This is a genomic window from Rhabdothermincola sp. (genome assembly GCF_036846205.1).
GTDB lineage: Bacteria > Actinomycetota > Acidimicrobiia > Acidimicrobiales > Acidimicrobilacustridaceae > Rhabdothermincola.
In genome coordinates this window covers 1-57,671 of record NZ_DAIUCK010000001.1, presented here as the reverse complement: position 1 = coordinate 57,671, position 57,671 = coordinate 1, and the positions used below count along the sequence as shown (strand labels likewise).

The following is a 57,671-nucleotide window of genomic DNA, read 5'->3' as shown; positions in this document are numbered from 1 at the left end:
GACGCCGGGAACCTCCGCGCTGTTGCTGATCGGCGCCACCGGCGACGCCGACCAGATGGCCCGGGCGTTCGAGCCCTACAAGCCGACGAAGGTCATCCGCCACGAGATCCCCGAGCAGACCGTCGCCAACCTGACCGAAGCGCTGGGCTCGCAGTCCCCACCTGAGTGACCTGCGCTCACGACGGCGCGCTGGCTCAAACAGACGCTGCCGGCACCCACACCCCGTGGAATCCGTACGGCACTCGCACCGGGAGGTGCACCCGGGCGACGGGCCCGCTCGCCAGATCGAGTGCGTCCAGCACGACGAGGTCGGTGGCACCCCGCTCGCGGTCCCATGCGTAGCTGAGTAGCCAGCCCTCACCCTCGCCATCGCCGCTGGCGACGACGAACCCTTCGTTCAGGCGGTAGCTGTGTCCGGGTGCGTAGCGGTCCAGCTCCCCAGTCGTCTCGTCACGATGAGCGAGGCCGGCGAACTCGATCGGGAAGTCCCCGTCGGCCTCGGTCATCAGGTACCAGCCGTGGCGGGTGGGGCGACCGGTGAAGCGCCGATCGACGGCCGGGAGATCCATCGGGACGTCGCTCAAGGGCTCGTCCGACACGGTGAGCTGCGGGCCCGCGGTGTCCACCACCCACCGGTGGGGTCGAGACGATCCCGTGTCACCACCCTCGCGGAAGATGTGCGGCAGGCGGCACGCGTCGATCACCACCTCGTCGCCCCTGCGGTGCGCGTTGACCCCGTGGAAGATGTAGCAGGGCTCGATCTCGACCCAGCGGATGGCGGAGGTCGGTCCCTCGAGCGGCATGATGCCGAGGCGGGCGCCGTAGCTCTCATCCCAGCGGAACGGGAATGCGGTGCTCTCTCCGCTGACCAGCTTCATCGCCAGATCGAGGTCGAAGACCACGGGCAGTTCCCAGAACACCGCGTCGCGCTCGGTGATGGCGAAGTCGTGGATCATGGTGGGGCCGGCCACCTCGATGTCGCCCGTGTAGACGAGCTCACCGTCGGCCGAGGCCACGTGATACGTGAGGTAGGGCGGCACGAACCCGTACCCGAAGAAGTGCATCCGGCCGGTGACGGGATCGATCTTGGGATGCGCGGTCATGGAGGTCGTGAGCCGGCCGGCGTAATCGTGGGGACCGATGGTCGACAGGTCGGTCGTCGAGAGCTCGTAGGGGAGCCCGACCTCTCCCGAGCTGAGGAGCCGGCCGGCGTGGTGGAAGACGCTCACGTTGCTCTGGTTGCGCGCCCCGCCCGGAGCCGAGCTCCCGAGGAGGCCGGTGCCTTCCCGCAGCAGCGGGGTGTCGACGTAGCGGTTCCGGTACCACTGCGCCCTGCCTGCCGCCAGTCGGACACCGTGCACCATCCCGTCGCCGAGGAACCAGTGTGGCGACGGCCCGCTCGCCGGGTTGGAGCCGTTGCGGACGTACAGGCCGTCGAGCTCGGGGGGCAAGGCTCCAGAGACCTCGAGATCGAACGCCTCCACCTGATCGTGGACGGGAGCGAACCCGCCTTGCATCCAGTAGGGGAGTGCCGGGTCGTAGGGCAGGGTCGGGGGTGGGGACGTACTCGGCGAGATGGCCGGGTCGGCCGATCGCGGCGAAGAGGAGCAGGCGGCCAGCAGCGACGGTGCGCCACCGAGGGCGAGGGCGGCCGCGGCGACCCGCTCGATGAACTGGCGGCGGTCCCACTGGACGTGGGCGACGAGGGGATGGGCCGGGGGGACACGTGCTGGCGTCACGGGCTGACCTCGCTGAACGTTGTAAAGCCGCCACGCTACACGCTCACCGGCCACCGATCTGCCGGGCCCACTGCGCCCACCGGAGCGATCACGGACCGGCGTCAGCGACCGTTATCGTCTACGAGGCCATGCCACCCGACGCGGCCGACACCGCCCACCGAGAGGGACCCCGGCTGACCCCGCCGGGGCGGGACGGGTTCCTCGACCTCATCCGGGCGGTGGCGACGCTGCGGGTGATCGTGTGGCACGCCTTCGGTGCGGCGGTGATCACCTACGTGATCGCGGCGATGCCGGCCATGTTCTTCGTCACCGGCTCGCTCTTCGCGCGGTCGGCGGACCGGCACGGTGCCCGAACCACGATCGCGGACCGGCTCCGCCGGATCGCGCCGTCGCTGTGGGTGTTCGCGGCGGTCGCGTGGACGGCGATGTGGCTGGGTGCCAGCCGCAGCGGCACAGGGCTCGACTGGCGACACGTGCTGCTGTGGCTCGTCCCGATCTCGGACCCCGCAGGCACGCCGTGGGAAGGCGGCTGGTTGGCGACCCCGCTGTGGTACCTGCGGACCCTCCTGTGGATCTTCCTGCTCGCGCCGCTCGCCATCAGGGCGGTGCGTCGCTGGCCGGTGCGGACCTTCGCCGTGTCCGGGCTCTTGGTCGTGGCGCTCGACCTCGCCGATCGGGCCGGCTGGCTCCGGCCCGCGTTCGCCGATCGTCTCGTCTGGCAGCTCGGCGACCTCGCGCTCTACGGCACCTTCTTCCTCTTCGGCGTCCGGGTCGCGGACGGTGCGTTCGACCGGGTCCGCCCACGCCACTGGGCGCTGGTCGCGTCGGTGGCCACGATCGGCGCCGTCGCCTGGTGGCTGACCCAGCCCGTCCCCTCCGGCGTGGTCAACAACTCGCACCCGATGCACCTGCTCGTCGGCATGGTCTGGCTCGCCCTGGCCCTCGCTTCCGTCCCCGCTCTGCGCCGGCTGGCGGACCACCACCTGGCCCGCCCGGTGGTGCGGTTCCTCGGGCAGCGGTCCCTCACCGTCTACCTCTGGCACACATCGGCGATCGTCGTGGCACTGTGGATCCTCGACCACCAGGGCCGGTCGCCGGGCCTGGGGTGGGGGTTGAGCTACGTCGTGCTGATCGCCGGCGGCGTGGTGGTGGCATGCGTGCTGTTCGGGTGGATCGAAGACCTCGGCGCGAAACGACCTCCCAAGCTGTGGCCGCTGCCGATCGCCCCTGCCCGGCGCCGACGCGCTCCGGTGGCTGTGGCGTCGGCGCTGCTGGTCACCGTTCTCACGGTCTGGGTGGTGGTGCCCCGGACTGGAGACCCGACCTCCGAGGAGCGGTCGTTCCGTCCCGGGGTGCCTTCCCAGGCGCCTCCCAAGCCGACGTTCGACCCGGTCGACGCCCGCTACGAGATGGTGGCGGGCGAGAGCGGCAGTGCTCGTGCCCCCGTGGCCCTCGGCCAGGCGCTCGACGAGAATGACGTGCAACAGCTGGTCGCTGCCTGGGCCCTCGAGCACGGCGTTCCCGGTGTGGCCGTGGGGTTGGCGTTTCCGGATGGGCCTGTACGGGTCACGGCCATCGGGGTCGACGAAGAGGGCCGTGCTCGTGACGCGGCTGATCGCATCGACGTGATGTCGGTCACCAAGCTGTTCACCGCGAACCTCGTGTTCCGCGCGGTGGAAGCAGGCCTGCTGGAGCTCGACGAGCCGTTGCCCGGGCTCGGCGCCTATCCGGCGCTGCCACGCCCGATCACGGTTCGGGAGCTGCTGACCCATCGATCCGGGCTGCTGAACTACTGGGAGTCGGAGCAGTACGTCGCCGATCCCGAGTCGCTGACCTCCCCGCTCGACGCGCTCGCCATCGCCGCGGCGTCGCCCCTGCAGTTCGAACCGGGCTCCGAGAGCCGCTACTCGAGCACGAACTACATCGTCCTCGGCGTGCTCCTGGAGCAGGTCACCGGCCAGCCGTTCGACGTGCTGGTGGACGAGCAGCTGCTTCGGCCCTTGGGCCTCGGGTCGGCCGCGATCCTGCCGCCCCAGGCCGGGTTGCCCCGCACCGGTGCTGCCGGGATGGTCACGGATCTCGGCGATCTCGGCCGGGGGGTGCTCGCGCTGCTCCGGGACCACGTCGGCATCAGTGATGCGTCCTACCGGGCGATGACCAACATCGACCGCGACTCCGCCATGGGCGCAGGGGTGAACGGGTTCTGCCCGTGCCGTACGGACCCTGACGGTGAAGCCCACTGGTTCGGCATGGGGTACGCCGGTGGGCACACGCTGGCTCTCTACCTGCCGACCTCCGACGTGGTGGTCACCGTCGACGTGACCGGCAGCTTCTGGGAGGACGACCGCTTCGCGCAGGTGATGGAACTGGTGGAGCGGATCGACGCCCGCCTCTGGCAGCATTCGCAAGAGCTCGACGGCGAGCACGCCCCGCTCTGAGATGGCGGATCCCATGTTCGCTGCGGCCGTTCCCGCCGGGTGCCCGCCTCGCCTCGCTCCGCAGGTCGAGGTGCAGCGCATCGAGCTCGACGAGCAGAGTTGGGTGGACCTGGCTCGAGGCTGGCTGCAGGGGGCGAGCGCGCTCTTCGAGATGCTCACCGCGCAGGTCCCGTGGTCCCAGGGCAGGGTCTTCCGCTACGAGCGCTACCAGGACGAACCCCGGCTCGGTGCCTGGTACCCGGCCGGAGCACCGCCTCATGCGGTGCTGGATGAGGCGCGGGACTGGCTCCAGCACCGCTATCGGGTCCGGTTCGACGGCTGCGCACTCGCCTGGTACCGGAACGGCCGTGACGGGGTCGCGTTCCATCGCGATCGCGAGATGCGCTGGCTCGACGAGACGATCATCGCGGTCCTGACCCTGGGGGCCCGGCGGCCGTTCCTGTTGCGGCCTCGCGCCGAGCGATCGGAGCAGCACGCACCGGGTGGTGGGGCGACCCACGACCTCGCACCGGGTGCCGGGGACCTGATCGTGATGGGCGGGCGGTGCCAAGCGGCTTGGGAGCACTCGGTGCCCCGGGTAGCCGGTCTGGTGGCCGGGCGGGTGTCGGTGCAGTGGCGCTGGACCTCCCGGCGCGGTGCGCGCGAGCGGGGGCCCTCCTACCGCGCGCCGCGGGTCTTCTCGCGGGAGGGCCGGCGCCCGGCGACCTGACGTAGCCGGGCCCCGGTCGTCGCGGCGAGTGCGTGGATCAGGGGGAGCGGGTCGTCCCGATCCCAGAAGGCCCACGCGTCACACGTGCGGGCCCATCGGGCCCAGGTGTGCAGGGGTTGGCCGGACCGGCGTGCCGCGACCGCGTCGAGCGGATGCACCCATCGCAGCCCCGGGCGGGCGGTCGCGGGCGGACCGGGTGCACCGGTGAGATCGGCGTGCATGACGGCCGGGAAGTTGACCCCGGCACGGGCTGCAGGATGGTGCCAGAGGCTGCAGCGGGCGTTCACCTCGAGCAGGACGAGCCGGCCGTCCGGGGCTCGCTTGAAGTCGAGCTTCGCCACCCCCCGCAGGTCGAGTCGTTCCACGATGGCCCGACCACAGCACCAGACGTCCTGGCGGGCGGTCACCACCAGCGAGGTGGTGTGCCCGTTGACGAGCGGCAACGTCCGGATCTTGCGTCCGGTCATCTCCGCCAGGGTCGCGCCCTGCCGGTCCCGGTAGACGTGGTAGCTCTCCACCCGGCTCTCGGGCCCTGGGATGTGCTCCTGGATCACGAACGCCGTGCAGGTCCCCGTGATCCGCGGCCACAGTGTCCGCAGCGCGGCGTCGTCCTCGATCACACACGCTTTGGCATCGATCGCCTCGTGCCAGCTCGGACTGCGCCAGTGAGGCTTCACGACCAGCGGGAAGCGGAGGCACGACACATCCGGCGGCGGACCGGCGGACGGCTCGATGACCATGGTCCTCGGTACGGGAAGGTCGAACCGCTCGGCGACGGTGGTGAACCTGGCCTTGTCGACGAGTGCCTCGACCAGTTCGACCGGAGGGAGGTTGAGCTCGAAGCCGCCGGCCAGCGGGTCGCGGTGGCGGGAGCAGAAGAGCAACGCCTCGTCGCTGGTGGCGAGCAACGGTGGGGGGGTGGGCTGCCGCGCAGCGAAGGCCAGGAGGGCCTCGACGAGAGCAGTCTCCTCCATCACCGATCGCCGCGCCGGCCAGTCCCAGGTCGTGATGCTCGAAGCGTGCCGGGAGCGGCTCGTGGGATCCCTCGGCGGCGCGACGATGGCGGCGTCGATCCCCGCCAGGGAGAGCGACCGCACGACCTCGATGAGGTTGACGCCGGCCCCCAGCACCACGGCAGGCGAGGTCGGCTGCCGTCTCACGCGGGGCCACCCCGCCACCAACGGCGGGCCTGCTGCGACCAGACCCGCGGGAGCCGGGGCTCGAGGTGGATGCTGGCGGGGGGCAGGCCGTGACGAGTGAGTGCTTCGAGGCATCCCTCGACGTCGTAACGGACGGCGAAGAGCTCGACCGAGCGGTCGCCGGTGTCGATCAAGGCGAACCGGGCCAGCGGTCGCGGCTCGCGCTGGCGGGACTGGCCGACGCTCCCGGGGTTCACCAGCACCCGGTCACCGGGTGGGATCCTCGCCGGGCCTCCGGTCGGGAGGGGGATGGTCCCCCGCTGCGTGCTGTACACCCACGGGCGGTGGGTGTGGCCGAGCACCAGGAACCGAGCCGCGCTCGCTGAGACCCGATCGAGTTCCCGCCGGGCCTCGCGGTCCGAGCGCACGTACCGCTGCGGGTCGTCGAGGGAGCCGTGGCCCACCACCACGTCACCCACGTCCATCGAGAGTGGCAGAGCGTCGAGCGCGGTTTTCGACCCCTCGCTCAACTGCGAGCGGGTCCAGTCTGTGGACCGCCGGGCGAGCGGGCCCGCGTGCTCGCCCGGGAGGCGACCGAGGGCCATGAGGTCGTGGTTCCCGGCCACGCATGCCGCGCCGAGGCCGGCGAGGATCTCGATGCACTCGTTCGGGCTTGGGCCGTACCCGACGATGTCACCGGAGCACAGCCACCCGTCGACGCCGCGACCCTCCAGGGTGGCAACGGCGGCGCGGAGCGCATGGAGGTTGCCGTGAATGTCCGAGACGACCCCGTAGCGCATCGGCCAACGCTCTCTGCGGGGCGCGATCGCCGTCACGGGCCGGGCCGCGAGCGGGGTCCGGCCTTCGGTGAGCAGGTCAGCACCATCGAGTCCGCTCACTACCCGTGGTGGGCCAGCGCAGAACGCTCGCCTGTCGCCGGCGTGTCGGTGCCCGCTCGGGTCTCGCCGCGGAGCGCATGTGACGGTTTCCGCGCGAACTGTATGCCGTGGGGGGGAGCTGGGTACCGCAAGCGCAGATGCTGATCGAGGGAGTGGACCCGTTCACGGATGCGCGGTGGCGCGACCTGATGGGGCGCGCGGGCGCCATGCTGTTCCACACACCGGAATGGGGGCGGGTCCTGGCGGACACCTACGGGTTCGAGATCAGGGCGACACTGGCGACCGACGAGTCGGGTGAGGTGATCGGCGGCGTGCCCTGGGTGCAGGTGGACGGCCTGCGGTCGTCGCGCCTGGTCTCGCTGCCGTTCTCGGACGTCTGCCCCCCCCTGCTCGTCGACCCGCGCGCCTGGCCTCCGCTGCGTGACGCGCTCATGGCTCGAGGTCTACCCATCACGATCCGCACCCTGGGTTCGCCGACGGTCGTCACCGACCCGGCCTTCGCCGTGTCGAGCCGTGCCCGGTGGCACGGACTCACCTTGACGGACGGGCCGCACAAGCACTTCGACGCGTTCGCGCCGTCGGTGCGGCGTGCGATCCGCAAGGCCATCGGCTTGGGGGTGACGGTGAAGCAGGTCGCGGACGAGGTGTTCATTCCGGCGTTCATGGCGATGCACCGGGGCGTTCGCCGGCACAAGTACGGCCTGCTCGCCCAACCCGACCGATTCATCGAGTCGATGAGAGATCAGTTCCGGGCCATCGAGGGCTGGTACCCGCTCCTCGCGCTCTACGACGGTGAGCCGATCGCGGCCACCATCTACCTCCGCCACGGTGATGCGCTGTACTACAAGTTCAACGCCTCGCGCCCGGACGCGTTGCCGCTACGACCGAACAACCTCCTGGTGTGGGAGGGCGTGCGCCTGGGCTGCGAGCTCGGTTGTCGGCTCCTCGACTTCGGGGCCAGCGATGACGACCAACCCGGCCTGGTGCGGTTCAAGCGTTCCTTCGGTACGGATGAGCGGGAGATCGTCCGGCTGCAGTACGTGCCCGCCGACCGTGACTGCTCGATCGACAAGGCCGAGGGGGAGCTGCTGGCGGAGCTCACCGGACTGTTCACCGCTCCAGGGGTGCCCGATGAGATCGCGGCCCGGGCAGGGGCGCTCCTGTACCGGTACTTCGCCTGACGATCGCCCGGGGCCGAGGGCGAGCCTTCTCCGTTCGGGACACTCAGCGCAGGTGAGCCCACGTGACGGCATTGATGAAGACGACCATCAGGTAGATCCCGACGATCGTCCAGATCGCTGCCACGTGGATGACGTCGATGCGAGCTCGCGCCCGGCGACGCAACGCGATCAGTAACACCGACGCCGGAACCGCGAACTTGATGGCGTAGGCGAGAGCGCCGTGCTCGATGAACGAACGTGAGATCGGGTTGAGCTCCGATGCGCCGGCCTCGATCGCTGCCCGTGTGAGCCCCACGTCGGCCACGTTCAGCACGACGAGCACCGCCGCCGCGGCGACGTAGGCCCGGTGTGCCCGCTCGATGGCCGAACCCGCTTCCACGTTGTCGGTCCTACCCAGGGCCTTGCAGCCTGACTCGCCCTTCGGTGCCAGGGCGCCGGGTTTCGGGGAGGCAGAGCCGAGGGTGGCTACGGAGGGCGAGCGGGGAGGCGGGATGTGCGATGGGAGCGCGCAGGGTCAGGCGCGATCGCCGTTGTGGACCGGATCGTCGGGAGGTGATCCGGAGCATCCGCCCAGCCCGACCTCGAACCACACGGTCTTGCCCTCGTGGTCCACCTCGACACCCCACCGGTCGGCGAGGTGATCGATGATCTGCAGACCTCGCCCGGTCACCGCTCGGGGGGCGTAGCCCTTCAAGACGGGCAGTGTCCGCGCTCCGTCATGGCATTCGACCCGAAGCACGTGGTTGACCTCATCGTGATCGACCCGGATCGTGAACGGCGTACAGGCGTGCAGAATCACGTTCGAGGCCAGCTCGGACACCATCAGCTCAACCTCATCCTCGGTCCCGTGATCGCGCCCCATGACCGAGAGCACGAAACGGCGCGCGGCCCGCGCGCTACCGAGATCGGGCGGAAAATGGGCTTCGAACCGCCTCGGTGTCGTGGTCATGTCGATCGAACCGGTGTCATGGCCTTCCGGGCCATGCCCCACGGCTGGCCGCCGAGGGCCAGCTCCGGACGGGAACTCTAGGTTCGTCTCGGTGCTGCCGTCGCCTCGGAAGCCGGATGTGACCAGGGACCCGCTTCAGGGCTGGCTGGCCGGGACCGGTCCCGAGCGGGTCCCGGGCCAGGCGGGGCTCCCCGCCGATCGACGGTGGGGAACTCACTCAGGCACGCCGACCACGACGAGCGCGAGGTCGTCCCGATCCGCTGAGGCGTCGAACGCCTCCACCGCGGCGATGACGCCTTCCGCGATCGCCTCCACGCTCTCACCCCTGCTCGCCTCGACGGCCTCCCGCAGTCCGTCGAGGCCGAAGAACTCGTCACCCCGCCGGGCTTCGGTGATGCCATCGGTGTAGAGGACCATGAGATCACCGGGCCCGAGGAGGAGCTCGCGCTCGTCGAGGCGGATGTCCTCGAACACGCCGAGGAGCGTTCCCTTGGCCGTCAGCGCACGGAGGGGGCCGCCGCCCTGGGAGACCAGGAGCGGCGGGTGGCCGGCCGACGCCCAGCGAACCCGCAGCCCGCCCGATCCCACGGCCAGCCGAGCCAGCACGGCCGAGCAGAACCGGCCGGTGGGGTCGGTGCCCCGCAGGGAGTCGTTCAACGCCGTCAGCACGCTCGCCGGGGAGCGGTTCATGATCGAGGCGGTGTGCATGCCATGCCGGGCCAGAGCCGTGAGCGTCGCGGCCTCGGGACCCTTCCCGCAGACGTCGCCGATGGACAGACCCCATTCGTCCTCGGCCAGCGGGAACAGGTCGTAGAAATCGCCACCGACCTCTTCGCTGCCCGGCCGGTAGCGCGCTGCGAGCGACAGCCCTGGGATCTCGGGCAACCGGGGAGGGAGCAGGCTCTGCTGGAGGACCCGTGCCACCCGGCTCCGCTCCTCGAACAGCTCGCGTCGAGCCGTCTCGGCTCGGATGCGGCCGAGGAACTGGCCGAGCTGGGTGGCGATGGTGGACATCGCGCTCAGCAGCTCCAGCGCCTCGTCGAGCGGGGCTCGGCGGTAGCACTCCAGGACTCCCACCAGTTCGCCGGCGACATGGATCGGGTAGGCGACCCCGCCACGGAGCCCGGCTGCCAGCGCTGCGGGTGCGCGGAGGAAGGTGGGATCGCGGCTGACATCGGTCACGGTCTCCATGCGACCGGATTCCCACACCTGCCCCGGGAGGCCCGTCCCCCGGGTGAAGTGGACCTGCTCGGAGGCCTTCACGAAGGAGGCGTACGCATCCGGGGAGGAGGTCCAGCCGTGCTCGCGAACCAGTGAGCCTGCCTCGCGCTCGAGCCAGAGCTGGGTGAGGTCCCACCCGAGGTGCTCACCGATGGCTTCGAGGATGAGCGGGAGCGTGTCGACGATCGGTGGCTTCTCGGCGAGGACCTTGGTCACCGCCAGCTCGGCACGCGTTCGGCGCTCGCTGTGCACCCGGTCGGTGATGTCCGAGCAGACGCCAGCCATGCCGGTGAGCGCTCCGGACTCGTCGAGGATCGGCTGCCCTGCCCCTTCGAGCCAGCGCAGGTGCCCGTCGAGCCGAACGATCGGGTAGCGATACTCGAAGGTGCGCGGCTCCGCCACCGCGCGCTCGATCGCTTCGATGGCCGCGGCGCGGTGGTCCGGATGGATCCGCTCCACGTAGGCCTCGAAGGTCCCGGGGAACGAGCCTGGCTCGAAGCCGTAGATCGCTTCGAGCACCGGCGACCACGAGACCTCACCGGTGGCCATGTTCCAGGTCCAGTTCCCGGCCTTCGCGGCGGCGAGCGCGACCTCGAGATGGGTGTGGGCCCGCCGGAGCTCGTTCGCGAGGACCCGTTCGGCTTCGAGGGACCGAGCGTTGGCGATGGCCACCGCCGCCTGGCGGCTGATCCCGATCGCGAGTCGCTGGTCGTCGCGCGTGAATCGGCCGGGCTCGACGTGCCAGAGCACGACCGCTCCCACGACGGTCCCGTCCGCGAGGCTGACGGGCACGCCGAGAAAGCTCCGAACCCGCGGGTCCCCGGACGATTCCTGGTCGGGCGCCGCCGAGCCGTCCGGTGGCGAGGCCGTGACGTCCTCGTAGCAGACGAGCCCATCGGTGGTGAAGACCTCGGCGAGCAGCGGGGTCATCCAGGCCGGGTCGGGGGCCCCGACCAGCGCCGCTGCGCCTGTCGAGAGGGTCGGCTCAGGTGGCGCGTCATCTCCGCGGAAGAAGAAGGCACCGGACGCCGCGCCCGTGAGGGTCGTGGCGGCGTCGGTGGCCATCTGGATGATCTCGTGGAGGTCGAGCTGGCGGCTGATCGTCTGCCCGACCGCCCAGAGCGACTCGACGATGCGCCGCTCGCGTTCGAGCTCTCGACGCGTCCGGCGCTCACGTTCGAGGAGCTCGACGTGACTGATCGTGGCCGAGGCGATCTGCCCCAGCATGGTGAGCAGGCGTTCGTCATCCGGAGAGAACCACGCCGACCGGTCGCGCTTGCCGGCGAGGCGGATCACGCCCATGCACGTGCCGTCTCCCCGCAGTAGCGGTGCTTCGAGAACGGGCTCCCCTCCGGGCTCTCGGGGCCCGATGGGGGAGGGGTGCCGGGTTGTGGATCCGTCCGTGAGGTATCGGACCTCGGCCTCGCGGGAACCGATGAGCTCCCGGGCCAGCTCGGCGACGACCCCGATCAGCTCGTCGAGCGTCTCGGTCTCGGCGATCGCCCGCGACGCCGTTGCCAGGTCGGCCAGGTCGTCGGAGCCGGTCACCACCGTGAGTCTAGGAACCCGATGCCCGTTCCGCCGCGCGGCTCCCGGGGCACGACGAAGGGAGCCGGTGAGGGTGGGCGGAGCATGACCGCCTGGAGGCGGCCCTACCGGAACGAGAGGAGTGGCCCTCACCAGCCCCCTTGCCGGCCGGGGACTACCCCGTTGCCGGATCAGTCAGAACACCCACTCGCGCACCCACCTGTCTGGCTGAGCATGCCGCTCGCGCTTCGGGCGGGTACTAGCGCTGGGCGGGTGGGGTAGAGGCGGCCTCATGTCCAGGCAGCGGGTGGGAGCGTGCTCGTGAGCCTCGCCCGCTGACGGCAGCAGCTCAGAGAAGTCCTGACGTGAGCCTTGAGGACCTGTTCGTCGAGTACCACCGCACGCGCCAGCGTGCACTGCGCAACCGTCTCATCGAGGCGCATCGCGGCCTGGCGGAGTTCTTCGTTCGCCGGTACTCGCGCCGGGGCATACCTGACGATGACCTCCGCCAGATCGCGTTGCTGGCGATCCTTCACGCGGTCGAGCGCTTCGACCCGTCGTTGGGGGTCTCGTTTGCCACGTTCGCCAGCCGCACGATCGAAGGCGAACTGAAGCGCTACTTCCGAGATCGAACCTGGCTCGTACGCCCGCCGAGGCGGGCCCAAGAGTTGCACCTCGAGCTGCGGTCATCGATCGACGCGCTGACGCAGCGCCTGGGAAGGTCCCCGACGGTTCCGGAGCTGGCAGCCGAGTTGCGGGTCGACGAGGACCGCATCCTCGAGGCCCTCGAAGCAGGCGCAGCGCACCAGACGGCCAGCCTGGACGAGACGGTGAGCTTCGCGGACGGGGTGAGCCGTGAGTTGAAACGGCCGCTGGCGCACCTCGACCCGGGTTTCGCGGCGACCGACCATCGTCTCGTGCTTGACCAGGTGCTCGACGGGTTGCCCGAACGCGAGCGGACCGTGATCTACCTCCGGTTCGTCGAAGGCCTGGGTCAACAGGAGATCGCCGATCGGATCGGGGTGAGCCAGTCCTACCTGTCGCGGATCCTGCGGCGGAGCCTGATACGGCTACGGTCTCGGATCGCGCCCCAGGAACGGTGAATGACGGCCTGGCGGACCCTCGTTGTCCTCGTCGCCCGGGCGCTGTCCCCCGCGCCCAGGTGGAAGTCAGTTGTCGGTGGACTCGACCGGGTCGCTGCTGGTGTCGAGATCCTCGCCCGGGAGTCCTTCGACGTCGCGGTCGCTCGACTCCTCGAGGAGGTGCATGGCGGCTTCCTCCGCCGAGAGGATGTCCGGCTCGTCGGCCCGGTCGGCCACGAGCTCCGCCGTGTCGTCAGTGAGCCCGGGTGCATCGGTCATGTCGGGCTCGATCATGTCTGCGACCGGCGGCGGGGGCTCGCGCAGATCGGCCCGGTGATCCTCGCGACGGTCGCGCTGGACGACGGACTCGCGACCTTCCTCCTCCACGGCGGTGACCCCGAACTCCTCCACGCCGAGTGGCTGTTCTGGCGGGTAGTCGGCCGCGTCGACGGTCTCATCGTCGAGTTGTTCGGCGGCATCCTGCTCGTCGGGGCTCATGCGAGCACCTGATCTACCCGTGCCGGCCGCGATCTGAACCGTCCTGCCTCCTCGCCCTTTCCCTGGGCGGGTCGGCATGCTCGCGGGATGAACTGGGTAGGCAGGCCGCATCGCGATGGGGAGGTGTTGCATGGAGCACGAGAGCTTGCGCCTGTCCCGTGAGGAGGAGCGGCTCCTCGATGACATCGCGGCCCACCTGCAGGACGACCCGGACCCGCTCACCGTCGCGGAACGGCGCACCGCGGCACTCCGGCTGGTGGTTGGGGCGAGCGCGGTGCTGGCGGGGGCCCCGATGACGGTCGGGTTCCTGCAAGTCGCCGTGGCCGCGGCCTTCATCGGCTATCTGTTCATGTTGCTTGGGTCGATGCTGGTTGCCAGCACGGTGGTGGAGCTCGAGCAGCGGCGGCGGCTCGGTCTCGGCAACTGGTGGCACCAGCTCGACTGGCGCCGGCCCTCCCGGCCGTGATGGTCCGGGCAGGTGTGAGGGCCGAGCCCTTCGGGGAGCTGCGCCGGCTCCAGGACGACGCGTTGGCAGGCGTCGCCGCGGCATGCAGCGAGCACCCGATCGCCGGCGACGAGTGGGGACAGGTCTGCGCGGCGGTGGAGCAGTACCTGCAAGTGGAAGAGCGAGCAGTGTTGACCGCCCACGAGCGTTTGGTTGCCTTCGGTCGGGAACAGGCGCGCTGGGCTCGGGTTCGGCACCACGAGATCCGCTCGGCGCTTCGCGCCCTGCCGAGCGAGTTCGACGTGTGCGTCAGCCCGGACCATGTGCTCGCGGCGCTGCGCGAGCACGTCGACCTCATGAACGCCGATGTGTACCCACGGTTGTGGCGCAAGCTCGACCGGGACCAGCTGGCCGCCCTCGAGCGCCGAGCTCGCGCGGGCGTCGATCCGGAGGGTGACGACCCCGTCGGGAACGGCCGCGCGGAGCTGAGTCAGCGTGCCCCCCGGACCCCGTCTCGGGGACCGGACGCCCCAGCGTGCTGAGTCGAACCGCTGGCGGGCAGCCGGTCGTGAAGTTGCTGTTCGAGCTGGGCGAGCATCGGGAAGAGCTCACCGGCAGCGAGCAGGCGGCGGTGGCTCACGGCCGCCAAGTGTCCGTCGACGATCTCGACGATCCGGGGGCTGACGTGTGCCGTCCGCAGGTCGAGCAGCAGGTCGACGATCGGCTCGACGGGGTTGTAGGGGGTGAGAGCCTCTCGCGTGGAGGTGATCCGCAGGAGCAACTCGGCGTTGACGGCCACCTCTTCCAACTTGCCCATCTCACGCTCCCTCACGCTCCCTCGGCCAGGTCGGTGCATCGGGTCTGCCACGGATCGGACACCTGTGTGGACGCACTTACCCCATCGGGTACGAAGTAGTAGCTGGCCCAGACACCGGGCAGGGCCTCTCCAGGCCGTGCCGGCGGCGAAGGGATGGGGCCACCGAGGAAGGGCGCGAGACACCGATGGTTCCGGTGACGCACCTACACTGCTGAGGGGTGAGCCGGGAAGTCTGGTCGGCGCCAGTCCGCCGCGACTGAGGAGGCCCACCCACTGTTCCTGCTACTCGCCGCCCATCTGCTCGGCGTCGCCGTGCTTCCCGCCGTGGCACGCCGCCTCGGCACCCGGGTGTTCCTCGCGGGCGCAATCGTCCCCGCGGCCGTTCTGGTCTGGGCTGCGGTGCAGGCAGCGTCGATCGCGGATGGCGGATCGCTGGTTCAGAGTGTGGAATGGGTTCCCGGCCTCGGCCTCGACATCCGGCTGAGGCTGGACGGCTTCGCCCTGCTCTTCGTCTTCCTGATCTCGGGGATCGGGCTGCTGGTCTTCGTGTACAGCCGGTGGTACGTGCGGCCCGACCCTGCGAACGGCCGGCTGGCGGCCACGCTCCTCGCCTTCGCCGGAGCGATGCTCGGCTTGGTCGTCTCGGACAACCTGCTGACACTGTTCGTCTTCTGGGAGCTCACCACCGTCACCTCGTTCCTCCTCATCGGCAGCCACGACATCGACGCAGATGCCCGTTCTGCCGCACTACAGGCGCTGCTCACGACAGGGGTGGGCGGGTTGGCGATGCTGGCGGGCTTCGTCCTGCTGGGTTTGGAGGCCGGGACCTTCACGCTCTCTGAGCTGCTGGCGGAGCCGCCGTCGGGCGCGGTGACGAGCGTGGCGCTCGTCCTGGTGCTGGTGGGAGCGCTCACCAAGTCGGCCCAGGTACCGTTCCACAGCTGGTTGCCGCGGGCCATGGCCGCACCCACTCCGGTGAGCGCATACCTGCACTCCGCGACGATGGTGAAGGCAGGGGTCTTCGTGATCGCCCGGTTCGCGCCGGTGTTCGGGGACGTGGCGGTGTGGCGACCGATCGTCGTCACTGCCGGGCTGGCCAGCATGTTCGTCGGCGGATACCGCGCGCTCCGCCAGCACGACCTGAAGCTCCTACTCGCCTTCGGAACCGTGAGCCAGCTGGGCCTGTTGGTGGTGCTTTTCGGCCTCGGGACGCCACAGGCGAGCTTCGCCGGTTGCGCGTTGCTGCTGGCCCATGCCGCCTTCAAAGCCGGGCTCTTCCTCACGGTCGGTGTGGTCGACCACCAGGCGAAGACCCGTGACCTGCGTCTGCTCAACGGAATGGCCCGCAAGATGCCCGCCCTGTCGGTGGCCGCGGGGATCTGTGCGGCATCCATGGCCGGCGTCCCGCCCTTGTTGGGGTTCGTGGCCAAAGAGCTCGTGCTGGAAGGTGTGGTGGCGCCCGATGTGCCCCAGCGGGCGCTGATCGGGGTTCTGGTGGTCGCGGGGGCGATGCTCACCGTCGCCTACAGCGCACGCTTCCAGCTGGGGGCGTTCGGCCGCGGCCGACCGGGACCGGACCGTCCCGTCGATCGACCGCCGCCACCGTTCGTGGCGCCGGTGGCGATCCTCGCGGCCATCACGGTCGTGTGCGGGCTCTTCCCCGCCACGCTCGACTGGCTCGTACGGGCTGCCGCGGGATCGCTGGGTGCGGTGCCTGCCGACTCCTACCTCGCGCTCTGGCACGGCGTGAAGCTCCCCCTCCTGCTCTCGGCGGTCTCGCTCGCGGGGGGCGCGGTCCTGATCGCCGTGCGGGTGCGGCTCGAGGCCGCGCAGGACGCGATGCCGACCGTCCCGAGCGCCGATCGGGCCTACGACGGCCTCGTCAAGGGGCTGTCTCGCCGTGCCGCGGACGCCACCGGGTTGATGCAGAACGGCTCGTTGCCGGTGTACCTCGCGGTGATCCTGCTCACGGTCGTGACGGTGCCCGCCGCGGCGCTGGTCCTGGACCCCCGATGGCCGCAGGCGCTGGCTCTGGCCCACACCCCGCTCCAGGGCTTCGTCGGCGCCGTCGCGGTGGTCGCCGCGATCGTTGCCTGCCGGCAGCGACGGAGGTTCTCCGCCGTCGTGCTCCTGGGCGTCGTCGGCTACGCGATGGCGGGGCTCTTCGTCATCCACGGTGCCCCCGACCTGGCGCTCACCCAGCTCGTCATCGAGACCCTGCTCGTGGTGGTGTTCATGCTCGTCCTGCGCCGACTGCCGGACGAGTTCCCGCCCCGCACCCGCCAGAGCTCGCTCGTCGCCGCGAGCGTGGCGCTGGTCGTCGCGGCCTTCGTATTTGTGTTCAGCCTGCTGTCGACCGCTTCCCGCAGCAGCCCACCGGTGTCCGACGCCTACCTCGAGCGCGCCCAATCCGAAGCGGGAGGCCGCAACGTGGTCAACGTAGTGCTCGTCGACTTTCGCGGACTCGACACCTTGGGGGAGATCACGGTCCTGGCCGTCGCCGCCGTGGGCGTGGTGATGCTGGTCCGCGGTCGTCGCCATGAGGACGTGGAGCAGCGGTGAAGCGCAGCGTGATCCTCGATCGGTGCGTGAGAGCCGAGTTCCACACGCTGGTGCTCATCTCGCTCTTCCTGCTGTTCGCCGGGCACAACCAGCCGGGAGGCGGGTTTGTGGGCGGGCTCGTTGCGGGTGCCGCGCTCGGATTGCGCTTCCTGGCCGGCGGGATCGACGAGGTCCAGCAGGCCGCCCGCTTCCATCCGTTCGCGATCATCGGCGCCGGTCTGCTCCTGGGCGCAGCGACTGCGCTGGTGCCCCTCGCCATGGGCGACCAGCTCCTCCGATCGGCGAAGGCGACGGTCGACCTCCCGGTCGTCGGTTCGGTCCATCTGAGCAGCTCGCTCGTCTTCGACGCCGGTGTGTACCTGGTGGTCGTCGGGTTGGTCCTGCTGATGCTCCGGGCACTCGGTGAACCCGACACCGACGGGTCTGACCGGGAGGTCGTGGGGTGAGCGTCATCATGGCGGCCACCATCGCCGTGCTCTTCGGCGCGGGGACCTATCTGCTGTTGCAGCGGGCGCTCACGCGCATCGTGCTCGGATTGGCGTTGATGGCGCACGCCGCGAACCTGCTGCTGCTGGAGGCGGGTGGGCCGCCCGGCGCGCCGGCCCTCATCGGAACCACCGATGAAGCCGAGATGTCAGACCCGCTCCCGCAGGCACTCGCTCTGACCGCGGTCGTCATCAGCTTCGGCATGACCGTGTTCGTGCTGGCTCTCGCCTACCGGAGCTGGAAGCTCACCGGCGACGACGAGGTCGAAGACGACGTTGAGGATCGCCGGATCGCACGGCTGGCGGCAGACGAGCGTCACCGGCACGACCATGCCCACGGAGACGAGGATCAGGCGGTCACCGATCAGCAGACCGACTCGGGCGCGCCGAGTCGGGAGACAGGGCGATGACCGCGGCGCTCACGCTGCCCGTCGTGATCCCGCTGGTGGGGGCCGCGATCGCCTTGCTCGCGTGGCGCTCCATCACTGCCCAGCGGATGGTGACCGTGCTCGCGGTCGTGGCCGCGCTGGGTGCCGCGTCGTTGCTCCTCGCCCGGGTGGAGCGTGACGGTGCGGGCGCGATCGACGTGGGCGGATGGCCTGCGCCGATCGGCATCACGCTGGTCGCCGACCTCTTCAGCGCCCTGATGCTGGTGATCGGCCTCGTCACGATCCTCGCCGTCCTGCTCTTCGCCATCGGCCACCCGGCCACCGACGACGACACACCGGTGTTCCACCCCGTCTACCTGGTGCTCACGGCGGGGGTCGCTCTGGCCTTCGTAACCGGCGATCTGTTCAATCTCTTCGTCGCCTTCGAGATCATGCTGGTCTCCAGCTACGTACTGATCACGCTCGGCGGTAGGCGGGAACAGGTCCGCACGGGCATGACGTATGTGGTCATCAACCTGCTCGCGTCGTCCCTGTTCGTCGCCGCCATCGGGTTCGCCTACGCGGCGACCGGCACCGTCAACCTGGCCGAGTTGGCGAACCGCATGGCACAGGTGCCCGACGGGGTGCGCACGGCGCTGTCCCTGCTCACCCTCCTCGTGTTCGGCATCAAAGCGGCGATTTTTCCCCTGTTCTTCTGGCTGCCGGACTCGTATCCGACTGCACGGACCTCCGTCACCGCCATCTTCGCCGGTCTGCTCACGAAGGTCGGCGTGTACGCGATCGTCCGCACGCAGACGCTGCTCTTCCCGGGCCAGACGCCGACCTGGGTGCTGCTGGCCATCGCGGCGGCGACGATGATCGTCGGGGTGCTGGGTGCCATCGCACAGAACGACATGAAGCGCATCCTCAGCTTCCACATCGTCAGCCAGATCGGCTACATGATCTTCGGCTTCGCGCTGTTCACGGTCGCCGGCGCGGCGGCAACCGTGCTGTTCATGCTGCACCAGATCCCGGTGAAGACCAGCCTGTTCCTCGTGGGCGGGCTGATCGAGCAGCGCACCGGCACCACGGCTCTCGACCGGGTGGGTGGCATGGTCCACAAGGCCCCGCTGATCGCCGCTCTCTTCGGCCTGGCGGCACTCAGCCTGGCCGGGCTGCCGCCGTTCTCCGGCTTCGTGGGCAAGCTGGCCCTCGTCGAGGCAGGCTTCGACGCCCATTCGTGGGCGATCGTCGCCGTGAGCCTCGTCGTCAGCGTGTTCACGCTGTTCTCGATGGTGAAGATCTGGAGCGGTGTCTTCTGGGGCGTGCCCGACCACCCTGAGGCCACCGACGGTGGGCCGGTGCCACGGCTGCTGTACGTGTCGAGCGCAGGGCTGGTCGCGGTCACCCTGCTGATCGCGCTGTGCGCCGGGCCCCTGTGGGACCTCAGCGTCCGCGCCGGAGCGCAGCTGCTCGATCCTGACGGCTACGTGACGGTGGTGATGGAGCGATGAGGCCCTCGGCAGGGGGTGGTCCCAGGCGGACACCGACGTGGCTGGGGCCGGCTGGCGTCATGGTGTGGCTGGTCGTCGTCTGGCTCGCACTCTGGGGTGAGGTCAGTCTCGCGAACCTGCTGTCGGGGGTTCTGGCCGCAGCGGGCCTGCTGATCGCCTTTCCGCTCGGGAGCAGACCGGCGCCGGTCCACATCCGTCCGCTGGCGACGGCCAGGCTGGCCGCGGCATTCGCCTGGGCACTGATCGTCTCCACGCTGGAGGTCGCGCTCCTCGTTCTCCGGCCCGGTCCCGCGTACCAGGGCGTCGTGGCCGTTCCACTGCGCACCAGGTCCTCGGTGGTGCTGTTCATCGTCGCGAACATCACGAGCCTCACGCCCGGAACGCTCACCGTCGATGTAGACGAGCCGTCGGCCACGCTGTTCGTCCACGCGTTGACCGCTCGGGAGACGATCGACGTGCGGGCGCGTGTGCAGCGATTCGAGCACCTGGTCAGACGAGCCGTGGGAGAGGAGCGATGACGTTGGCGGCAAACATCTCATTCGGGCTGCTCGTGCTGGCGGCCTCGCTGGCCGTCGTACGGCTGGTGCGCGGCCCCAGCCTCGCGGACCGCATCGTCGCGACGGACCTGCTGATCACCATCCTGGTGCTCGGCTTGGCCGTCGAAGCAGCTCGCACGAATTCGGGCGCGTTCCTCTCGGTGATGCTGGTCGTCGCGGTGCTCGGCTTCCTGGGCACGACCACGGTGGCACGATTCATCGAACGGCGAGGAGCCTGAGATGATCGAGATCGTGGCCGGTGCAGCGATGGTGCTCGGCTCGGTGCTCGCCCTGATCGCGGCGATCGGCGTCGTGCGGTTCGGTGACCTGTTCTCCCGGATGCACGCGGCTACGAAGCCCGCGACCCTCGGCCTGGTGCTCGTTGCCGGTGGCGCGGCGCTGGTCGCGTCCGATCTCTCTGACGCTGCCCGGCTCCTGCTCGTCGTCGCGCTGCAGTTCCTCACCGCGCCCGTCGGCGTCCACATGGTCGGCCGGGCCGCGTACCACACACCTGGGACGCGCTCACGCCAGATGGTCGTCGACGAGCTGGCCGAGTTCGAACGACGGGAACAGCGTCTGCCCCGCTCGGGGGGTGACTGATCGTCATTCGCTGGTGGGTCCCGTGAACCGCGGGGCCCGCTTCTCACGATGAGCCGCGAGGCCTTCAGCGGCGTCGGGGCCGGCGAAGCCGTAGAACTCGTAGGCGAGTGATGCGTCGAAGACCGGGCCGAGCATCCGGTACCAGTGATTCAGCGTGTGCTTCGTCCAACGGATCGCGCTCTGCGCACCGAGAGCCAGCGAGGTCGCGATCTCGATCGCCCGATCGTGGAGCTTCTCGTCGTCGACGCACAGCGACACCAACCCGATGCGTTCGGCCTCTTCACCGGTCAGCGGTTCACACGTCAGGAGGTGGTACTTCGCCTTCGCCATGCCGCACAGGAGCGGCCAGCAGATCGCGGCGTGATCACCGGCGGCAACGCCCAGCCGGGTGTGCCCGTCGATGATCCTGGCGGTGCGGGCGGCCACGCTGATGTCGGCGAGCAACGCCACAACGAGGCCCGCACCGACCGCGGGCCCGTGGATCGCCGAGACGATCGGTTTCGAGCAGTTGATCACGTTGAACACGATGTCCCGAGCCTCGCGCAGGACCCGAGTCCGCGCCGCGTAGTCCTCGAGCAACGACTCGACGAGATCGAAGCTCCCTCCAGCGGAGAAAGCTCGTCCGGCACCCTCGACGAGCACGACCCTGGTGTCGGGATCGCGATCCACGGTGATCCAGACGTCGGCGAGCTCCCGATGCATGGCGGGGCCGACTGCGTTGAGGTTGGGGGCATCGAGGACGACCCGCAGGATCCCATCGGCGGGGCGCTCGAAGCGCAGCGTGCGAAACGTGTCGTAGCCAGCTCCGGAGAGGTTCGGTGTGGTCATCGTCAGCCTCGGGTCGCGCGGTCGCCGCGGACACTAGGTGATGGTGGGGGTGTTCTGTGGATTCCGCACCGGGTAGGTGCCTCGCCGAGGCGAGAGAGTCGGGTTCCGTGGGGTCCCGGCCCTCGAGGCACCTGGGTGCTCCTCGCGCTCATCGCGGTGCTCGGGCGACCAGGAACACCACCAAGGGGCGGTACGGCGACATGACTTCTGTCGCGGCGGCGGTGGCCTTCCACACCAGACGATGTCTGGAGGAGCGTGGGAGCCCGGCGACGAAGGCTGCGAGATGTGCCTGGCCGAGGCGGTAGGCGACCAATTGCTCCGGCTCTTGACCGATGTCGACCTCGGTCTCCTCAACCCGAAGCACGTCGAGGCCGGCATCCCGCGCGGCCTGCACCATGCGACCGGCGGAGCCGAGCAGGGGAGCTGCGGATTCCTTGAGAGCCACGTACCAGCGGGGAGGCTCCCATCCCGCCGCCATCGCGACGGCGTCGATGGCATCCCTCGCTTCGTGGCGCGATCGCGAGGAGAACACATCGGCCAGCACCGCACCGCCCGGCCCAACGGCCCGTCGCAGCTCGACGAGGCCCGCGTGTGAGTTGTCGAGGTGGTTGAGCACAAAGGCCGCGAACACCGCGTCGAGGGCCTGTGAGCGGATGGGCAGCGCTCGCATGTCGGCAACGGCCGTGGGCGGCCGCCGGCTCAGCGCGATGCGGAGCATGTCTTCGCTGAAGTCGGTCGCGATCACCCTCGCTCCCGAGGAGCACGTCGGTGCACGCGCCGGTATCGGTGCCCACATCGGCGACCAGGCGGTCGACGAGCAGGTCGGGGCATCGGGCCACGAGGGACTCGGCGAGTGGGTGATAGACGAGCGAGGCGCCTTCCGACCCTGCCCGGGCCGCGACGCTCCCGTGGTGATCGGGGCGGAGACCCGACCCGGTCACCGCAGCCACCGGGCACCCCGGCGGGCGGCCGCCTCCCACCAACGCAGCTCGGCTTCCTCTCCGACGGCCTTCTCCCATGCGAACGTCGCCATGATGGCCAGGAGGCTCAGCTCGAGCTGCGCGTCGAACCATCCCGCCGTCTCGATGCCCTGCCGCTCGAGCGCGTCCTGGAAGACGCTGATCGCGTCTTCCTTGGGTTGAGGAAGACGCGCCCGGTTGAGCGCCAGGTACCAGGCGAGGTCGTAGCAGGCCGGGCCCGAGCCCGGGTAGGCCCAGTCCAGCAGGATCGTCCGGCCGTCAGGATGCGTACCGAGGTTGCCCATCTTCCAGTCCCCGTGCAGGAAGGTCGAGGGCGTCTGCCGCAAGGCCGCGGCGAGTGGCCCGGTATCGTCGTGGATCGCTCGCACCAGCTCGTGGAGCTCCGGCGCCCGTCGAGGGAGCTGCTCCCATCCCTGCGCAGCGATCCGCAACGGGACCGGGACCTCGGGTCGTGCCAGTTCAGGGGCGATGTTGTCCGGTGCGAAGAACCGGAATCGGTGCTCCAGCGGTGTCAGCCCGATGTGGTCCTGCCAGCCCCAGAAGGTCGCCGAGAGCTCGGCGAGGTGATCGAGGAACCCGAGGTGCTGGGCGAGCGCCACTGGACCGTCGCCCTCCGGTACCAGCCACGGACCGACGTCGTGCATGAGGACCGTGAGCTCGCACGCCTCGCCTTCGCTGTCGATCGCCATGCCCACCACGGTGTGGTCGATGCACGCGGGGGCCGCGGCCATGATCCCGTGCCGCCAGACGAGCAACGGGCGGTGGTCGCGATCACCGGTGACCCGCATGATCCAGTCGCGCTCATAGGAGAGCGACTTCACGAAGTAGGGCTGGCCGCCGATCACCACCCGCTCGAAGCGCGACCCGGATTTGCCGTCGCTCGGATCGAGAGGGGTGCGCTGCGTCGCGCCGGCGAGCAGCTCCTCGGCGGACGATGCCAACCACGGCGTGCGCTGCGTACCCATGCGCCGCATGCCCCCTTCGCTCGCGGCCAGTATGCCGCGGCGATCGTCGCCCTTGCCGGCTGCAACCGGTGTGCAGCCGGCAAGGATGACGGGTGGCTGTGCGGGCGGGCCGTTCCGAGCGCTACGGGAGGCGGCCCTCCGCCGGCCTGGTCAGCGGCGGCGGGCTGCGGCCTTCTTGGCGGGAGCCTTCTTGGCGGGAGCCCGCTTCGCCGCCGCCCGCTTCGCCGGTGCCTTCTTGGTCGCCTTCTTCGCCACCTTGCCGGTGTTGACGGCGTCCTTGAAGGCCTTCAGAGGCGTGATCCGCGCTTTGCGGGAGGCCTTGATGCGGATCGTCTCGCCGGTCGCGGGGTTGCGACCCATGCGGGCGGGACGGTCGACCCGAGCGAACTTCGCGAAGCCCGGGATGGAGACCGGCTCGCCGGTCGCGACCGTCTCGGTGACCACATCGACGAAGGAAGCGAGGAACGCCTCTGCGGTCTTGCGGTCGGTGTCGTTGCGCTCGGCGAGTGCGAGCACGAGTTCCCTGCGATTCATTGGACCTCCGTCGTGCTGTGTTGCAGGCGGGCGCCAGCCTTGCACCCCGGCGGGCGCGGATGTGGGATCTTCCCGCCGTCCGCCCATTCTTTCCTGTCCATCGCACATCGTCGAACACGGGTGTGCCCGATCGTGGGGTCATCGCGGTGCCGGTGCAGTCCTTGCGACCCCGCTCCGGTTCCTGGTCGACTTGCCGCTGCACGCCGGGGACGCGACATCACCAGAGGAGACCTGATGCTCTCAGCCGCTGACGACTACCCGATCCACCAGATCGCCGAGCCGGTCCGCTACGTGGGCACCAGCGATCGCAACTTCTACGACCGCTACTACTTCAACCTCCACGCTTCGAGCGCAGAGCTGTTCATGGTGATGGGGATGGGTCAGTACCCCAACCTCGCGGTGCAGGATGCGTTCTGCCTGCTCCGACGGGGCACCGAGCACCGGGTCGTGCGGGCATCGAAGGAGCTCGGCGATCGCATGGACACCACGGTCGGGCCCTTCAGGATCGAGGTGCTCGAACCGCTGCACCGGCTGCGCTTCGTGCTCGAACCGAACGAGTGGGGGATCGCCGCCGATCTCGTCTGGGAGGGCGCCATTCCCGCCTTCGAGGAGCCGCGCCATCACATCAGGCTCCACGGTCGCGTCCTGTTCGACACCATGCGCCTGGCGCAGACGGGATGCTGGAGCGGCATCCTCCACGTCGATGGGGAGGACATCCCCGTGACCCCTGACCGGTGGAAGGGCACCAGGGATCGTTCATGGGGAGTACGCCCGGTCGGTGAGCCCGAGCCGGCGGGCATCCGCGCGGACCAGCCGCTGTTCTTCAACCTCTGGAACTACGCGCCCATGCAGTTCGACGACTACTCGATCCTCTACATCGTGCAGGAGTGGGCCAACGGCCAGCGCGTCATGGACGAGGCGGTTCGAGTGTGGGCCGATCCGACTCGGGAGCCGGAGTGGCTGGGGCGGCCGGAGCACGAGCTGTCGATCAGGCCCGGCACCAGGGAGGTCGACTCTGCGGTCATCTCCTTCCCTCAGGCACCAGGGGGAGCATTCGATGTCCACGTCACCCACCTGCTCGAGGCGCACATCGGCATCGGGACCGGGTATGGCTTCGACGCCGACTGGCGTCATGGCATGTGGCAGGGGCCTCTCGTCGTGCAGGGGGTCTCGCTCGACGTGGAGGCCGACCGCGAGCGCTTCTTCGGGATCGTGGACTGCGTGGCCCGCTTCGAGTCGTCGACCGGCGAGGTTGGGTACGGGTTGCATGAATACCTCTTTCTGGGACCCCACGAGAAGTACGGCTTCACGAGCTTCATGGACGTGCCCTGAACCTGCTCGTCTCCTCCGGCCCGCCGAGCCCCGCCCCGGTGCTTGGCGCCCGATGATGGTTGCGTCATGATGGTTGGCGAGGTTATAACCGTCGTTCAACCAGCGGCTCCGGCGACAGCCAGGGCCAGCTGGCAGCGTGCCGTGCGGCCTGTGGGCGGTGCGCGGTGGTCACCAGGGGGAACGAGGCTGCACGCGCCTCGACGGAGGAGACGGGATCAGACATGGGGGAGGTGCAGTCCGCAACCACGGCCGGAGGATCCGACGAACCGGCGATGATCCTCGAGGAGATGGCGGTCGAGGTACTGACCACCGGCGCTCCCCGGTTGCTCGCACCACAGCTCGACGAGTTGCTGGATCTCGATCTCCAGGAACGTCCCTTCGCCGGCCTGCTCGTCGCCGCCGCCTGCCACGACGTCTACCGGGGCCACCCCCGGGTCATCGAGCTCGTGGAGGCAGCCTGGGAGCAGCTGCTCGAGTACCAAGACAAGCAGGGTCTGGGCGTGGCGGCCAACGTGCGAGCCAACCTGGCCTTCGCCCGTGGTGAGCTGGACGAGGCACTGGCCTGGTGGAGGCGGTGCCTGGATCTGCTCGACGGCGGCGTGCCGCTGGGTGCGACGGTGCTCGCACACCTCTCCATCGAGGCATACCGCAGAGGTGACCTCCACGGAGCGATCGCCCGGGCTGAGGAAGCCTGGTCGAAGCTGATGGCTGTAGGCGATCGGCCGGCACAGCTCGTGCCGCTCGTCTATCTCGTGCTGTACGACCTCAACCTCGGCGATTTCGCCCGAGCCGAGGCGGAGCTCGACCGAGCCGACGGCATCTGGCAGGAGATCGCGACCGGAGGAGTCCGCAACGACGGTCCACTGCTCAGTGCGCTGCGAGGGGTGCTCGAGGCACTCCGAGGTCACCGACGGGAGTCGGACGCCGCGTTCGCGCAGGCGCTCGCAACGGCTGACGAGCTGTCGGCCCCCTGGTACGCGGTGATGGCCCGGTGCATGCGCGGCGAGTTCACCGCCGCATGGGACCCCGAGCGCGCGCTCGCCGACAGTTACCGGGCCCGTGAGGAGGCCATGGCGATCGGTGACCGCTGGTGGACCAGCCTCAGTGTGCTGGCCGAGGCATCCGCACTGCGTGAGCTCGCACGCTTCGAAGACGCGATCGAACGGTTCGGTCGTGCGGCCGAGGACCTCTCGAATCCCCTCGAACGGGCGCGCGCCCTGGTCGGGATGGGGGAGACCCATCTGCGGTCGGGCGACCGTCCTGCCGCGCGGGTGGCGTTCGAGGAGGCGTTGGGCCTCGTCGAGCCCGCGGAGGCCCGCTACTGGATCGCGAGGATCTGCACGGGTCTGGCCGCAGCGGAGCGAGATCGCGGACAATGGTGGATCGCCCGGGCTCGGTCCTGCAGCGACGGTGACCCCGCCTACGACTTTTTCCGCTCGAGCGACAGCCTGCACATCACGCTCATCGGTCGACCCTCGGTCCAGCTCGGCGGTCAGCGGGTGGTCTTCCTGACCAGGCACGCGGAGGTCTCGGTCTATGTGCTCGCCCTGGCGAGGGAGCGGGGGGTGGAGGCGAGGGTGCTGGCCCAGGCGCTCTGGCCCGTAGCCGCACCCGCGCGGCGCAATCACCGACTTCGTACGCTGCTCTGGCAGGTCCGCAACGGGCTGGGCTCGCAGGCCTGGCGCGTGGCACGGCGAGAGGAACGCCTGGTACTCGACCTGTCAGGGGTGGAGATCATCGGTGATGCCACGACGTTCGATGACCGCTCGCCGGGGGTCGGCCCCCTCCTGCGCGACGTGCTCACCGAGCTGGACCTCACGGGCAGCTAGCGGCCTCTGCCTGCCTGCGCAAGACTCCTCGAACATGGGTCGATGGAGCCGGGACGAGATCGAGCAGGCGTTCGAGGAGTACCAGCGGGCAGCCCTCGTTGCCGGCACCACCGGTGACTGGAACGGTTGGGCAGACCTGTTCACGGAGGACGCCACCTACGTCGAGCACCACTACGGCACGATGGGTGGGAGGGAGGCGATCCGGCGATGGATCACCGAAACCATGTCGTCGTTCCCCGGCCGGGAGATGCCTCACTTCCCGGTCGAGTGGCACGTGGTCGACGAGGAGCGGGGTTGGGTGGTGTGCCAGGTGTGGAACCGCATGGCCGATCCGGGTGATGGATCCTTGCACCAGGCGTACAACTTCACCTTGCTGAAGTACGCGGGGCGCGGCAAGTGGTCCTACGAGGAGGACATCTACAACCCGGCGCACTTCGCGACGATGGTCCAGGGTTGGATGGAGGCCAGGGAGCGGCTCGGCCGGCAGACGACCGATGGGTGAGGGCTACCGAGACCGCCGCTGGCTGGTGGCCGTGGTGTCCGCGCTGATTCTCGGCGGCTGCACCAGCGGGTCGGGTGGCGCGGGATCGATAGGTTCCGATGTCGCCGATTCGAGCCCGCTGCGGATCGAGGCCCTCTCGACCAGGCCCGAGTACGTGACCGGCGGTGACGTCCTGGTCGCCGTCCGGGCGGGCGATCAGGATCTCGGCGACATCGTCGTCGAAGTGGATGGCCGTGACGTGACCGCCGCTTTCGCCTCCGACGGTGACCAGCTCGTCGGGCTGGTCACCGGCCTACCCGAAGGTGACAGCACGATCCGTGCCGCTCGCGGGCGGGATCTCGCCGAACTGGTGGTGACCAACCACCCCACCACCGGACCATTGTTCTCGGGGCCGTTGCTCGAGCCCTTCGTCTGCACCACCGAGCAGAACGGGCTCGGGCCGGCCACCGATGCCGCCTGCTCGGCGCCTGCTCAGGTGGCTCAGGAGGAGATCGATGGAGTGGCCACCATCGTCGAGCGGGGCGTCCTCGGGCGCTCCGCCTACACGATCGCGATCCCCCGCGAGAGCTGGAACCGCAGGCTGGTCTACCGCTTCGGCGGGGGCTGTGGGAGCACCTACAGCCAGGGTCGCTCGCTGGTCGAAGCGACGGACCCGAGCCTGCTGTCGAGGGGCTATGCGGTGGTGACGTCGAGCCTCAACACCTTCCAGAACCTCTGCAACTCGGTGGTGTCCGCAGAGGTGGCGCTGATGGTGAAAGAGCATTTCATCGAGCGTTACGGGTTGCCGCGATTCACGATCGGCGAGGGAGGGTCCGGGGGCGCGATCCAGCAACTCCAGATCGCGCAGAACTATCCCGGCATTCTCGATGCGCTCGCGCCCACTGTCCCGTTCCCGGATGCGGCGAGCATCGCGCCGGGGGTCACGGATTGCGGGCTGCTTGATCACTACTACCGCACCGCCGAAGGTGCCCGCCTCAGCGATACACAGCGCGCCGCCATCAACGGGCATCGAACGACCGGCACCTGCGATCTGTGGGTGAACGCGTTCCTCCAGCTCCTCGACCCCACCCGTGGCTGCTCGGCCGAGCTGGACCCGAGCAGGATTTACGACCCCGAACGCAATCCCGGCGGGGTCCGCTGCACCTTCCAGGACAGCAATGTCAACATCTACGGCCGCGATCCCGTCACCGGTTTCGCCCGTCGACCGCTGGACAACACCGGTGTCCAGTACGGCCTCGAAGCCCTGCGGGGCGGCGTGATCACGGTTGATCAGTTCCTTGATTTGAACGAGCACATCGGGGGCTACGACATCGACGGTCGGATCGTGCCCCGGCGGATGGCGGCGACCGAAGAAGACATGCGGGTTGCCTACGCGACCGGTCAGGTGTTGAGCGGCCAGGGCCTGTGGGACGTTCCGATCATCCTCACCAACGTCTACACCGACGACCAGGGCGACATCCACGACCGGCAACGGCTCTTCGCCATCCGGGAGCGGCTCCGTGGTCCCGACGGTGCGTTGGACCCCAACCTGGTGCTCTGGACCGTGCCCGGCACGGGCGCGTTGGCTCAGACGCTGATCGGGGCCGTCAAGCAGGGAGCCGACGCGGTAGGCGTACTGGATGAGTGGTTGACGAGGGCGGGCGCCGACACCTCGGAACGATCGTGGTCCGAGAAGCTGGCCGCCAACCGCCCCGCCGCTGCGGTGGACAGCTGCGTCCTACCGGACGGCGAGCGACTCAGCGGTGCGGGCGTGAACGACGAGGACAACCCCTGCACCCGTGCCTACCCGGTCAAGGGTGATCCACGGCGTGCTGCGGGCGCGCCGCTGGTCAACGACATCGGGAAATGCCGCCTGGTGCCGGTTGATCCAGGCTTGTACGGGGTCGAGCTCAGCAACCTCCAGCGCCGGAGGCTGGAGGCCATCTTTCCCGATGGGGTGTGCGACTGGAGTCACCCCGGAGTGGGCCAGGTGGCGATCGACGGCACGTGGTTGCGGTTCGGTTGACGTGAAGGTCATGTGCGTCGCCGCGGCGCGCCCGAACTTCATGAAGGTCAAGCCGGTGCTCGACGCGCTCGAGGCTCGCGGCATCGGTGTGCACCTGGTGCACACCGGGCAGCACTACGACCCTTTGCTGAGCGACGTCTTCTTCGACGAACTGGGTCTGCGGGCGCCGGATCTGCACCTCGGTGTGGGCTCGGGCACCCATGCGCAGCAGACCGCGGGGGTCATGCTGGCCCTCGAGCCGGTGGTGGCCGAGCTGGCGCCGGAGATGATGATCGTGGTCGGCGACGTGAACTCCACCATGGCCGCCGCGCTCGTCTCGGCCAAGGCGAGGGTGCGCCTGGCACATGTCGAAGCCGGCCTGCGCAGTGGCGACCGATCGATGCCCGAGGAGATCAACCGGATCGTCACCGACCGGTTGAGTGACGTCCTGTTCGCTCCGTCCCCCGACGCGGTCGACAACCTCCGCGCCGAGGGACACACGCCTTCGCAGATCCACCTGGTCGGCAACGTGATGATCGACACCCTGCTCGGAAATCTCGATCGCGCGCGCCACCGGCCGGTGCTCGACCGGCTCGGCCTGGACCGCGGGGGCTACGCGCTGGTCACGCTGCACCGCCCGGCGAACGTCGACGACCCGGGCGTGTTGCGCGGGCTCCTCGCCGCGCTGGCGAGCGTGTCGAGGCAGCTGCCCGTCGTGTTCCCGGTCCATCCCCGGGCCCGAGCGGTGGTCGACGAGATCGGGGTGGCACCCGGCATCCGGCTCCTCGACCCGCTCGGCTATCTGGATTTCGTGGCCCTGGAAGCGGCCGCCGCGGTGGTCCTCACGGACTCTGGCGGGGTGCAGGAGGAGACGACCGTGCTTGGCGTGCCATGCCTCACCCTGCGAGACAGCACTGAGCGGCCGATCACGGTCGAGGAGGGCACCAACCGGGTCATCGGGCGTGAACCGCAGGTGATCGTGGCCGAGGTGGAGCGGGTGTTGCAGCACGGGGTGCCGGCGCAGCGCCCAGCGCTGTGGGACGGGCACGCCGCCGAGCGCATCGCGGATGTCGTGCTCACCGAGCTGACCGGTGAACTCTGAGGCCTTGGCGCGGGCTGGAACTCAGGGCTTGTCGGCGCGCAGGTAGAGATCGCCGCGATCGAGCGCCACTTCGAGCGTCCAGCAGCTCGCCCCCCACCTGTCGAGCAGCGCCCGCAGCTGGGTCGGCGAGACGTTCTCGTACCACTCGCCTTCCCGCAGCGCCCAGCCGTCGATCGCGCTGTGAGGTGGGCGGGGGTCTGTCGCGCAGGTGACGATCAGCCTCCCACCGGGAACGAGCGCCTCCCACGCGTTGGAGAGGATGTCGCGCCAGCGGGCTGCGTGCTCGAGCACCTCGGTGGTCACGACCACGTCGAAGGATCCTGGAGCCCGCCAGTCCGCGGCGTCTGCCACCTCGTCGACCCCCGGTCCCGGGGCGAGGTCGACGCCGTGGTAGCTGCGGGCACCGGCGAAGAGGGGACGCACACTCCCGTTGATGTCGAGGCTGCCGAGCTCGAGGACTCGTGCCCCCGCGGTCCCCGTCGCGTGGCGGGCGACGAAGTCGTAGGCCTGGACGTGCACGTTCAACGTGCTCCAGTGCCGGCTGGCCGTACCAGATCGATCAGCTGCGGCGCGAGCCAGTCGGCGATGGAGCGCACCCCTTCGGCGGTGAGTCCCACACCGTCCGCGCGCATCCGGGGGTCGAACTCGCCACCGGGCCACGACCGTGCCTGTGCCGCGTAGTCGAGCACGGTCACGAAGTCGCGTTTGGCCGCCACCTCGCGGAGGAGGTCGTTGAGGCGGTCGATCCGCTCCGGCTCCGACGCCGGTCGCGCTCCTGGGGTGCCATCTGCCGCGCGGCCAGGATCGACGTGCGGGGTGAGGAGCCAGACGACACGGGCCCCGTTCACGTGTAGGCGATCTGACGCGGCGAGCAGCTCACCGAGCAGGTAGAGGTCGTAGGTGTCGTCGTTGACTGTCCGCCACACGCCGGGGTCGAGGCTGCGGTCGACCACGTCCCACAGTCCCGTGTGGGCCACGACGACGTCCGCAGGGGTGCCGGCGAGCACCAACGGGAAGCGTTCTTCCCAGTTGGTGCAGTCGGCCGGTAGCGCCTCCTCGGCGTTGGTCACCGGGTCCCGACGGGTTCCTTGCCGGCCGATGCCGCAGGTCGGGGCACCCGAATAGCGCACCCTGATACCGCCGTTTGCCTCCGCCCAGCCGCTCAAGCCCCCCGCGATCTGCTCGGCGGTGCCGTCGCCGACCACGACCACCGAGACGGGCGCGACCGGCGTGGGGGGCTGAGTGATGCTGGGAGGCTGCTGGGCGCCGCCCTCCTGGCGTGCTTCCCACCACCCTCGCCAGGCGTCGATGATCGCGCCGGCGATGAACGAGTCGGCCGCCTCGCGGGAGGTCTCCATCGTGAGGTGGATCCCGTCCGGCCGGAGTCGAGCGTCCTCGTCCGCGCTGAGCGACCGGAACCAGCCGGCGAGATCGACCACCTCGACCTTGCCGGGCCGCCGGTCCGGCAAACGCTCAATGATCGCATTCAACGCCGTCATACGTGCGGACGCGTCCCAACCGGGCTTGTCATCGATGGTCGCGGCTCGCCCGGGCAGTGGGCTGGTGAGCCAGACCACCAACGCTCCCTGCGCAGAGAGGACGTCAACGGCATGGACCATCTCCGAGAGCGCGAACTCGTCGAAGCGGGGATCGCCCGGGGATCGCCAGCCGTCGGCACCTGGCACCTTGCGGTCCGCGATATCCCAGGGCCCGATCTGCACGACGGCGACGTCGGGCCTTCCTCGGGTGATCTTCTCGCCCCAGAGGTGCTCCCAGTCGAGGCAGTTGGGTTTCGATCGGTCGACGACGCCTTCGATGCGCCGCTCGTCGGTGCGGATCACGCTGCAGCCGAGCCCGGCATAGCCCTCGACGTTGCTGCCGGCACCGGTTCCCTGGAGGTAGGCGCCGACCCCCCATCCGGTCGTGATGGCGGTCGAGTCACCGAAGAAGGCCACGCTGGGCGGTGGCGGCGTCGTCGTTCCCGGGTTTCCTTCGTCTCGGGCTGCGGCGGTGTCGTAGTCGAACGGGACGGTCCCGAAGTTGAGGGTCGACTTGGGAGCCGTCAAGCTCACGGCGAGGACCGCCACCACGATCGCGGGTACGACGTAGGGGACCAACCGGATCGGCCGTACGTCGAGCAGCCCCCGTCCTTCGCGGATCGGGGTCTCGAGGTAGCGGAACGACAGCTCGGCCATCACCAGGGTGATCGCCACGCTCAACGCGAACCGGGGCCACAGCCCGAGGGTCGTCTCCTGCCGGACCCAGAGGAAGACCGGCCAGTGGTAGAGGTACACGCCGTAGGAGATGCGACCGAGATGCCGGATCGGGGCGATCGCGAGCAGCTTCGGGACGGGGCCGGCTGGGAGGATCGCAGCCAGGACCACCAACGCCGAGATCGCCGCGTAGAGGGTGAAGCCGCCCTCGTACAGCCAGCTGCTGGTCTGGGGTGTACGGACCCACAGCACCGCCACGGCGATGAGTGCCAGGACCCCGAAGCCGGCCGCCGCCGAGCGCACGGCACCCGGCCGAGCCAGGCGGGCGGTGACCGGCGCGTGGAACAGCACCACAGCGAGCAGGCCACCGACCAGCAGCTCGCTGGCCCGGGTGTCCGTACCGAAGTAGATCCGGTCGACACTGAAGCCGCCGAAGCGGACGAGGCAGAACGACACCACGGCGAGCGCGCCGATGATCCCCGCCGTGAGCCCCCGGTAGTAGTGCCGGATTCGCATCAGCCAGTACCGACGTTTCGGATCTTCGGAGGTCTTGGCCATCGCTCCGAGCGTGAACAGCCCTCCCAACAGCACGGGCAGGACCAGGTAGAACTGTTCCTCGATCGCGATGCTCCAGAAGTGCAGCACGGGCGAGGGCGCGGCGAACAGGTCGGCATAGGAGCTGTCCGCGAGGATGAACCGCCAGTTCGCGACGTACGCCAAGGCCGACAACTCGTCGCCCGCGAGGTTGCGTCGCTGCGTGGGGTCCGCGGCGAAGACGCCGAAGAGGATGACGAACGCGAGGCAGGCCAGCGCAGCCGGCATCAACCGGCGGAAGCGGCGGGCCCAGAAGGCCCGGAGGTCGAGCGCGCCGCGGCCACCGCGCTCCGCCAGCAGCAGCGAGGTGATCAGGAACCCCGAGAGGGTGAAGAACGTCGACACCCCGAGGAAGCCGCCGACCATCCAGCTGAAGCCTCCGTGGAAGGCCAGCACGGCGGCGACGGCCAACCCTCGGAGCCCGTCCAGCGCGGGGAAGTAGGGAAGCTGCGCTCGCCTCCGTGCCGCGCCGAGGGCGGGCTCACGCCCCGGTCGTGGTCGTTCCGGGGGGGCCTCGACCTCAGCGAGCGCCACGGCTATCCCGGCTCATGGTGTGCAGATCCTCCGCAACGTGCAGTGCGAACTCCTGGTGTGGGGCAGCCCGTACGGGCAGCCCAGTCTGACATCTGGGAGAAGCACTCCGCCTTCACCGTCGGGTCCCCCCACCTCACCCCGTCAACGCCGGCGGAAGCCGGCACGCAACCACCGATCCGCCGACCAGATCAGCTCGCCCGAGGCCGAACCATCGCGGACCTCCAGGCCTTCCCCCTCCCGGACCTCGAAGGCGCCGTCGGCAGAGCCCAGCCGAACTCGCAGGAGATCGGGGTGGGCGAGCGGCTGGCTGAGCGCCGCGAGCTGGTAGGTCGTCCCGCCGGGCAGCTGGCCCTCGAGCTGGAACCGGAGGGTCGTCCGGCTCTGCGGCGGCACCGAGACCAATGCCGACCAGACCGTTCCCCCGAGCTCCCTCTGCGGTTCGAGGGCCAGCGACCGGCCATCGATGGTGGCCCCGACCACCCGGGACGGGGTGTAGAGGGACAGGTAGGTGGTGTTGGTTCCGGGTGGTTCACCCCGATGGTTGCCGATGACGTACGGGGGCAGGCCCGAGCCCGGTGCGTCGTTGACCAGCTCCACGGTCAGCCTCGCCGAGAGCTGGCCCGTGCCGGGATCGAATCGCACGTCGTAGTCGATGATCCGGTGCAGGTACGCATCGATCTTGTTGGCGTTGGCGTTCGCGACCCGCACCGACAGGTAGTCGCTGTGGTCGGGGGGGCTGAAACGCCCGGCGGCACCCAGGTGCTCGAGGAACGCCTGCTCGGCATCGTCGAAGGTCCACAACAGCAGCCGCTTCTGCTGGACCATCGGGCCGAGCACTTCACCGAGTCGACGGGGTCCGGGGAGATCGGTTTCGAGGAGGGCGTCGAAGGTCGCTCGGGCCGCGGCGGCCAAGCGATCGCGGCGCGCGTCGAGATCGCCTTCGAAGCGCTGGTACTGGCCGTCGAGCAGGTAGCGGGCGGCATTGGTCGAATCGAGGGGGGTGTCGAGTCCCTCCACCGGAACCGGACCGGTGAGCTCGAGGAGCGCGGCGATCGCGAACGGGTCGGCCACGAGTACCCCGTCGATGGGCTCCCCTCCGAGCGTCTGCGGGAACACGGCGCGGGCGAGCGCGGCGTCCGTCGGCAGGTCGGGCGACACGGTGAGGTTCTGCACGAACCGTTGTGGCTGGTACCTGCCGTACCGGACGAGGGTCTCCTCGAAGCCCTCCAGATCGAACTCGTCGCCGGGCCCGGCGCTCAGGTCCGCCGACGCACCCGAACGCTCGAGGGTCAACTCCCCATCGAGCGCGGTGAGTACGCCGTAGGAGCCCACGAAGCCACCGAGGAACCGGGTCTCGGCCGGGCTGGTGAACAGGAGGAGATACCGCCGTCGCCCCTCCCCGCCGAGCAGGCGCGGCGCGACCCGCAGGCCCTCCGACGCCAGCTCGGCTTGCGGCAACGACCGGTCGATGTCCGAGGCGAACTCGTCGAGCTCGGACCCGATCGGCGGGACCAGCCACGGGGATCGCACCGACGCCACCCGCTCTCGGGCCGACCGCAGCGCCTCGGTCGAGTCCTCGACGGGCTGCTGCATGGCCCGCACGAGCTCCAGGTCGATGGTGCCCCGCTTGGCGCGTAGCTGGTGGTAAGGGGCGCTGATGGCCATCCGTGAAGCCGATCGGGCCAGCTCGTCACCCGCTTCCGACATCCCGGCCAGGGCGTCGACCTGCTGGGAGACGAGCGGGAGCGCCCGGGCGGGCTGGCTCCATGGCGAGGAGAGGGCGTCGTGCGCGGAGGAGAACGCCGAGGCGGCGCGCTCGAACCGGGCGGCGGCCTGCTCGTGGTCACCCGCACGGATCATCTCCAGGCCTGCCCGGGCCGAGGACACCCCGCGCTGGAGCTCGTTGCGGGCGTTGATCATGGCGATCGCCAGGCCGACGAGGAGCACGAAGACCACCAGCGCACTCCCGGCGAGGGCCCGGAGGATCCGCTGTTGCGCCGAGCGCTGGCTGCGGTCGTAGCCCGACCACAGCGCGGGTGCGACGGCCGACGCCGTCACCAGGGCGGTCAGGCCATGGAAGCCGAGGTCGGGGAGCCGGAGCAGAGCCTGGATCGTGAGCGCCCCGATGCATGCTCCGAGCACCCGGTTGCGGCGGTCCTGGAAGACCCCGACGAGTGCCAGGGCGAGCGCGGCCGAGCCGGGGATCAGGGCAGGGGAGCCGACCGCGGCGGCAGTGGCGAGCCCGGCCATCCACAACCAGGACCACCGGCGTGATCGGGACGCGGCGGCGGTGACCACCGCCGCCAGAGTGGCCCGCCACAGCGCGTCGACCACCGCGAGCCCGGTGGCCTCACCTCCGGCGGCGACCGCGGCGAGGGCCGCAGCCGCGGTGACCGCACGTACGATCCGGCGGTCCAGGGACCGACGTCGGGATCGGACGATCGACGCTCGGTCGGTGGCGGTGGCCGTTGCCGTGGGCGGCGCCATGGGAACCAGGACGCTAGCAGTGGGGTCCCGCCGCCCGGGGACGCATGATGGCGGGTCGGCCGGGACGCGTCCGGTGGACGTGACCTGCCGGCTCCAGCTGCCGGATTGGAGCCGTCCAGCTCGTCCCCTACGGTGTTGCGGTCCGGGTGCACGGCACATCGATCGGAGGGTCTCGGCCAGAGACCGAGGAAGGGGGCAGCGTGTTCGAGTGGAGCGACGAGCAGCTGATGCTGCGCGATGCGGTCCGGCAGTTCATCGAGAAGGAGATCGTGCCGGTGCACGATCAGCTCGAACACGGCGACCTCCCGCCCTATGACATCCTCCGCAAGCTGTTCGCCACCTTCGGGATGGACGTCGTCGCTCGCGAGAGCTTCAAGAAGCGGATCGAGTTCGAGCGCCGGGTCGAAGAGGCCCGGGCCAAGGGCGAGCCCGTTCCGGAGAAGCCAGCTCGGGATGGGGGCACCGACCCGTCGTTCACCATGATCCCGATCATCGAGCTGTGCCGCTACTCACCCGGCATGGTCACGGCAATGGGGGTGTCGATGGGTCTCACCGCAGCGGCCATCAGCAGCCGGGGCACCATCCGCCAGAAGGAGCGCTGGGTGCCCGAGCTGCTCACGCTGGAGAAGATCGGTGCCTGGGCGATCACGGAGCCCAACTCCGGGTCGGACGCGTTCGGCTCGATGAAGTCGACGGCCCGCCGTGACGGCTCGGAGTACGTGTTGAACGGTTCGAAGACGTTCATCACCAACGGCCCCTACGCGGACACCATCGTGTTCATCTGCAAGCTGGATGAGGGCAACCCGCCCGAGGAGCGCAAGATCCTCTCGTTCGTGCTCGACCGTGGCATGCCGGGTCTCGAGCAGTCCAAGCCGCTCCGCAAGATGGGGTTGCACAGCTCCCCGACGGGCGAGCTGTTCCTCTCGGACGTGCGGGTGGGCATCGACCGGCTCATCGGGGAGACCGAGGACGTGCCCTCCGGGGGGCGCGAAGGAGCCAAGGACACCTTCTCCATGGAACGCTCCGGAGTGGCGGCCATGGCCCTCGGGATCATCGAGCAGTGCCTCGAGGTGTCGGTGGAGTACGCGAAGAACCGGGTGCAGTTCGGCCAGCCGATCGGCAACTTCCAGCTCATCCAGGAGAAGCTGGCACGCATGGAGGTCCACCGGCTCAACGTGCAGAACCTCGTGTTCCGCTACATCGAGATGAGCCAGGCGGGACGGGGGCTCACGCTGGCCGAGGCCTCGGCGATGAAGCTGTACGCGGCGCGCGCCGCGGTGGAGGTGGCGATGGAGGCGGTGCAGCTCTTCGGCGGCAACGGCTACATGGCCGAGTTCAAGGTGGAGCAGCTGGCCCGGGACGCCAAGGTCCTGCAGATCTACGCGGGCACCGACGAGATCCAGATCACCCACATCGCCAAGGACCTGCTCCGCCGCTGACCGGCGGCTGCTTCAGCGGCGGGTGTGATCAGGCGTCGCTGCCGACCTTGGCGGTGGCGCGCTTGCGGGTGGCGAGGACCAGCAGGCCACCGGCGGCGACCAGCAGGATCCCGGCTCGGAGCAGGTTGCCGTTGTCGGAGCCCGTCCGCGGCAGCGTCGTCGTACCGGTGGTCTGCGCCGTGGTGCCGCCGATGGTGATCGACACGCTGAGGACGGTGGTGCCGTCACTGGCCTGGATGACGACGGTCCCGGCCGTGCACGGCTCGGGGATGGTCCACACGAAGGAGAAGGTCCCGTTGGCATCGGTGGTGACCGTGCCGATGGTGCCCCCGCCCTCCTGGGTCAAGGTCACAACGGCGTTGGGCTTGAAGCCCGTGCCCGTCAACGTGACCGAGCTCCCGCAGGCCGGTGCAGGGTTGCTGACCGTGAGGGTCGAACCGCCTGCGTAGCCTTGCTGCGCCTGCACCACCGGGGCAGCGGCGACGACGACCAAGCCCGCGAGGAACATCGCCAAGAGAAGACGGGTGGTCCGCAGAACTCGCATCGGGGTGTGGTCCTCCGTCTGTCGGGCGGTTCAGTCGCGTCCCGCCATTGACACGAACTGCACCAGTGTGACCTGCCGGTGGTGCCGTGTCCAGCCTTTCCGTGGTCGACGGATCCGCCACGGTGCCGATGGGACCCGGGACGGAGACCCGCCGGAGCGGGGCCGGAGCCCTGCTACGGTCTCGCCGATGCCGGCCGGAGCCCCTCTCGGGACGGTGCCGTGGTCAGCGAGCCAGTCCGGCGGGTGGGGCGCTGCCCGATGACGGGTGGTGCCCGTCTCGGTGTGGGCGTGACCGCTGCGGCGAACGTGACCCTCGCCGGGCTCAACGCCGCCAGCGGGGTCCTGCTGGCCAGGTCACTCGGGCCGGCCGGTCGCGGTGAGGTGGCCGCGATCCAGCTCTGGGGCTTCCTGCTGGCGACCGTTGCCGTACTCGGCACCACCGATGCCGTGGTCTACTTCTCCGCCCGGCGACCCGAGCGGGCGGGCACCTTCGCCACCTCTGCCGCGGTGCTCACGACGCTGACGGCCCTCCCGGTGGTGGCCGTCGGCTGGGTGGCGATGCCCCTGCTCCTCGCCTCGCAATCGTCGGCCACGGTCGGGCTGGCGCGTCTGTTCCTGCTGTTCGTTCCCCTCTACGCCGTGGCCAACCAGCCCGGTCAGGCGCTCCGAGGCCTGTCGAGCTTCACCCGTTGGAACGTCGTGCGCCTCCTGCCTTCGCTGCTGTGGGTCGTCGTGGTGGTGTCCGCGATCGCGACCGGCAACCGCTCACCCGGCTTCGTGACCGTCGGCTTCCTGTGCGGGTGGGTGCTGAGTTTCGGGGTCTCGGTGGTCGTGGCTCGCCCGATCGTGCGTCCGCCTTACCGGGTGGATGTCACCTCATGGGGTCCGATGTTGCGCTACGGCCTGCCGCTGATGTTGGCGTCGATACCGCAATGGTTGAACGTGCGGCTCGATCAGCTCCTGCTGGCCGCGTTCGTACCGAGCGACGAGCTCGGCCTGTACGTGGTGGCCGTCGCCTGGGCCGGGCTCGTCACCCCGCTCGTCAATGCTCTCGGCGTGGTGCTGTTCCCTCGCCTGGCGGCGGAGCCGGATGAGCAAACCCGTGAGCAGGTGCTGTTCCTCGGCATCCGGGTCACGGTGCTGGTGACCGCCGGCCTCGTGTTCGCCGTCGGGGGGCTGACGCCGCTCGCGGTGCCGCTCTTCTTCGGCGGAGCATTCTCGGCCGCGATCGGCCCGGCGGCGATCCTGGTGGCCGGCAGCGGCTTGCTCGCCACCAACTTCGTGCTCGAGGAGGGCTTCCGTGGCCTCGGTCGGCCGGGTGACGTCCTGCGGGCCGAGCTCGGCGGGCTGGCGGCGACCGCGGTGCTCCTGGCGGGGCTGCTGCCCGGCCTCGGCATCCTCGGTGCGGCCCTCGCGTCGCTCGGTGGCTACCTGGCGACGACGCTGCTGCTCCTGCACGGGCTCCGCCGCACGGTCACCGGTGGGGTGCTCCGCCGCTGCGTACCCCGGCGGCAGGACGTCCGTGAGCTGGTGGCCGGTGTCGTTTCGCTGGCCCGGCTGCGTCCCGCTCAGGGCTGAGCGGTCGTCTCCGGGAAGCGCTCCGCATGGTCACGGTGGCCGTTGCCATCGACTCGCCGAGCGCGCCTGGCCGAGCGCGGCTGGCGTCGGTCGAGCTCGCTCGAGTAGCCGTACCCGTAGCCATACCCCCGTTCGGTGGGCCCAGCGTTCATGACCACCCCGATCACCGGTGCGTCCACCTGGCGGAGGAGCTCGAAGGCTCGTTGCGTCTCTTTCTTGGTCGTCGAGCCGGCCGCCACCACGACGATCACCGCATCGATCACGTCGGAGAGCACCAGCGCGTCCGACACCGGCAGCACCGGCGGCGTGTCGATCACGACGATGTCGCAGGCCTCCTTGATCGAGTTGATCAACTCGACCGCTCGTCGGGTCGAGAGCAGCTCCGAGGGATCTGCCGGTGTGGGGCCCGACGCCAGGACCCGCAAGCGATCGAGGCCGGGGACCGCCTGGGTGGCGTTCACCAGGGGGACATCGCCCACCAGCACGGAGGTGAACCCCACGGCGTTCGACAACCCGAAGAAATCGTGGACCCGTGGACGCCGCAGGTCGCAGTCGATGAGGATCACCCGCTGACCTGCCCGGGCCAGGGCGACCGCCAGGTTGGTGGCCGTGGTCGACTTGCCGTCCTGGGAGCGGGGGCTGGTGACCTGCAGGGTGCGCAACGGCCGGTCCAGGCCCGCGAACTGCACCGAGGTGCGCAGGGTGCGATAGGCCTCGGCGGTCGGCGAGGACGGGTGCTCGAGCGAGACGAGCATCGCATCCGAGCGGTTGCGCCAGTCCGGGACACGGGGGATGACGGCGAGCACCGGGGCACCACCGGTCGCCGCCGCGAGATCCGCTTCCCCTTTGATCGAGTCGTCGAGGTACTCGAGAAGCAGGGCCGCCGCGACACCCAGGAGCACCCCGAGGAACAGGCCTCCGAGCGCGTCGCGGGGTGGGTTGGGACGGAACGGTCGCTCGGGCGGGGTCGCGGGAGCGACGATCTCGGGACCCCCGCCGCGGGCGAGATCTGCGCCGACCTCGACCTCGTCGAGGCTCTTCTCGAGGGCCGCCTTCTGGGTGATGAGCGAGTCGCGCTGGACCCGCAGGCCCGCGGCCTCGGTGGCTTGACCGTCACGATCCGAGTTGGATGACAGGCGAGCGAGCTGGGCGTCGAGCTCCTCGATCTTGGCGTCGAGGTCGGCGACCTTGCCTTGTATGGCCTCAGCGGTCGCCAGGTACTCGCGCAGCATGCCCTCGCGACGAGCGTCGATGTAAGCCTGGGCGTACGCGTTGGCGATCTCTGCGGCCCGTTGCGCGTCGGGGCTCACCGCCCGGACCTGCAGGACCGCGCCCCGACCGACCACCGACGCTGAGGCGTTCGCCGGGAAACCGAGCCGGTCACGAGCGAGGTCCCGAACGGCCTGGCCGTTGAAGAACTGCTGCTCGATCTCCCCGGCGAGATCCGGGGTGATCCGCCCGCTCGACTGTTCGAAGCCGGTCGACAGGGACTGCTTCTGGATGAGGATCTTCGCTGTGGCGGCGTAGAGCGGGGTCTGGAGGAACGACAGCACCAACGCCGCCGCCGTGCAGACGGCGGTCACGATGATGATGACGAGCTTGCGGCGCTGGAGGATTCGCAGGTAGTCGCGGAGCTCGAGATGCGCGGCGCCACTCGGGACGTTCGAGGCCATGTGGGTGCCAGCGTAGTCTGTGGCATTCCCCCCGGAAGCGGCCTGCGGAGCGTCGAGGATCGTCGGTGATCGTCCCAGCGATGGTGTGGTGAGCGGGCCGCCCCGCATGCTCTTCATCGGCTCCGACCTCCATGGGGTCGGGGGCATCCAGCGGTACTCGAGCTGGATGATCGATGCGCTGGCTCGGGTCGGGCCGTGCGAGACCCTGGATCTCGAACTGGAGCCGACCGGCGGAACACCGAGGGCGAAGGCGAGAGCAGCCGCTCTGGCCCTCGCCACCTGGCACCGGAGCCGCCCGCAGGTCGTGGTGCTCGGCCACCTCTCGTTCGCTCCGCTGGCGGGGCCGCAGCTGCTTCGCGGCCGGCCTGCGGTCGCTGTCGCGTATGGGATCGAGGTGTGGGGGCCTTCCTCCCCGTTCACCCGCGGCATGTGGCGGGCGCTCACCCAGGTGTGGCCGATCTCGTCGTTCACCGCCACGGAGCTGCGTAGGATCGAGCCTGGCGTCCGGGTGGGGCCGGTGCTCGGCGGCGGGCTCGACGACTCGTTCTTCACCGCCAGGGGCCCCGAGCGGGACGGCTCGGGTCTGCGGATCGTCGTCGTGGCCCGCCTCGACGACCTGGCCTACAAGGGCATCGACACCTGTATCGAGGCCGCTGAGCGGGCGGCGAGCAGCATCGACGTCGAGCTGCGGGTGATCGGTGACGGTCCGGCACGCCGCCAGCTCGATGCCCTCGTGCAGCGGCGGGGTCTCACCTCGATGGTGCGCTGCCTGGGGCCACTCGACGACGATGCGCTGCGCCGCGAGTACGCGGAGGCCGGCGTCGCCGTGAGCGTCAGCCGGTTCCGTCGCGGCGACCACCCGCAGGGGGAGGGGTTGGGCATCGTGGCGCTGGAGGCCGGGGCCGCCGGCGTCCCGGCGATCGTCTCCTCGGTGGGAGGTACGGTCGATACCGTCATCGACGGCACGACCGGGGTGCTGGTTCCTCCCGGTGACGTCGACGCCCTCACGCGCGCACTCGTCGAGCTGGGTCGGGACCCGGCTCGACGGGCGCGGATGGGCCGGGCGGCGCGAGCCTTCGTCCGGGAAGTGCACGGCCGGGACGCGTTCGGAGCCCGGGTCCGTGAGGCGGTTCACGGGGTGGTGGGCTGAGTGTGTGGCATCGCGGGCGTCCTCGACGCCGATGGTCGCGGGGTCGAGCTGGTAGCGGGGATGAACCGCGCCCAGACCCGGCGGGGTCCCGACCACGCCTCGGTGGCACCCGCCGGACCCTTCGTCCTCGGGAACACCCGGCTGGCGATCAGAGACCTGACCCCGGCGGGGAACCAGCCCTTCACCAGCCCGGACGGCTCGATCACCGCGGTGTTCAACGGCGAGATCTACAACTTCCGCCAGCTGGCCACCGCACATGGCATCGAGCTGCGCTCCGGATGCGACGGCGAGATCATCCCCGCACTCTGGGCGCGTGAGGGTCCCGCGTGCCTGGCCCGGTTCCGGGGGATGTTCGCCATAGCGCTGGTCGACCAGCGTGCCGGCCGGCTGTTCCTCGCTCGCGATCCGTTCGGCATCAAGCCCCTGCACTGGCGGCGGGAGGGCGCCACGGTCGCGTTCGCCTCCGACGTGCGGGTGCTGGAGTCTTTCGGGGCCCCACCCGACCTCGACCCCGCCACGCTGTGGTCCTTCCTGCGGTTCGGCAGCATCCCCGCGGACCGCTCACCGTTCGCCGGCGTCGAGGCGGTGGCGCCGGGGGTGTGCATCAGCATCGGCGCTGACGGGCAGGTGCGGGACGAGGCGCGAGTCCCCGCCCTGGACCCGTCCCCCGACGGGAGTGGCATCACCGCGGCGCGAGCCCTCGGCGAGTCCATCCGATTGCACCTCGAGGCCGATGTCCCGACCGCGCTGCTCCTCTCCGCCGGTGTCGACTCCTCGCTGCTGGCAGCGGCAGCGGCCCGGCTCGGCCAGCGGCTGCACTGCCTGACCGTGGCCGGTCTGGGGCCCGCGGACGAGAGTGCGATCGGCCGCGCCACCGCGGCGCACTACGGCCACCGGCACACCACCGTCCGGGCGGAGATCGACGAGGGCATCGTCGACGCGTTCCTGGCCTCGATGCAACGCCCGACCATCGACGGGCTGAACACCTTCCTCGTCTGTCGAGCCGTGCGGGCGGCCGGGTACAAGGTCGCCTTGTCTGGGCTCGGCGCGGACGAGGCGGTGGGTGGCTACCGCCTGGCGGCGTCGCTGCGATGGCTCCCAGCGCTGCGGTCGCTCGACCAGGTATCCGCAGCCGCGGCCATGCGTGACCGGGTCGTGCGGGGGGCGCGATCGCGCTCGCTGATCGGGGACAAGGCGGCCAGACTGGTCCTCTCGGGCGGGCCGAGATCCCCGGAAGGGGTGGTGCGTCTCCAGCGGGAGCTGTTTCCCGTGTCCACCGTGGAGGCCCTCCTCGGCCGGCGACATGGCGCCGAGAGCCGGGATGAGCGCGAAGGAGCTGTCTACTCGGAGCGGCCGGGACCGCGCGACGGCTACGCGCGCATGGCGGCCGCTGAGCTCACCACCTACCTGCAACCGATGCTGCTCGCCGATGCGGACGCGTTCTCGATGGCGTCCTCGGTCGAGCTGCGGGTCCCCTACGTGGATCGGGCGTTCTTCGCGGCGGCGACCCGTGATCGACGACCCCTGGGCAAGGAGGGGCTGGTCCGGGAGCTCGGTGACGGCTACCTGCGCCGGCTCGCCCGGCGGCCGAAGTCCGGGTTCTCGCTGCCGATGCGCGGTTGGCTGGAAGACGGGGTCCTTCGGCACGTGGTCGCCGAGGCGTGCTCGCCCACGGCACCGGTGTGGTCGCACCTCGACCGCCGGGCCGGTCTGCCGATCCTGCGGCGGGCCGGCGCATCACCACGCTGGTCGGAGCCCTGGGCCATCGCGGTGCTCGACGGGTGGCTCCGGAGAAACCGATCGTGAGAGACGGCACACCGCTCGGTGGCAGCGGGGAGCACCTAGCGGTGCACGTGAACGCGGTCGGTGCGGTCATGGGGGGTGCCGCTCGCCATCTCGGTCCGTTCCTCACCGCCCTGGCCGATCGCCGACCTCACTGGCAGCTTGCGGTCTGGGTGTCCGAGGGCATCGACGAGCTCAGCGTCCCGTCCCGCGTGCAGATCAGGGCGGTACCTCGAGTGGGGCCGGCGCGCCGGGTGTGGTGGGAGTCCGTCACGTTGCCTCGGGTGCTCCAGTCCGAGCATGCCGACGTGGTCGTGAACCTGACGAACTCGGGACCGCTGCGCTGCTCGGTGCCGTCGGTGCTGTACCAGCGCAATCCGATCTGGTTCGATCCGGCGTGGGTGCGCCGCCACGGCCCGGGCCGTTTCCGGTTTGAGGCCGCCCTCCGCCGGCGGTTGGCGTACGCGCAGATGAGGTCAGCGTGCGTGGTGGTGGTGCCCAGCCGGGCGATGGCCAGATATCTCGGCTCCTGGCGGGGCATGACCCCGCAGGTGCGGTCGCGGCTCGTCGCTGTGCCCCACGCGGTCGACACCGTCGAGTTCCCGTTCGTGGAGCGGGCCTGGCCGCCTGCGCAACCGCTGCGCCTGCTCTCCGTGAGCCACGGCGCGCCTCACAAGAACCAGGAGTTGCTTCCGGCGCTGCTCCGGGTGCTCATCGATCGGGGGGTCGACGCCACGCTCGAGCTCACCGTGGCCCCGCAGGACGCGCCGGCCTACGTCGAGCGAGTCCGCCGCCTGGCCGTGGCGCACGGGGTGGAGGACCGATTCCGACTGCTTGGCCGGGTCCGCCACGTTCGGGACCTGTATGTCTCCTCGGACCTCATGGTGCTGCCGTCGTTCACCGAGTCCTTCGGCTTCCCGGTGGTGGAGGCCATGGCGTCCGGGCTACCGGTGGTCGCGTCGGCCATCGGCTCTTCGATCGAGCTGCTGGGCGAGCACGGTTGGTTCTTCCCGCCGGACGACCCGCAGGCGGCTGCCGACGCGGTGATGGCGGCCCTCGCGACCCCCCCGGGCGCGATGGTTGCCAGGCTCGAGGCCGCGTCGCGCGTCGCCCGGGAATTGAACTGGCGGGCGAATGCCGACGCCGTGGCCGGCATCATCGAAGGCTGCGTGGCTGGTCTGCAGGTCCCTCGGCGCTGACCCAGCGCATCAGGGGGTAGAGCAGCAGACCGAAGGGGAGGGAGAGGAACAGGCTCAGCACCCCGGATTCGACCGCGCTCATCACCGAGAAGGCCATCAGCACACCGGTGAGCAGGACCGGTACCCGCCTCGAGCGCAGCACGAACCCGGCGATGGTGAGGTACGCGCCCATCGCCGCCGCCACCGCCAGCATGAACCCCGTGCCCCCGGCGACATAGGCCTCAGCTGCGGGGGAGGGGTTGACGCTGGTGATGAAGTCCGAGGCGCTGATGAGCTCGTAGCGCCGGCCCACCTCGTTGGCCGCGTTGTACGTCGGTTTGGAGGGGTCGAGGAACCGGGGGATGAGCACTCTCGGCAGGTTCAGGTAGGTCGAGTACCCGTAGTAGGGGTAGCGGTCCGGCACCCAGGTGACGAAGTAGCCGAGCTGGTCGCTGTAGTTGGCGAAGCGGTAAGCGGAGTTGGCGAGGACGTTTTCGTCGGCCCGGGAGAGGTCCTCGGCCACCAGGTCGAGATAGGTGAGACCGAGCTCGGGTGCGCTGCCCTCGATGCCGATGGTGTTCCGGGCGGTGCGGAACTCGGTCTTGGAGACGTTGACGAGGACCAGCGCCACCGCACCGAGCAGGAGGAACAGCCACGGGATGTACCGGCGGTACGCGACGATGAGCACGAGCAGGACGTACGCGGGCAGGGCGCTCTCGTAGAGAACGGCGGAACCGAGGCCGCTGATGACGTAGAGCCCGGCCGCCACCAGCAGGGCCAGGCGCTGGAGCGGGGGCAGGATCCCGTCGAGCCAGAAGCGTGCCAACAAGACCCCACCACCGATCCCGGCCAGCTTCACCAGGGTCGTGAGACTCCCGAAGGAGGAGCTGAGACCGAGGACTTGGATCGCGCCGGAGGCGAGCAAGCTGATCGCGATCAGCATCCAGGCCCGCACCATCGCCGAGCGGGCGACGATGGGGCGCTCAGGTGGCGCCTTGTCAGGGGCGAGCCGGGCCAGGACCCGTTCGAGCCCGGTGCTGGTCGCGACGAGAACCACCGTGAAGAGGGTGAGGTAGGTGAATCCCGCGGTTCGCACGTCGACCGTGAAGGTGTCCGCATAGATCAGCGGGGGTTGCGCGAGCAGCGCGGCGACCACCAGGTAGACGAGCTGGACGACCAGGTACAGCTGGACGAGCGGGAAGCAGATCGTCCGCTGGAGGGGAAGGAGCCGGAGCCCCGCGTAGGTGGCTCCGATGCTGGCGAAGGCCCAGAGTCGGGTGTTGAGCGGGAAGCCCGGTTCGTTGCGCAGGAGCAGCACCACCGCGACCCCGATGAACAATCCCGCGCCCGCTCGCCGCCACCCCGGCAGGCAGAGCAGGGAGATGACCAGCCAGGCCAGCGCGACGGTTCCCAGAGCGGCTTCGAGCGAGTCGGGGCCGAGCCAGTGCACCAGCCCCGCGGCTGCGACGACGAGCAGGTCGTAGGCCGCCCCGACGAGCTGGTTGCCGGGGCTCGGGGCTGCCGCGGTCCTGACCTCGAGGGGGGCGGTCACGGTCCCCGCCGCCTCAGTTCGTCGGCCTTCAGGTCGATGCAGAGCTCCTGCCAGGCCTCGAACAGCGCCCGGTCGAAACCGGCCCGGCCGTCGAGGAAGCCTCCGAGCGCCAGGTAGCTGGTGAGGAAGCGCAGCGCCGGACGGGCCGGCAACCGCTCGTAGACCCGCTGGCGGAGGAACCGCCGGCGGAGCGTCGGGTCGCGCCAGGCGCCCAGCACGCTGGGCCCCCGGCCCCCCTGCTGGCCGGCCACCCGGGCCGCCGCTTCGAGGGTGGAATAGCGGTTGTGCTTGTCGATGTAGGCCGTCCAGGAGTCGACATCGCCGTGCTCCAGCCAGCCGTGCATGCGGCTCACCCGGGCATCTCGAGGGATCACCAGGTGCTCGTTGACGCCGCGATCCTCGTAACGGGTGGCACCGGCCCGCACCAGGCGGGCGAGCCAGACCTCGCCGAAGCCGCCGTGCCGCAGGACCCGGCCGGCGAAGCGCGTACGCCGCCGGACGAGCACCACGTCGGCAGCACACCGCCCGGGGTCGAACGCCGCCAGCTCCCGATGGAGTGCCGGGCTCAGCCATTCGTCGGCGTCCATGGTGAAGATCCATCGTCCGCCGAAGCGGGACGCGATCTCCTCGAGCGCCCAGTTGCGCTGGTTCGCATAGCCGGTGAACGCCCGGCGCACGACCACCGCCCCCGCGGCCTCGGCGATGGCGCAGGTGCGGTCCGTGCTCTCGGAGTCGACGACCACCACCCGGTCCACCGCGCCGGTCAGTGAGCCGATGGCGCGCCCGATCCGCCGCTCCTCGTTCAAGGTGAGTACGCAAGCGACAAGGCCGCGCTCGTCACCCGGCACGGCTCGCCTCTCCACCTAGGATGGCGAGTGCCTGCAGCGTGGCGCGGGTGGTGGCGACCGCGGCATTCGACGCGCTCCGGTCGCCGGTCCGCATGGCTTCACGCAGGGCGATCATCTCAGCCCGGTGGCCCTTGTCGCGCGGGCGGATGGCGATCTCGTGGCCGTCGAGCACGACCGTGTGGAAATCGACGATGGTCGCCGTGTGACCTCGGCCGAGCACGTCGACCCGCTCCTTCTCCGTGCCGGAATGGCCGTCACTGGCGTAGGTGATCGCCGCGGTGGAGCCGTCGGGCCAGCCCAGGGCCACCACCAGGTCACCGACCGTCATCAGGTCCTGCCCGTCGCCGCCACCGCCGATCGCCGCCACCCGGCCGGGGGGTGCTCCGACGATCGCCGCGCAGGTGTCGACGAAGTGGCAGACCTCGCCGAGGAGGCGCCCACCCTGGCGCCGATCGGCGAGCCAGTGTCCGGCCGGCAGCGGGCCGGCGTTCACCCGGTAGGTGATGACCAGTGGACCGCCACCCGCGCCGAGGTGTTCGCGGACCAGCGCGACGGGTCGCGACCAGCGCCGGTTGAAGCCCACGAACAGCACCCCATCGCTCTCGGCCAGCGCGGCCTCGACATCGGCCAGCTCGTCCTCGGACAGAGCGAGAGGCTTCTCGGTGAACACGTGTTTGCCCGCTCGCAGCGCGGTCGCGGTGAGCTGGGCGTGTTGATCGTGGGGGGTGGCGACCACCACCAGGTCCACCGCCGGGTCGTCGATCACCGCCCCCGCCCCGGCGACGGCCTTCTCGAAGCCGCGCCGCGCGCCGAGCTGGGTGGCGGAGAGCCCGGATGCCGAGCTGACCGAGACCAGGTGTTCGAAGCCGGCGGCGACCAGCGCGGGAACGAGGACCGTACGGGCGAACGCGCCGGCACCGATGAGCCCCACCCCGGGGGTGGCGCCTGCGGTGGCCGCCCGCAGGCGGATGGGCTGGTCGGGGGCGGGGGTCGCGGGATAGGTGAGGAGCACACCGACCGCGTCGGCGCCGTCGTCTTCGAGCACCTCGTACGCCTCGAGCGCTCGCTCGATCGGGAACCGGTGGGTGACCAGATCGGCCACGGCCAGGCGGCCACTGGCGAGCAGGTCGAGTACGGCTTCCAGGTTGCGCCCCTCAGTCCAGCGGACCTGGCCGGCGGGGTAATCGACACCCCACTCCTCGTAGGAGCGGTCGTAGCGTCCGGGACCGTAGGACCGAGCAAATCGCACCGTCAGCTCGGCCTCGTAGAAGGGGCGCCGGTCGAGCTCGAGGCCCACGTCGCCCACGACCACCACCTCGGCCCGGTCACGGCATCGGGCGGGCACCGCGGCCATCACCGACGACGAGCTCGACGCGGCGGCGACCACCACCACGTCGGCGCCCCGGCCGCGCGACCACTCCCGGACGAGACGGTCGGTGGTCTCGGCTCGCTCCACGTCCGCGGCCGCGCCAGCCAGACGTGCCCGGTTCACCGCGGCCGGGTCGAGGTCCACGCCGAAGACGTCCGCGCCGGCCGCGATCGCCAGGCGTAGCGCGAGCTGGCCGATCAGCCCGAGTCCGACGACCAGCACCCGGGAGCCCGCTTCGACCCCTCCGAGGCGCAGACCGTGCAACGCGATGGCGGCGATCGTGGTGAAGGCTGCGTCGGTGGCCGGCACCGGTTCGGGCACCGGCGCGCACAGCAGGCCCGGAACGGCCTGGTACTCGGCGTGGTTCGCGTGGCCTCCCCCGGCGGTGGCTACCAACATCCCTGGTGTGATCCCGGCCACGGCGGAGCCGACCTCGACCACCTCACCAGCGGCGGAGTAGCCGAGCGGGACGTCGCCGCCGAGGCGGTCGCGAACCGCCTGTGCGGTGGCGACGATCCCGTCCGTGCGAGCCTTGCGTAGCACCTGGCGCACGAGGTCGGGCCTGGCCCGGGCCTTGTCGAACAGGTTGGAGCGCGCCAGGCGGGTCACCGCGCGCTCGGTGCCGGCCGACAGCACGCTGGCGTGAGTGCGCACCAGCACCTCGGTGGGCCCGATGGTGGGCCGGGGCACGTCGACCACCCGCACCGCGCCACCGGAGATCGGCTGCACCACCTGCTTCATCCACGCTCCCCACGGCGGCCGTACGCGTCGAACCAGGCACTGAAGCAGACCAGCGCCCACGCGGCCAGGGCGAGGTCTTGGCGCCCGGTCGCGGCATCAGCGTAGATCCGCCGAGCCGCCTGCCTGGCCACCAGACCGGTGTCGGCCGCCGCCTCCACCCGCTCCGCCAACACGGCCCGAGACGGGCCTCGGAACCAGCGACGGACCGGACCGCCGAAGCCGGTCTTCGGGCGGTCGATGACCGCGTCGGGCACCATCCCCCGAGCGGCCTCGCGGAGAGGGCGCTTGCCGGTGCCTCCGCCGACCAACACCGTCGGGTCCGCCGGCGCCACCAGGGTGACCAGCTGCTCGTCCAGGAGTGGGACTCGCACCTCGACTCCGGTGGCCATGGCCGCCTTGTCGACGTAAGCCAGGTTGAGGTTCGGGAGGAACTGCGTGCGATCGAAATGCAGGGCCTCAGCCAGCTCCACCCGATCCAGGCGGGGGCTGAGGTCGTCGAGCTCCGCCATGGCCTGACCCGCGGATGTGGGGACCAGGGCTGCCAGCTCGCGATCGGTGAGCTGGCTCATCATCCGCCAGTAGTGGGGCGGGGCGCTGCTGCCGCACCCTCGGGCCAGCTTCTGGAGGTTGCGGCGGGCGCCGTGGAGCGGGCCGGCCCGCCCGCCGGCGAGCGAGCGGGCACCAACAGCGAGAGCCCGGCGGGCCGGTGGGGGAAGGGATGCGAATCGTCGGGTGTGACGTAGCGCCGTGTGACGCGGATACCCGGCGAAGAGCTCTTCGCCGCCGACCCCGCTCAGCAGCACTTTGTCGGGGCTCGCCCGGCACAGCTGCCACAGGGTGAGTGCAGCGGGGTCAGCCACAGGGTCGTCGAAGTGGTGGGCGAGCTGTTCGAGGGTCCTGAGCGCGGTCGACGCCTTGCCGTCGATCCCCACTTCGCGCAGTTCGAGTCCGGGATCCGCTCGTGCCACCTGGCGGGCGAAGACCAGGTCGTCGGGCACGGTCTCGAGCCGCTGGCTGGCCGTGTCATACCCGGCGGTGAGCCCGATGAGCGGCCCGCCCCGGTGCTCGAGCACGAGCCGGACCAGGAGGGTCGAATCGAGACCACCCGAGAACAGCACCCCGACGGCGACGTCGGCGAGCAGCTGCCGCACGGTGACCTCGCGCAAGGCCCGCCGTAAGTGGGCCACCTCGAGTGGCCCCTCACTCGGCACGGGCATCGTCCAGTAGGGACGATCGGTGAGCTGGCCGTCTCGGAAGACGAGGGCGTGCCCCGGCTCGAGCTTGCGGATCGCCGCCCACGGCGTGCGCGGATGGGGGATCCACAGAAGGGTGAGGAACTGGGCCAGAGCGACGTGGTCGAGGGTGGCCCCGAGTCCGGGACGGAGAGCGAGAAGGGCCCGCGGTGCGGAGCCGGCGATCAGCTCGCCGTTCTGTAGCGCCCAGTAGAGCGGCTTCACCCCGGTGCGGTCCCGGGCCAGCAGGACCCGGCCGCGGCGCTCGTCCGCCAGGGCGAAGGCGAAGATCCCCTCGATGCGGTCGAGCACCGCGTCGCCCCACTCGAGCCAGCCCCGGAGCAGAACCTCGGTGTCCGAGTGGGAGCGGAACCGCGCCCCTCGCGCTTCCAGCTCACGCCGGAGCGCGGGCGCGTTGTAGAGCTCCCCGTTGTAGACGAGCGACACCCCTTGTTCCTCGTCGACCATGGGCTGGCCGCCAGCCTCGCTCGGATCGAGGACAGCCAGCCGCCGATGGGCCACCCCGCCCCGCAAGCCGCCGTGCTCGAAGACCCGCTCACCGGACCCGTCGGGGCCTCTGGTGGCGAGCGACGCACCGGCGCGCGCCAGGTCGGCTGGATGGACCGGACCTCCGAACACCCCGACCCACCCGCACATCAGGGACGTGACCGGCCGGCGGCTGCGAGGAGCATCGCTTCTTCGCTGATGCCCGTATCGAACGGTCGGGGGTCGAAGCCGAGGTCGCGGCGAGCGGCGCTGATGTCGAACGCCTTGTCCTCCTCGATGCGCTCGAGCTGCTCAGCCCGCAGCCGCGGGCGGGGAGTGAGGCGCTCGTACAAGCGCAGGGCGGCGACCGCGGGCGCGAGGGGGACGGGGAGCACCCGCGGCCGGCGGCCGGCGGCCCGGTACGCCTGCTCGATCACCTCCCGCAGGGTCAGCGGTGCCGGCCCGGCGAGGTCGTAGATCTTGCCGATGGCCCCCGGGCGACCCAGCGCGGTGACGATCGCTGCCGCGAGGTCCTCGACGTGCACCGGCTGCTGGAGGGCTCGGCCGTGTCCCGGCACCACCACCACCGGCGAGCGTCTCGCCAGCCGCAGCAGGCGGGCCATGTTCCGATCGTCCAGGCCGCCGTAGATCATCGTGGGCCGCAGGATGGTCCAGGCCAGCGAGCTGGCCTGGATCACCCGCTCTGCTTCCACCCGGACCTGGCGGGACCGGGCCGGCAGGCGGGTGAAGATGGAGGTGGTGGAAACGAACAACGCCCGGTGCATCCCGGCGTCCTCGGCCGCGGCGACGACGGTGGGCGCGTGCCCGAACCCGAGCGAGGCCAGGCTGACGAGTACGTCGGCCGGTGTGCTCCGAAGCGCCTCGTCGACGCTTGCCGGCCGGTCGAGGTCGCCGTCGATCGCGATGGCACCGAGCGCGGCAACGGCGCGTGCCGCCTCGCGGCTGCGGGCCAGTGCCCACACCTCGTGCCCGCCAGCCACGAGGAGGGGGATCACACGGCGCCCGAGGAAGCCGGAGCCACCCGTCACGAAGATCTGCATAGGGCGGGCAGACGTTACCCGGCAGGTGGTGCGCCGACCGTAGGGTGGGTGAGCGAGAGCAGGATGTCGCGGTAGCGCTGGGCAAGCTGCCGCCGGTCGAAGTTCCTCTCGACGTAGTCGCGGCCCTGCCGACCCATGGCGGCTCGGCGCTGGGGATCGGACCCGAGGTCGCGCAGCGCCTGGGCGAGCGCTGCAGGATCATCGGGATCCACCACCACGGCACCTGCGGCGCAGAGGATCTCGCGAGCCTCGCCTCGGACCGCTCCGACCACCGCCTTGCCCGCGGCGAGGTACTCGAAGATCTTCGAGGGGATGAACGAGGCGAACAGCGGCACATCGCGCAGCGGGACGACGCAGATGTCGGCGGCGGCGAGTAGATCCGGCACCTGCTCGTGAGGCACGCCCGGTGCGAGCAGGAACGAGTTGAGGCGGAGCTCGTCGACTCGCGCTCGCAGCTCGCGCTTGGCCGCGCCCTCGCCGACACAGACGAAACGGAGGGGAGCGTCGCGTACGAGCGCGGCCGCCTCCGCGAGGGTGGTCAGGCCGTGTGACAGACCGTGCGCGCCGGCGTAGAGCACCACCACGTCATCCGGCGCGGCGCCCCATCGACTGCGGATCCCCATGGTGCCGGGGGTAGGGTCGGCCGGGTCGCGGGGCCGGAACTCACCGAGGTCAACACCGTTGCGGATCACGTGCACCTTCGACGGGGAGACCCCTCGTCGCACCAGGTCCTCCCGGAAGCCTTCGCTCACCACCACCACCGCGGCCGCGGCGCGATAGGCCGCCAGCTCGGCGCGCTCGAGCAGGCGAATGAGGGTCGGGTTGGTGAGCACCCCCAGCTCCACGAAGATCGCAGGCCACAGGTCTCGCACCTCGACCACGAACGCGGCCCGCTTGATCCGGGCGAGCAGCCAGGCGGCGAAGATCGAGAAGAACGTCGGTGACGACACGAGGACCACGTCGGCCGGTCCCGTCACCCGCCAGCCCAGCAGGACCGAGCTCGCCATGAAGCTGAGGTGGCCGATGGTCTTGCGCAGAACGCCTTCGTTGGGGGTGGCGTAGAGCCAGCTGCGTACCACGCGGTAGCCGTCTCGCCGTTCGATCACCCGGAGGCGGTGGCGGTAGCGCGGGGGGACGACCCCGGTGGGGTGGTTCGGCATCCCGGTGAGGACGCACACCTCGTCGCCGGCTGCCGCCCAGTGGCGGGCGAGCCCGCTGAGTCTGGCCTGCGGTGCGCCGATCTCTGGTGGGAAGTAGTGGCTGACGAGCAGGAGGCGCACGAGCTAGCTGATGGCGCGGTCGTGGAGGTCGACTTCGATCGGGGTGGGTCGGTGGGGGACGGCTCGGGTGGAACCCAACGCGGGTTGCTCGCCGGGCGCGCGTCGCGCCAGCAGCGCGGGAAGCGCGAGGTACCCCAGCATGACGGCGCCCATGGTCGCGTCGGCCACCGCGCGGGCCAGCAACGAGGGCCCGAGGCTCACCAGTCCCAGCGCCGCGCAGGTCGCGGAGGCGGCCGTGACCAGCGAGGCGGTGCGCATATGGCTCCAGCCTCGCTCGATCAAGCGCTGGTAGACGTGCTCGTGGTGCGATTCCCACCAGCGTTCGCGCCGGGCGATGCGCGATCCGAGGGTGAAGGTGGTGTCCGCCAGGTAGATCACCAGCGGGCCGAACGCAGCTTCGGCGGGCACGTCGCTCACGAGCATCATCAGCACCACGAAGGCGATCCAGCCACCGAGGAAGTAGCTGCCCACATCGCCGAGGAACACCCGCGCCCGGGGGAAGTTGTAGGGCAGGAAGCCGAGCCCGGCCGCAGCGAGGACCCCCCCGGCCAGGCTCACCAGGGGGAGGTCTTCGATCAGGCCCACGGCGACGAAGGTCGATCCGGTGACGAGGGCGGCCAGCCCCGAGATGCCGTTGATCCCGTCCATGAAGTTGAAGGCGTTGACGTAGCCCATCATCCACACCACCGTCCCGACGGCGAGCACCATCCGCAGGCCCCACGGCAGCGAGACGTTGTTCAAGAACCAGGGAAGGCAGAGCGCGGCGCCGATCAGCTGCGCGCCCAGTCGCGGGAAGACCTCGAGGGTTCGCAGGTCGTCGATCAGCCCCACGACGGCCAGGATCGACACCGCGACCAGCATCGTCGTCAGCGACCCGGCGTCACCGCTGTTGCCGATGACCAAGCCGGCGACCGCGGCGATCGCCACCGCGACGCCCCCTCCTCGCAGGGTTCGATCGACGTGGGAGGACCGTTCGCTGGGCACGTCGTAGGCCTCGATCCGGCGCAGCAGCACGATCGCCAGGGGGGTGAGCCCGATCGTGAGGGCGAGCGTGAGCACCGCGGGGACCACGGCGGCAGCGTAGTGCTGCGCCGGAACCGCGGGTGCCCTCAGAGGCCGAGGGAGCGCCCGACGATCTCCTTCATGATCTCGGTGGTGCCGCCGTAGATCGTCTGGATCCGGGCATCGACGTAGGCGCGCGCGATGGGGTACTCGAGCATGTAGCCGTAGCCGCCGTAGAGTTGCACGCAGGTGTCCACGACCCGCTTCTGCAGCTCCGTGCACCACCACTTGGCCTCGGCCGCCTCCTCAGCGGTCAGCTCGCCGGCGTCGAGGGCCTCCACGCAACGGTCGACGAACACCTGGGCGATGTCGATCTCGGTCTTCATCTCGGCCAGGCGGAAACGGCTGTTCTGGAACGACCCGATCGGCTGGCCGAACGCTTCGCGCTCCCGTACGTAGTCGAGGGTCCAGGCCAGTGCCTGCGCTGCCGCGGCCACCGCCGACATAGCGATCGACAGACGTTCCTGAGGCAGGTTGTCAACCAGGTGGAGGAAGCCCGCACCCTCCTGGCCGAGCAGGTTGCCGGCCGGGACCTCCACATCGGTGAAGAACAGCTCGGCGGTGTCCTGGGCGTGGAGGCCCACCTTGTCGAGGTTGCGGCCCCGTTCGAAGCCGGCCATCCCGCGCTCGATCACCAGCAGGCTCATCCCCTTGTGCCGCTGGGAGGGGTCGGTCTTGACCGCGGTGATCACCAGGTCGGCGTTGATGCCGTTGGTGATGAAGGTCTTCGACCCGTTCACCACGTAGTGGTCGCCGTCGCGCACGGCCGAGGTTCGCATCGACGCCAGGTCCGAGCCGATGGTGGGCTCCGTCATGGCGATGGCGGTGATCAACGCCCCCGAGCACATCCCGGGCAGCCACCGGGCCTTCTGCTCGGCCGTCGTCAGCGAGAGGAAGTAGGGCAGGCAGATGTCGTTGTGCAAGGTGATGCCGAGACCGCTGCCGGCGACGCCGGCGCGCTGGATCTCCTCGGCGATGATGAGGTTGTAGCGGAAGTCGTCGACGCCGCCGCCGCCGTACTCCTCGGGTGCGGCCATGCACAGGAAGCCCGCCTCCCCGGCGGCGAGGAACAGCTCTCGGGGCACGATGCCCTCCTGTTCCCAGGTGAGGTGGTGCGGGACGATCTCGTTCTCGACGAAGGATCGGAAGGATCGGCGGAACAGGTCGTGCTCGTCGGTGAAGAGGGCGCGGCGCATCGACCGAAGGCTAGGAGCCGGCCGGCTCGAAGGTGACCTCGAAGACCTTCGGCCAGAGCTTGCCGGTGAGGAGGAACACGCCGCGCTCCCGGTCGAAGGCGATGCCGTTGAGGACGTCGGCCTGCTGCGCCTCCTCGGGGGTGAGCAGGCCGGAGGCGTCGATCACACCGGTGACCCTGCCGCTGGCCAGGTCGATCCGCAGGATCTGGTCGGTCTGGAAGACGTTGGCGTAGACGGTGCCGTCGACGCACTCCAGCTCGTTGAGCTTCTGGACCGGCTTGCCGTCGTTGGTGACCCGCACCCGGTCGAGCAGTTCGAAGCTACCCGGGTCGCGGATGGCGAGGGTGCCGGAGCCGTCGCTCATCACCAGGCGTCGGCCGTCGTAGCAGAGGCCCCACCCCTCACCCTCATAGTCGAAGTCCTCCACCGGTGCCAGGGTGCCGGCGTCGTAGACGTGAGCCACACCGTCCCGCCAGGTGAGCTGGACCAGGCGGTCACCTACTCTGGTGACTCCCTCGGCGAACTGCGAGCGGTCCAGGTCGCGCCGCTGGAGCACCTCACCGGATTCGAGCTGCACCCGGCGTAGTGACGAGCGGCCCTCCAGCCCCGTGCTCTCGAAGTACGAGCTCCCGTCCGCCAGCTCGAGACCCTGGGTGAATGCTCGGGGGTCATGCGGGTACGACCGCTGCACCCGGACGGTGAGCTGTTCGGGCGGACCGTCCGGAACGGTCGAGCTCCCCGGCGAGCTCGACGGTGACGGCGAGCCGCAGCTCATGGAGAGGAGCACGCACGCTCCCACCATGAGGGAGGCGAGCGTGGTCGGGCGGCGGATCGTAGCTCGGGGGGCCGGCACGGCATCGATCTTGGCATGTCGCGATCGTTCGCCTCGGCCGGGCGAGGGGGGCAG

The 57,671-nt window shown here is 70.3% G+C and carries 50 protein-coding genes (1 of these 50 running past the window's edge); 24 read left to right on the top strand and 26 right to left on the bottom strand.

From position 1 onward, the window contains the following. Positions 1-169: the 3' portion of a DUF1269 domain-containing protein gene (locus V7004_RS00250; RefSeq protein ID WP_334141026.1), read on the top strand. Its footprint begins 341 nt before the window's first position; 169 of the gene's 510 nt are visible here — the last part of the coding sequence; its start codon lies beyond the left edge, outside the window; the stop codon is at positions 167-169. A gap of 25 nt (positions 170-194) precedes the next feature. Here the strand turns inward: V7004_RS00250 and V7004_RS00245 are convergent, their stop codons facing one another. Beyond that, positions 195-1,739 carry a carotenoid oxygenase family protein gene (locus tag V7004_RS00245; protein ID WP_334141024.1) on the bottom strand — a complete coding sequence of 515 codons (1,545 nt, stop codon included), beginning with the start codon at positions 1,737-1,739 and terminating at the stop codon, positions 195-197. Between the two features lie 128 nt (positions 1,740-1,867). On the opposite strand from V7004_RS00245, the gene V7004_RS00240 reads away from it, so the two are divergent. Both V7004_RS00240 and V7004_RS00235 read left to right on the top strand, forming a co-directional pair. After that, positions 1,868-4,177, top strand: coding sequence for a serine hydrolase (locus V7004_RS00240; protein ID WP_334141023.1), 2,310 nt, complete (start codon positions 1,868-1,870; stop codon positions 4,175-4,177). A gap of 13 nt (positions 4,178-4,190) precedes the next feature. Continuing rightward, complete coding sequence (locus tag V7004_RS00235; protein ID WP_334141021.1) at positions 4,191-4,886, top strand: alpha-ketoglutarate-dependent dioxygenase AlkB; 696 nt, start codon at positions 4,191-4,193, stop codon at positions 4,884-4,886. Here the strand turns inward: V7004_RS00235 and V7004_RS00230 are convergent. Beyond that, complete coding sequence (locus V7004_RS00230; protein ID WP_334141020.1) at positions 4,835-6,016, bottom strand: carboxylate--amine ligase; 1,182 nt, start codon at positions 6,014-6,016, stop codon at positions 4,835-4,837. The two genes, V7004_RS00235 and V7004_RS00230, sit on opposite strands and share 52 nt — an antisense overlap. Positions 6,017-6,042: 26 nt before the next feature. After that, positions 6,043-6,825, bottom strand: coding sequence for a metallophosphoesterase family protein (locus tag V7004_RS00225; RefSeq protein WP_334141019.1), 783 nt, complete (start codon positions 6,823-6,825; stop codon positions 6,043-6,045). A 236-nt stretch (positions 6,826-7,061) separates the two neighbouring features. Between V7004_RS00225 and V7004_RS00220 the strand changes: the two genes are divergently transcribed. After that, positions 7,062-8,105, top strand: a complete 1,044-nt coding sequence (locus tag V7004_RS00220; protein WP_334141018.1) for a GNAT family N-acetyltransferase — start codon at positions 7,062-7,064, stop codon at positions 8,103-8,105. A gap of 43 nt (positions 8,106-8,148) precedes the next feature. On the opposite strand, the gene V7004_RS00215 is transcribed toward V7004_RS00220, so the two are convergent. The 3 genes from V7004_RS00215 to V7004_RS00205 form a co-directional block, all read right to left on the bottom strand. Beyond that, complete coding sequence (locus tag V7004_RS00215) at positions 8,149-8,484, bottom strand: DUF5658 family protein (RefSeq protein ID WP_334141016.1); 336 nt, start codon at positions 8,482-8,484, stop codon at positions 8,149-8,151. A gap of 135 nt (positions 8,485-8,619) precedes the next feature. Continuing rightward, entirely contained in the window at positions 8,620-9,054 is a 435-nt protein-coding gene (locus V7004_RS00210; RefSeq protein ID WP_334141014.1) for an ATP-binding protein, read from the bottom strand. A 213-nt stretch (positions 9,055-9,267) separates the two neighbouring features. Further along, entirely contained in the window at positions 9,268-11,823 is a 2,556-nt protein-coding gene (locus tag V7004_RS00205; RefSeq protein ID WP_334141012.1) for a SpoIIE family protein phosphatase, read from the bottom strand. A 344-nt stretch (positions 11,824-12,167) separates the two neighbouring features. On the opposite strand from V7004_RS00205, the gene V7004_RS00200 reads away from it, so the two are divergent. After that, entirely contained in the window at positions 12,168-12,905 is a 738-nt protein-coding gene (locus V7004_RS00200) for a sigma-70 family RNA polymerase sigma factor (protein WP_334141011.1), read from the top strand. A gap of 66 nt (positions 12,906-12,971) precedes the next feature. Here V7004_RS00200 and V7004_RS00195 read toward each other — a convergent pair whose 3' ends face one another. Beyond that, entirely contained in the window at positions 12,972-13,382 is a 411-nt protein-coding gene (locus V7004_RS00195) for a hypothetical protein (protein WP_334141009.1), read from the bottom strand. Positions 13,383-13,512: 130 nt separating this feature from the next. On the opposite strand from V7004_RS00195, the gene V7004_RS00190 reads away from it, so the two are divergent. Beyond that, complete coding sequence (locus tag V7004_RS00190; RefSeq protein ID WP_334141008.1) at positions 13,513-13,848, top strand: DUF3040 domain-containing protein; 336 nt, start codon at positions 13,513-13,515, stop codon at positions 13,846-13,848. Positions 13,849-13,862: 14 nt separating this feature from the next. After that, positions 13,863-14,369, top strand: coding sequence for a hypothetical protein (locus tag V7004_RS00185; RefSeq protein ID WP_334141007.1), 507 nt, complete (start codon positions 13,863-13,865; stop codon positions 14,367-14,369). Here V7004_RS00185 and V7004_RS00180 read toward each other — a convergent pair. Beyond that, entirely contained in the window at positions 14,318-14,644 is a 327-nt protein-coding gene (locus tag V7004_RS00180; protein WP_334141006.1) for a hypothetical protein, read from the bottom strand. The genes V7004_RS00185 and V7004_RS00180 overlap by 52 nt on opposite strands. Before the next feature lie 324 nt (positions 14,645-14,968). Here V7004_RS00180 and mbhE point away from each other — a divergent pair, with 324 nt between their 5' ends. From mbhE to mnhG, 7 genes are read left to right on the top strand one after another with little or no spacing between them, the layout of a single operon-like run. Beyond that, positions 14,969-17,206, top strand: coding sequence for a hydrogen gas-evolving membrane-bound hydrogenase subunit E (mbhE, locus tag V7004_RS00175; protein WP_334141005.1), 2,238 nt, complete (start codon positions 14,969-14,971; stop codon positions 17,204-17,206). Further along, a complete protein-coding gene (locus V7004_RS00170; protein WP_334141004.1) occupies positions 17,203-17,652 on the top strand; it encodes an MnhB domain-containing protein in 450 nt (149 codons plus the stop codon). Before mbhE ends, V7004_RS00170 begins: the two co-directional genes overlap by 4 nt. Further along, positions 17,649-18,101, top strand: a complete 453-nt coding sequence (locus V7004_RS00165; RefSeq protein WP_334141002.1) for a Na(+)/H(+) antiporter subunit C — start codon at positions 17,649-17,651, stop codon at positions 18,099-18,101. Before V7004_RS00170 ends, V7004_RS00165 begins: the two co-directional genes overlap by 4 nt. Next, positions 18,098-19,573 carry a proton-conducting transporter transmembrane domain-containing protein gene (locus V7004_RS00160; protein ID WP_334141001.1) on the top strand — a complete coding sequence of 492 codons (1,476 nt, stop codon included), beginning with the start codon at positions 18,098-18,100 and terminating at the stop codon, positions 19,571-19,573. Before V7004_RS00165 ends, V7004_RS00160 begins: the two co-directional genes overlap by 4 nt. 59 nt (positions 19,574-19,632) lie before the next feature. Continuing rightward, on the top strand, positions 19,633-20,091 hold the full coding sequence (locus V7004_RS00155; RefSeq protein WP_334141000.1) for a Na+/H+ antiporter subunit E: 459 nt from the start codon (positions 19,633-19,635) through the stop codon (positions 20,089-20,091). After that, a complete protein-coding gene (locus V7004_RS00150) occupies positions 20,088-20,348 on the top strand; it encodes a monovalent cation/H+ antiporter complex subunit F (protein ID WP_334140998.1) in 261 nt (86 codons plus the stop codon). The genes V7004_RS00155 and V7004_RS00150 overlap by 4 nt, the downstream gene beginning before the upstream one ends. Position 20,349: 1 nt before the next feature. Then, positions 20,350-20,709: a monovalent cation/H(+) antiporter subunit G gene (gene mnhG / locus V7004_RS00145; protein WP_334140996.1), complete on the top strand. Its 360-nt coding sequence runs from the start codon at positions 20,350-20,352 to the stop codon at positions 20,707-20,709. Between the two features lie 3 nt (positions 20,710-20,712). On the opposite strand, the gene V7004_RS00140 is transcribed toward mnhG, so the two are convergent. The 4 genes from V7004_RS00140 to V7004_RS00125 form a co-directional block, all read right to left on the bottom strand. Next, complete coding sequence (locus V7004_RS00140) at positions 20,713-21,537, bottom strand: enoyl-CoA hydratase/isomerase family protein (RefSeq protein ID WP_334140995.1); 825 nt, start codon at positions 21,535-21,537, stop codon at positions 20,713-20,715. 148 nt (positions 21,538-21,685) lie between these two features. Beyond that, positions 21,686-22,333, bottom strand: a complete 648-nt coding sequence (locus tag V7004_RS00135) for a class I SAM-dependent methyltransferase (protein ID WP_334140993.1) — start codon at positions 22,331-22,333, stop codon at positions 21,686-21,688. Between the two features lie 141 nt (positions 22,334-22,474). Then, positions 22,475-23,482: a phosphotransferase family protein gene (locus V7004_RS00130; protein ID WP_334140991.1), complete on the bottom strand. Its 1,008-nt coding sequence runs from the start codon at positions 23,480-23,482 to the stop codon at positions 22,475-22,477. Between the two features lie 150 nt (positions 23,483-23,632). Continuing rightward, entirely contained in the window at positions 23,633-24,016 is a 384-nt protein-coding gene (locus tag V7004_RS00125; RefSeq protein ID WP_334140989.1) for an HU family DNA-binding protein, read from the bottom strand. A 234-nt stretch (positions 24,017-24,250) separates the two neighbouring features. Here V7004_RS00125 and V7004_RS00120 point away from each other — a divergent pair, with 234 nt between their 5' ends. The 5 genes from V7004_RS00120 to wecB all read left to right on the top strand — a co-directional run bounded on the left by V7004_RS00120 (position 24,251) and on the right by wecB (position 30,765). Continuing rightward, positions 24,251-25,348 carry a hypothetical protein gene (locus V7004_RS00120; protein WP_334140988.1) on the top strand — a complete coding sequence of 366 codons (1,098 nt, stop codon included), beginning with the start codon at positions 24,251-24,253 and terminating at the stop codon, positions 25,346-25,348. A 272-nt stretch (positions 25,349-25,620) separates the two neighbouring features. Beyond that, positions 25,621-27,177, top strand: a complete 1,557-nt coding sequence (locus V7004_RS00115; protein WP_334140987.1) for a hypothetical protein — start codon at positions 25,621-25,623, stop codon at positions 27,175-27,177. Positions 27,178-27,211: 34 nt separating this feature from the next. Beyond that, a complete protein-coding gene (locus V7004_RS00110) occupies positions 27,212-27,679 on the top strand; it encodes a nuclear transport factor 2 family protein (RefSeq protein WP_334140985.1) in 468 nt (155 codons plus the stop codon). Further along, positions 27,672-29,684, top strand: a complete 2,013-nt coding sequence (locus tag V7004_RS00105; RefSeq protein WP_334140983.1) for a DUF6351 family protein — start codon at positions 27,672-27,674, stop codon at positions 29,682-29,684. The genes V7004_RS00110 and V7004_RS00105 overlap by 8 nt, the downstream gene beginning before the upstream one ends. A 10-nt stretch (positions 29,685-29,694) precedes the next feature. Further along, positions 29,695-30,765 (top strand): non-hydrolyzing UDP-N-acetylglucosamine 2-epimerase, encoded by a 1,071-nt coding sequence (gene wecB / locus V7004_RS00100; RefSeq protein WP_334141062.1) that lies wholly within the window; start codon positions 29,695-29,697, stop codon positions 30,763-30,765. Positions 30,766-30,786: 21 nt separating this feature from the next. Here wecB and V7004_RS00095 read toward each other — a convergent pair whose 3' ends face one another. The 3 genes from V7004_RS00095 to V7004_RS00085 all read right to left on the bottom strand — a co-directional run bounded on the left by V7004_RS00095 (position 30,787) and on the right by V7004_RS00085 (position 36,593). Continuing rightward, positions 30,787-31,284 (bottom strand): class I SAM-dependent methyltransferase, encoded by a 498-nt coding sequence (locus tag V7004_RS00095; RefSeq protein ID WP_334140982.1) that lies wholly within the window; start codon positions 31,282-31,284, stop codon positions 30,787-30,789. 2 nt (positions 31,285-31,286) lie between these two features. Then, entirely contained in the window at positions 31,287-34,106 is a 2,820-nt protein-coding gene (locus V7004_RS00090; protein WP_334140981.1) for an acyltransferase family protein, read from the bottom strand. 141 nt (positions 34,107-34,247) lie between these two features. Next, complete coding sequence (locus tag V7004_RS00085) at positions 34,248-36,593, bottom strand: DUF4012 domain-containing protein (RefSeq protein WP_334140980.1); 2,346 nt, start codon at positions 36,591-36,593, stop codon at positions 34,248-34,250. Between the two features lie 200 nt (positions 36,594-36,793). Here V7004_RS00085 and V7004_RS00080 point away from each other — a divergent pair, with 200 nt between their 5' ends. Beyond that, positions 36,794-38,032, top strand: coding sequence for an acyl-CoA dehydrogenase family protein (locus V7004_RS00080; RefSeq protein WP_334140979.1), 1,239 nt, complete (start codon positions 36,794-36,796; stop codon positions 38,030-38,032). 28 nt (positions 38,033-38,060) lie between these two features. Here V7004_RS00080 and V7004_RS00075 read toward each other — a convergent pair whose 3' ends face one another. Next, a complete protein-coding gene (locus V7004_RS00075) occupies positions 38,061-38,576 on the bottom strand; it encodes an LPXTG cell wall anchor domain-containing protein (protein ID WP_334140978.1) in 516 nt (171 codons plus the stop codon). Positions 38,577-38,864: 288 nt separating this feature from the next. Here V7004_RS00075 and V7004_RS00070 point away from each other — a divergent pair, with 288 nt between their 5' ends. After that, entirely contained in the window at positions 38,865-40,154 is a 1,290-nt protein-coding gene (locus tag V7004_RS00070; RefSeq protein ID WP_334140976.1) for a lipopolysaccharide biosynthesis protein, read from the top strand. Here the strand turns inward: V7004_RS00070 and V7004_RS00065 are convergent. After that, the gene (locus tag V7004_RS00065) at positions 40,145-41,827 is read right to left on the bottom strand and encodes a polysaccharide biosynthesis tyrosine autokinase (RefSeq protein ID WP_334140974.1); all 1,683 of its coding nucleotides are present in this window, start codon (positions 41,825-41,827) and stop codon (positions 40,145-40,147) included. The two genes, V7004_RS00070 and V7004_RS00065, sit on opposite strands and share 10 nt — an antisense overlap. A gap of 88 nt (positions 41,828-41,915) precedes the next feature. Here V7004_RS00065 and V7004_RS00060 point away from each other — a divergent pair, with 88 nt between their 5' ends. Genes V7004_RS00060 through V7004_RS00050 form a run of 3 tightly spaced genes read left to right on the top strand, consistent with a single transcriptional unit; the run spans position 41,916 to position 45,958 of the window. Then, a complete protein-coding gene (locus tag V7004_RS00060; RefSeq protein WP_334140972.1) occupies positions 41,916-42,977 on the top strand; it encodes a glycosyltransferase in 1,062 nt (353 codons plus the stop codon). Beyond that, positions 42,978-44,783 (top strand): asparagine synthase (glutamine-hydrolyzing), encoded by a 1,806-nt coding sequence (gene asnB, locus V7004_RS00055; RefSeq protein ID WP_334140970.1) that lies wholly within the window; start codon positions 42,978-42,980, stop codon positions 44,781-44,783. It begins immediately after the preceding gene. Beyond that, positions 44,780-45,958 (top strand): glycosyltransferase family 4 protein, encoded by a 1,179-nt coding sequence (locus V7004_RS00050; RefSeq protein WP_334140969.1) that lies wholly within the window; start codon positions 44,780-44,782, stop codon positions 45,956-45,958. The genes asnB (V7004_RS00055) and V7004_RS00050 overlap by 4 nt, the downstream gene beginning before the upstream one ends. On the opposite strand, the gene V7004_RS00045 is transcribed toward V7004_RS00050, so the two are convergent. The 9 genes from V7004_RS00045 to V7004_RS00005 are packed head-to-tail and all read right to left on the bottom strand — an operon-like array spanning position 45,915 to position 57,539. Then, positions 45,915-47,489, bottom strand: coding sequence for a hypothetical protein (locus V7004_RS00045; protein ID WP_334140968.1), 1,575 nt, complete (start codon positions 47,487-47,489; stop codon positions 45,915-45,917). The two genes, V7004_RS00050 and V7004_RS00045, sit on opposite strands and share 44 nt — an antisense overlap. Next, on the bottom strand, positions 47,486-48,295 hold the full coding sequence (locus V7004_RS00040) for a glycosyltransferase family 2 protein (RefSeq protein ID WP_334140967.1): 810 nt from the start codon (positions 48,293-48,295) through the stop codon (positions 47,486-47,488). Before V7004_RS00040 ends, V7004_RS00045 begins: the two co-directional genes overlap by 4 nt. 31 nt (positions 48,296-48,326) lie before the next feature. Continuing rightward, complete coding sequence (locus tag V7004_RS00035) at positions 48,327-50,447, bottom strand: bi-domain-containing oxidoreductase (RefSeq protein WP_334140966.1); 2,121 nt, start codon at positions 50,445-50,447, stop codon at positions 48,327-48,329. Then, positions 50,444-52,318, bottom strand: a complete 1,875-nt coding sequence (asnB, locus tag V7004_RS00030) for an asparagine synthase (glutamine-hydrolyzing) (protein WP_334140965.1) — start codon at positions 52,316-52,318, stop codon at positions 50,444-50,446. The genes V7004_RS00035 and asnB (V7004_RS00030) overlap by 4 nt, the downstream gene beginning before the upstream one ends. A 17-nt stretch (positions 52,319-52,335) precedes the next feature. Next, positions 52,336-53,226, bottom strand: coding sequence for an SDR family oxidoreductase (locus V7004_RS00025; protein ID WP_334140964.1), 891 nt, complete (start codon positions 53,224-53,226; stop codon positions 52,336-52,338). 14 nt (positions 53,227-53,240) lie between these two features. After that, positions 53,241-54,506, bottom strand: coding sequence for a glycosyltransferase family 4 protein (locus tag V7004_RS00020; RefSeq protein WP_334140963.1), 1,266 nt, complete (start codon positions 54,504-54,506; stop codon positions 53,241-53,243). Positions 54,507-54,509: 3 nt separating this feature from the next. Continuing rightward, positions 54,510-55,577 (bottom strand): MraY family glycosyltransferase, encoded by a 1,068-nt coding sequence (locus V7004_RS00015; RefSeq protein ID WP_334140962.1) that lies wholly within the window; start codon positions 55,575-55,577, stop codon positions 54,510-54,512. A gap of 38 nt (positions 55,578-55,615) precedes the next feature. Further along, positions 55,616-56,764: an acyl-CoA dehydrogenase family protein gene (locus V7004_RS00010; protein WP_334140959.1), complete on the bottom strand. Its 1,149-nt coding sequence runs from the start codon at positions 56,762-56,764 to the stop codon at positions 55,616-55,618. A 10-nt stretch (positions 56,765-56,774) separates the two neighbouring features. Continuing rightward, on the bottom strand, positions 56,775-57,539 hold the full coding sequence (locus tag V7004_RS00005) for a glutaminyl-peptide cyclotransferase (RefSeq protein ID WP_442967985.1): 765 nt from the start codon (positions 57,537-57,539) through the stop codon (positions 56,775-56,777). Positions 57,540-57,671 lie beyond the last annotated feature (132 nt).

Coding starts and splice junctions, on each gene's coding strand:
- V7004_RS00240 (WP_334141023.1), top strand. CDS start 1,868: ATGCCACCCGACGCGGCCGACACCGCCCACCGAGAGGGACCCCGGCTG.
- V7004_RS00235 (WP_334141021.1), top strand. CDS start 4,191: ATGTTCGCTGCGGCCGTTCCCGCCGGGTGCCCGCCTCGCCTCGCTCCG.
- V7004_RS00005 (WP_442967985.1), bottom strand. CDS start 57,539: ATGAGCTGCGGCTCGCCGTCACCGTCGAGCTCGCCGGGGAGCTCGACC.
- V7004_RS00120 (WP_334140988.1), top strand. CDS start 24,251: ATGCTCTCAGCCGCTGACGACTACCCGATCCACCAGATCGCCGAGCCG.
- V7004_RS00160 (WP_334141001.1), top strand. CDS start 18,098: ATGACCGCGGCGCTCACGCTGCCCGTCGTGATCCCGCTGGTGGGGGCC.
- V7004_RS00190 (WP_334141008.1), top strand. CDS start 13,513: ATGGAGCACGAGAGCTTGCGCCTGTCCCGTGAGGAGGAGCGGCTCCTC.
- V7004_RS00010 (WP_334140959.1), bottom strand. CDS start 56,764: ATGCGCCGCGCCCTCTTCACCGACGAGCACGACCTGTTCCGCCGATCC.
- V7004_RS00155 (WP_334141000.1), top strand. CDS start 19,633: ATGGTGTGGCTGGTCGTCGTCTGGCTCGCACTCTGGGGTGAGGTCAGT.
- V7004_RS00025 (WP_334140964.1), bottom strand. CDS start 53,226: ATGCAGATCTTCGTGACGGGTGGCTCCGGCTTCCTCGGGCGCCGTGTG.
- V7004_RS00085 (WP_334140980.1), bottom strand. CDS start 36,593: ATGGCGCCGCCCACGGCAACGGCCACCGCCACCGACCGAGCGTCGATC.
- V7004_RS00180 (WP_334141006.1), bottom strand. CDS start 14,644: ATGGGCAAGTTGGAAGAGGTGGCCGTCAACGCCGAGTTGCTCCTGCGG.
- V7004_RS00220 (WP_334141018.1), top strand. CDS start 7,062: ATGCTGATCGAGGGAGTGGACCCGTTCACGGATGCGCGGTGGCGCGAC.
- V7004_RS00150 (WP_334140998.1), top strand. CDS start 20,088: ATGACGTTGGCGGCAAACATCTCATTCGGGCTGCTCGTGCTGGCGGCC.
- V7004_RS00115 (WP_334140987.1), top strand. CDS start 25,621: ATGATCCTCGAGGAGATGGCGGTCGAGGTACTGACCACCGGCGCTCCC.
- V7004_RS00135 (WP_334140993.1), bottom strand. CDS start 22,333: ATGTGGGCACCGATACCGGCGCGTGCACCGACGTGCTCCTCGGGAGCG.
- mnhG (WP_334140996.1), top strand. CDS start 20,350: ATGATCGAGATCGTGGCCGGTGCAGCGATGGTGCTCGGCTCGGTGCTC.
- V7004_RS00195 (WP_334141009.1), bottom strand. CDS start 13,382: ATGAGCCCCGACGAGCAGGATGCCGCCGAACAACTCGACGATGAGACC.
- V7004_RS00130 (WP_334140991.1), bottom strand. CDS start 23,482: ATGGGTACGCAGCGCACGCCGTGGTTGGCATCGTCCGCCGAGGAGCTG.
- V7004_RS00105 (WP_334140983.1), top strand. CDS start 27,672: ATGGGTGAGGGCTACCGAGACCGCCGCTGGCTGGTGGCCGTGGTGTCC.
- wecB (WP_334141062.1), top strand. CDS start 29,695: ATGTGCGTCGCCGCGGCGCGCCCGAACTTCATGAAGGTCAAGCCGGTG.
- V7004_RS00125 (WP_334140989.1), bottom strand. CDS start 24,016: ATGAATCGCAGGGAACTCGTGCTCGCACTCGCCGAGCGCAACGACACC.
- V7004_RS00225 (WP_334141019.1), bottom strand. CDS start 6,825: ATGCGCTACGGGGTCGTCTCGGACATTCACGGCAACCTCCATGCGCTC.
- V7004_RS00035 (WP_334140966.1), bottom strand. CDS start 50,447: ATGAAGCAGGTGGTGCAGCCGATCTCCGGTGGCGCGGTGCGGGTGGTC.
- V7004_RS00075 (WP_334140978.1), bottom strand. CDS start 38,576: ATGCGAGTTCTGCGGACCACCCGTCTTCTCTTGGCGATGTTCCTCGCG.
- V7004_RS00140 (WP_334140995.1), bottom strand. CDS start 21,537: ATGACCACACCGAACCTCTCCGGAGCTGGCTACGACACGTTTCGCACG.
- V7004_RS00210 (WP_334141014.1), bottom strand. CDS start 9,054: ATGACCACGACACCGAGGCGGTTCGAAGCCCATTTTCCGCCCGATCTC.
- V7004_RS00110 (WP_334140985.1), top strand. CDS start 27,212: ATGGGTCGATGGAGCCGGGACGAGATCGAGCAGGCGTTCGAGGAGTAC.
- V7004_RS00065 (WP_334140974.1), bottom strand. CDS start 41,827: ATGGCCTCGAACGTCCCGAGTGGCGCCGCGCATCTCGAGCTCCGCGAC.